A 56,550-nucleotide genomic window follows, 5' to 3' on the forward strand; every position below is an offset into this window, starting at 1 on the left:
ACACGACCGTTAAGCCCTCCAGCGCCGATGGTACTTGGACCGCAGGGTCCTGGGAGAGTAGGACGTCGCCAAGCAAAAGTGAAGAGGATGATAATCTCAATGAGATTATCATCCTTTTTTTATGCGTTTTTAGATGACCACCTGTTTCTAAGGTTGACAGAGAGAATGGGGTTTGCCACACTCTAAGTGTGTAATCTTTTTAGGGATGTCCAAGTATACAAGCGAGGTGACGAAGTTATGGAGATCAGACAATTACAACGTAAGGAATTTGAAGCGGCTATTGAATTATCTCAATATGCTTTTCAGTTTACAATGTCCCTGGAGGATCTGGAGAAAGCTAGGAAGAAGTTCAAACCAGAGCAAACATGGGGAATATTCGACGGACATGACTTGAATGCTAAACTGACTTTGTTACCGCTACAGGTATACATAAACGGTCAGGTTTTTGATATGGGAGGCATTGCTGGTGTGGCAACATGGCCAGAAAAGCGTCGCGGAGGCATGGTTTCACGTTTGTTGACGCATGCGCTTGAAGAGATGAAGTCTGCGGGACAAAGCCTTTCCTTTCTGCATCCCTTCTCCTTTGCCTTCTATCGTAAATTTGGATGGGAAACGTATATTGAATACAAAAAGTATGTCATTCCCATTGAAAAATTCCCTGCAAAACTTAAAACAGAGGGTACAGTCAAACGCGATGTCAAAGATATTTTAGAAATGGACCAAGTGTATCAAGCGTATGCATCTCGTTATAATGGCACGCTGGTACGAGATAAGGAATGGTGGCAAGAGCGGATTTTAAATGAGAACTATCGAACTGCGGTATATTACTCAGAAACAGGCGATCCTCAGGGATATGCACTGTACAAAATTGAAGATAAACAATTGAATTGTGATGAGTTGGTTTATGAAAATGAGACGGCCCGTCAGGCTTTATGGACTTATTTTGCAAATCATGACTCCATGATAACCCATGGTAAATTTATTTACGTTCCAGCAGATGACAATCTGCCATTTTTACTTGATGATCCGCGAATTCAACAGGAGACCGTGCCTTATTTTATGGGCCGTATTGTGGATGCAGCTGCTTTTGTAGAAAGATACCCTTTTGAGCAGGTTGGAGAGGAAACACGTTTAACCTTAAATCTGACAGATCGGTATGCACCATGGAATGAAGGAGTGTGGAGATTAACAATTACTACGGAAGGGAAAGGACATCTGGAGAGAGTGGATACAAGCAATTCATCTGAAAACGCTATGGTAGCTGACTTGAAACTTGGGATTCAGTCACTGACGACTCTGATGCTTGGCTACCAGCAGGCTGATGATCTGTATAAGTGGGGACGTATTGAAGGGGGCAGTGAATCTGTGTCTGCGCTTAAACGTGTAATACCAGTAAAACAAACGTTTTTATTGGATTTTTTCTGATAAAGGCCCATTTAGATCTTCTTATGTTCCGTTTTTCAGGGAATATAACTTGTGTGATTATTATAATTTTCAAAACTCTTTCTGTAATTGGGAAGAGTTTTTTTATGGTATTGTATAAAACATAATTAGATTGCGAAAAATGGTATTGACCCCTTGGCAAAAATGAATAATGTGCTATAATATGAATATAGTCAAAGAAAGTCAAAGTCAATCAAACCTCGTGAGGTTCTGTAGAAGTATTTTGGTGGATTGGCCGTATAAAGTAATTTTGATAGCAAAGAAGCAAACGAGGATCGAAATGATTTGCGTATAGTTAGGAACTGCCTTTTATGAAAATAAGAGAAGTGTATGACTAATCGCAAATAAAGGCCACACTAGAGACAAAACGGTACAATTCCAATGAATGTAGAACAGGCAACAGCCTGAATACAGCTTAGATTCGTGACTTTACCGTTTGGTTAAGTTCAATATACGGCGGACTCTGTGGAGCGTGAAATGTACTTGAATACTTGCGTTTCCGTTAGTGGAGGATGATGAAATGCGCAATGTTTCCGATATTATTGAACAATATTTAAAGAGTATATTGCTGGAAAGTCCCCAAGGTTTAGTGGAGATTCAGCGCAATGATCTGGCTGACCGCTTTTCCTGCGTGCCGTCGCAAATTAATTATGTAATTAGCACCCGGTTTACGCTGGAAAAAGGCTATGTGGTGGAAAGTAAACGCGGTGGCGGGGGCTACATTCGTATTCAGCGAATTCAGCTGCCTGCACAGCATGCCATCCATACACATCTTCATCAGAGCATCGGGGAGGAAATAAGCCAATCGGCAGCAGAAGGACTGATTTATCAGTTAGAGGAGGCCCATTTTTTAAGCAAAAGGGAAGCTAATCTAATGAAGGCTGCTTTATCTAGGGATACATTATTACTGAAGCTTCCCTATCGTGATCAACTGCGAGCAAGATTGCTTAAGGCTATGCTGATTTCGTTGCTGGCGACCAAATAGTGTGTGAATAGAGACTAACGTTTGGATGTAGGGGTTGGTATAAATCCTGACATTGAAGGAGGTGCTTTTATGCTGTGCCAAGAATGTAATATGCGGCCGGCAACTTTGCATTTCACCAAAATTGTGAATGGCGAAAAGACAGAGTTTCATATTTGTGAGACGTGTGCCAAGGAAAAAGGGGAGATGATCCCTGGAACACCTAACGGCTTTTCGATTCATAGCTTGTTGTCGGGGATGCTGGATTTTGACTCCAGCACAAAGAGCCAATCTCCAGGTCACGGTAGTCCGCAGAACCTGCAATGCAAGGACTGTGGTATGACCTATGCACAGTTTAGTAAGCTGGGACGTTTCGGATGCCCGTCGTGCTACCAATATTTTGATAGTCGTTTGGACCCTCTGTTCAAGCGTGTGCATGGCAGTACGAATCATGTTGGTAAAGTTCCGGTTCGCACTGGAGGCCGACTGAAGGTTAAACGGCAAATTGACGATTTGAAAAAAGAGATGCAACAGCATATTGTACAGGAAGAATTCGAATCAGCAGCTGAGCTTAGGGATCAAATCAGAAAGCTTGAAAAAGAAATGACTGAAGAGTAAAGTTTGTGAAGAGTAGGAGGGATGCGTAATGCCCAATATTCGGTTTACGGAGAAGCCGCTAAGTGACTGGATGCGTGGTGATGCTGCGGATTCGGAGATTGTCATTAGCAGCCGGGTGAGAATTGCGCGTAACTTGCAGCATCTGCCTTTTCCCATGCTTGCTACCAATCAGCAGTCGGAAGAAGTACTTCAACGCTTGACGGATATCCTTCAGTATGATGATTTAGGCGGTTTTGGTACTTTTCATACGTTGAAAATATCCGAGTTGGATGAGATCGACAAGCAGGTGCTGGTTGAGAAGCATTTGATTAGTCCTAATTTGGCGAACGAATCTCGTAACGGTGCTGTTTTAATTAGCGATGATGAATCGGTTAGTGTTATGATAAACGAAGAGGATCATCTGCGTATCCAGTGCTTATATCCGGGTTGCCAGGTTAGAGAAGCTTGGGAACGAGCTATGGTTATTGATGATGCATTTGAAGCGCATGTTGATTATGCATTTGATGATCGGAGAGGTTTTCTGACCAGTTGTCCGACGAATGTCGGCACAGGTATGCGAGCTTCGGTGATGATGCATTTGCCTGCATTAGTCATGACTCATCAAATCAATCGTATATTGTCTGCTGTTTCACAGGTAGGTCTTACGGTTCGCGGCATTTACGGTGAAGGCAGCGAAGCGGTCGGAAATTTGTTTCAGGTATCTAATCAGATTACACTGGGACAAACTGAAACGGAAATTATAGAGAATCTACATGGCGTGGTGCTACAAATTATTGAGCACGAGCGTTCTGCCAGAGAACGGCTAATGAATGAATCTATGCTGCGAATTACAGATCGGGTGATGCGTTCATTCGGTATTTTGTCATATGCAGCAGTACTGGATTCCAAGGAGGCTGCACAGCGGCTGTCCGATGTGCGTCTTGGCGTAGATTTAGGGATTTTGGAGCGTCCTTCCACCGCAGCGATGAATGAGCTGAATGTGATGACACAACCCGGGTTCCTGCAAAAAAGCTTTGGGGATAAAATGAATACCGAAGAGCGCGATATGTACCGGGCGAAGCTGATCCGGCAAAAATTAGGCACAACCCTTTAATATATAGAATGATCTGAAATACACACTGTGGAGGTGCAGGATATATGATGTTTGGAAGATTTACGGAACGTGCACAGAAAGTGCTTGCTTTGGCTCAGGAAGAAGCTGTTCGATTGGGACACAACAACATTGGCACAGAGCACATTTTGCTAGGCCTCATTCGTGAAGGTGAAGGAATAGCAGCGAAAGCCTTAATCGGTTTAGGACTGGGACTGGAAAAAATTCAGGATGAAGTGGAAACGCTGATTGGACGCGGTCAAGAGCAACCGACGAACATTGCCTATACTCCACGCGCCAAAAAAGTCATCGAACTGTCTATGGATGAAGCCCGCAAACTGGGCCATACCTATGTAGGTACAGAACATATTTTGCTTGGTCTTATTCGTGAAGGCGAAGGCGTAGCAGCACGTGTACTGAATAACCTGGGCATTAGTCTGAACAAAGCGCGTCAGCAAGTGCTTCAATTACTCGGTAGCAGCGAGGCTGTTTCCAGCCATCACGGTGCTCCAGCTAATGTCAGCACGCCAACTCTGGACAGTCTGGCACGCGATCTGACGGCATCTGCGAAGGAAAACAACCTGGACCCTGTTATTGGGCGTAGCAAGGAAATCGAACGCGTAATTCAGGTGCTCAGCCGCCGTACAAAGAACAATCCGGTTCTGATTGGTGAGCCTGGGGTAGGTAAAACGGCGATTGCCGAAGGATTGGCCCAAAAGATCATAGCGAATGAGATTCCCGAAACGTTGCGCGACAAGCGCGTAATGACACTGGATATGGGTTCTGTGGTAGCAGGCACCAAGTATCGTGGTGAATTCGAGGATCGTTTGAAAAAAATTATGGACGAGATTCGTCAAGCGGGTAATATCGTGTTGTTCATTGATGAGCTGCATACGCTGATTGGTGCTGGTGGAGCGGAAGGCGCAATTGATGCGTCCAACATCCTGAAACCTGCTCTGGCACGTGGCGAGCTGCAATGCATCGGTGCGACCACGCTGGATGAATACCGCAAATATATTGAGAAAGATGCTGCTTTGGAGCGTCGTTTTCAACCAATTACAGTGGATCAACCTTCTCCAGAAGAGGCGATTCAAATCTTGTATGGTCTGCGTGACCGTTACGAAGCGCATCACCGTGTAAAGATCACTGATGAGGCTATTGAAGCAGCCGTAAAATTGTCAGATCGTTATATCACCGACCGCTTCCTGCCAGATAAGGCTATTGACCTTATTGATGAGGCGGGCTCCAAAGTAAGGCTGAATTCTTACACTGTACCGCCAAACCTGAAACAGCTGGAAAACCGTCTGGAAGATATTCGTAAGGAAAAGGATTCAGCGGTACAAAGTCAGGAGTTTGAAAAAGCGGCAGCGCTGCGTGATACAGAGCAAAAAATCCGTGAAGAGTTAGACGTAACGAAAAACCAATGGAAAGAACAACAGGGTCGTACAGATTCCGAAGTTACCCCAGAGGATATCGCTCAAGTCGTTGCAATCTGGACAGGTGTTCCAGTCAGCAAGCTGAAAGAGGAAGAAACACACCGCTTGTTGAATATGGAAGAGTTGCTGCATGAGCGGGTAATTGGACAGGATGAAGCAGTTAAGGCAGTAAGCCGGGCGATTCGCCGGGCACGTGCCGGACTGAAAGATCCGAAGCGTCCAATTGGTTCCTTTATTTTCCTCGGTCCAACTGGGGTTGGTAAAACAGAGCTGGCACGCGCCTTGGCTGAATCCATGTTTGGAGATGAAAATGCGGTTATCCGTATCGATATGTCCGAATATATGGAGAAACACTCCACGTCCCGTCTGGTAGGAGCGCCTCCAGGGTACGTTGGATATGAAGAAGGCGGTCAACTGACTGAGAAGGTACGTCGTAAGCCATACTCTGTTGTGTTGCTGGATGAAATTGAAAAAGCACACCCAGAAGTATTCAATATTCTTCTGCAAGTGCTGGAAGATGGGCGTCTGACAGATTCCAAAGGTCGTGTCGTTGATTTCCGTAATACACTCATCATCCTAACATCTAATGTTGGTGCACAGGCGATTAAACGTAACTCCACGCTTGGTTTTACAGCTGTAGTGGACGCTGGAGCGGATTACGATAATATGAAGGGCAAAGTGATGGATGAACTGAAGAAAAGCTTCCGTCCTGAGTTCTTGAACCGGATTGATGAAATTATCGTTTTCCATTCTCTCGAAGAAAAACATATTGCCGAAATTGTATCACTCATGTCTGAGGAGCTGCGTAAGCGCCTGAATGAGTATGAGGTGGACTTCGAGTTGACAGACAATGCTAAAAAATTCCTTGCCAAGGAAGGCTTTGATCCAGCGTATGGTGCGCGTCCATTGCGTCGTGCAATCCAGAAGCATATTGAAGATCGCCTGTCCGAGGAACTGTTGACTGGCAACATTACTAAAGGTGACTCACTCTTCATTGATGAGGAGAACGGTGCATTGACTGTAACCAAAAAGGATAATGTATCTGCCAAGTCCTAAAGCAGTTTACTAAATAAATAGTAGAAAAGGGTGTCTCGCAAGCTGGAAAGCTATTGCGAAGACACCCTTTTTGTGTATAAAACACGGTGAAAAGGTTGGGTAAATGCTTTGGGAAAGTTTGTGATATTGCTTTACGTCCGCCAAGCTTCAATGGTAAACTTTTATTGTTACAGCTCTTTCTGGGCTGTATGAACATAAATTTGACATCATCGTCGTCAATAAGGAGCCAGGGAACAAAGTATGGCTAAAGTGAAAACTAAATTTTCCTGTACGGAATGTGGTTATGAATCGCCCAAATGGTACGGAAAATGTCCTGGATGCCAGGCATGGAATTCCATGGTCGAAGAAACGGAAAGCGTTGTAAAAACTCAAGGAATGGGGTCTTCCCTTCTTACTCATAGCACAAAAGACAAGCCACTCCCTATTATAGAGGTGGAGAGTGGCAAAGAAACACGAATTTTGACGGGAATTGGCGAATTGAATCGAGTACTCGGTGGAGGTGTGGTGCCGGGTTCACTCGTTTTGGTGGGCGGTGATCCGGGAATCGGTAAATCTACGCTCATGCTGCAAACATCTAATGAACTGGCTTTAACTGGTTTAAAGGTGCTGTACGTGTCTGGGGAGGAATCTGTCCGTCAAACGAAACTCCGTGCAGATCGGCTCGGTGCCTTGTCCCCCAGCCTATACGTATTATGTGAGACGAATTTGGAGACGATTGAAGAAGCGGTGGACAGCTTGAAGCCGGAGTTTTTGGTCATCGACTCGATACAGACTGTATATTTGCCTGAGGTGACGAGTGCACCAGGTAGTGTGGCTCAGGTGCGGGAGTGTACTTCACGCTTTATGCGAATTGCCAAGGGGCTAGGTATTGCTACGGTATTGGTAGGACATGTGACCAAGGAAGGGGCCATTGCAGGTCCGCGTTTGTTGGAACATATGGTTGATTGTGTACTTTATTTTGAAGGAGAGCGTCACCATACGTATCGGTTATTGCGTGCAGTTAAAAATCGTTTTGGTTCTACAAATGAAATTGGTATTTTTGAAATGGCTGAAAGCGGTTTGCGTGAGGTGTCGAATCCTTCTGAACTTTTCCTGTCTGAACGACCACTGGGTGTGGCAGGTTCTACTGTTGTAGCCAGTATGGAAGGAACCCGACCTGTATTGGTTGAACTGCAAGCATTGATTGCAGCTACACATTTTCCCTCTCCACGCCGAATGGGCACAGGAGTCGACCATCATCGAATGGGATTAATCATAGCCGTGCTAGAAAAGCGGATGGGCATGTTTTTGCAAAACCAGGACGCTTATCTCAACGTAGCCGGAGGCGTGAAGTTGGATGAACCGGCGGTGGATTTGGCTATAGCTGTGAGTATTGCTTCCAGCTTTAGGGATGCTCCTACAAAGCCGTATGATGTGATTTTTGGCGAGGTGGGACTGACAGGTGAGGTGCGCGCGGTATCCCGAGCAGAACAGCGAGTACGAGAAGCGGAGAAACTAGGTTTCAAACGGGTGATCATGCCGGAGAAAAGCTTGAAGGGCTGGACACATCCGAAAGGGATACAAATTATAGGAGTAGGAACGGTGGCAGATGCACTGGCAGCCGCATTAGATTAGGGGGCATTGAGAATGAAAGAAGCGAGCCAACTGGATAAAATGAACGATTTGCTGCGGCTTGTGGCACCGGGAACTCCCTTTCGCGACGGGTTGGAAAACGTTTTGCGTGCCAAAACGGGTGCTCTTCTGGTCGTTGGCTATAGCCCAGAAGTTATGGAAGTCGTGGATGGCGGTTTCTCCATCAATTGTGATTTTTCGCCGAACTATTTGTATGAATTGGCTAAAATGGACGGCGCAATCATATTGAGCGAGGATTTAAAACGAATTTTATATGCCAATACACAACTGATTCCGGACTCCTCCATTTCTTCAATTGAGACAGGAATTCGGCACCGGACAGCAGAACGAGTTGCAAAGCAAACTGGCAAATTAGTTGTGTCTATTTCCCAGCGGCGTAATATTATTACCTTGTATCAGGGGACATTACGGTATGCGCTCAAGGAAATCGGGGTGATTTTAACGAAAGCTAATCAGGCTATTCAGACGTTAGAAAAATATAGATCCGTGTTGGGGCAAGCCTCTACGAATTTGACAGCATCTGAATTTGAAGAGCTGGTTACCATGCCAGAAGTCGTTAATGTCATCCAGCGGATCGAAATGGTGCTGCGCATCAAAATGGAAATCAAACGATTTATTAACGAACTCGGAAATGAGGGCCGTCTAATTAGTATGCAGATGGAAGAGCTTGTCAGCAACATTGAGGAAGAAGCTTGGTTGCTGTATAAGGATTATGCCAAAGACGATAGTGACGAGAAGATTCGTGAAATTATATTGGGACTCAAACGTTCTACGGACGACGAATTGTTGGATGTGAATCATATTGTACGTTTACTAGGCTACCCTTCTTCAGCTGCGACATCAGAGGAGTATATTGCTGCACGTGGCTATCGGGTACTGAACAAGATACCGCGTTTGCCGAATGTGATTATTCATAATCTGGTGGAGCGGTTTGGACGTTTTCCACATGTCATCACAGCAACGATAGAAGAACTGGATGAAGTGGATGGTATTGGAGAGGTTCGTGCGCGTACGATTAAAGAAGGTCTTAAACGTTTGCAGGAACAAGTTTTCATTGACAGGCAAATGTAAATGTAATACAGTGAAAGGATTATAATGGAACATACATTGAGGTGAAGAGATGATTACCAAATCAATTCCGAACATGTGTACCTTAGGTAACTTGTTTCTCGGAATGATCGCCATTTTATTGGCTGTAGACGGAAAATACAGTCTTGCCGCTATTATGGTTATTGTCGCCATGTTGTTGGACGGACTGGATGGTAGGATGGCCCGGGTCCTGAATGCCCAAAGCGAATTCGGTAAAGAACTGGACTCCTTATCAGATATGATATCTTTTGGTGTTGCTCCCGCAGTTATTATGTACATGGTTGCTTTTCATGATGCGAATTCGGCTCTCGCTTGGACGGTTACTGCCATTTTCCCGATGTGCGGAGCGTTGCGTTTGGCTCGATTTAACGTACGTCCTGGTGTACCAGGTTATTTTACGGGTTTGCCAATTCCGGCAGCAGGTGGCGTATTAGCCACTTTGTCCTTATTCCATAACGATATTTCATTGTTATACATGTCGATTGCCATGTTGCTGGTTTCTTATTTGATGGTCAGCTCCATGAGATATCCGAATTTTAAAAAGGTCGGCCTTCCGAAAAAAGCGATCTGGGTTGCTCCATGGGTCGTAATTGCAGCGGTGGTGTTGGCTGTTAAATTCCCTGACCAGCTGTCGAAGCTGATTTTTGTACCGCTGGTGCTGTATGCATTGTATGGTATGAAGCTGAACATTCGTAAGCTGTCACGCAGACGTGGACGTGATCGGGAGCGTTCCAGTCAGGAAGAACAGGACGATCAATATCGTCATTCACAGCGCTAGTATCAAGCAAGAACAAGAATAAGCATTTATTTCCTTGAATCATTTTAGGGAGATAAATGCTTTTTTTATGCATAAAAAGTGAAAACACAGGGTTAGTTATGTGGGAAATGGATCATACTGGTAAGAGAAATGCTATGTATCCAATAAGCAGCAGACTATATGCAAAGAAAATAAAGGAGGTATAGAGACTCAATGTGGAGAAAGGCTATTTTAACTTTTACAGGATTGTGCGGAGCATGGTTTGGCTATACGTTATACCAGCGGGTAGGAGGCATTGTATCGTGGATGCCACAATGGTTGAGTGATGGGTCTTTACCGGGAATGATTGTTTGGATGATGGCGGGAGCAGTGCTATTTATGGCTGGGTGTTCATTCGCAGGGGCATCCGTGGCAAATCGATTGCAGCAGGGCATTGAAGGCTTGGTACGAATTCCGATGAACGAGATGATGGCAGGTGTGATTGGTTTAGCGGTGGGATTGACGCTTTCCTTAGCAGTTTATCCGCTTTTTTCATGGTTGGGGGCCCCAGGTCAACTTATCCAGACCGCTGTTACCGTGATATGCGGATATGTAGGATTGATGGTTGGACTAGAAAAGCGGGACGAGCTGTCATCCTTTTGGAGTTCTGGTTTTTTTGGTCGGGGAACGGGTGTAGAAGAACGCAAGCTGGAGGAGCATAAAATATTGGACACCAGCGTCATTATAGATGGGCGTATTGCAGATATTTGCAAGACAGGTTTTATTGAAGGAACGATTGTGATTCCTGAATTTGTGCTGGAGGAGCTTCAGCATATTGCAGATTCATCAGATTTACTTAAGCGTAATCGTGGACGCCGGGGTCTGGATATTTTGAATAAAATCCAAAAAGAGCTGGATGTGAACGTGCTCATTTACGAAGGTGATTTTGAGGAAATTTCAGAGGTCGACAGTAAGCTGGTCAAGCTGGCAAAGGTGTTGCAGGGTAAAGTTGTAACTAATGATTTTAACCTGAATAAAGTATGCGAACTGCAAGGTGTATCGGTGCTGAATATTAACGATTTGGCGAATGCAGTGAAGCCTGTCGTATTGCCCGGCGAGGAAATTATGGTGCAGATTATTAAAGACGGCAAGGAGCATGGCCAGGGTGTAGCCTATCTGGATGATGGCACGATGATTGTTGTAGAAGGCGGACGTGACTATATTGGCTCTCTGATGGAGGTACTGGTTACGAGTGTACTTCAGACCTCTGCCGGCCGTATGATCTTTGCTAAACCAAAATTATTGGAAAAAGCTCAATAAACGCGGTATGATGAAGTAGATGTGTTATCATACGGATCGTCCAAGTGCGATCAGGGCAGGAGTTATTTGAATGAACAATCGGGTAGGAGTTGTCATTGTGGCAGCAGGGCGCGGCTCCCGTATGGGGACGCAGGAGAGCAAGCAATTTCTGCTTTTGCGGGACAAGCCCATCTTCATACATACACTTGAAATATTCGCAGCTATGCCCGAAGTGGATGAAATGGTGATGGTGACTGGGACAGGAGATGTGGAACGCTGCCGTGATTGGATTCTTCAATACAAAATCGGTAAAAATGTACGGGTGGTGGCTGGTGGCAATGAACGCCAGCATTCGGTTTATCGCGGTCTGCGCCACTTACAAGCGGATTGGGTGATGGTGCATGATGGTGTGCGTCCACTCATTCAACCTGAGCTTGTACGTTCATGCCTTGAGGCAGCCCAGCGTACTGGTGCTTCTGTAGCGGCAGTACCTGTAAAGGATACGGTCAAGCAAGTGAACGGGGATGGTATCATTACAGCAACGCCGGATCGCCGAAGTCTGTGGAGTATTCAAACGCCACAGACTTTTCGTCTTTCCGATCTGCTGCGAGCCTATGAGGAAGCGGAGCAGTCGGGATTCTTGGGAACAGATGATTCTATGCTGATAGAGCGGCTAGGAATTCCGGTTACTGTCGTTCAAGGCAGCTACAAGAATATCAAAATTACTACGCCTGAGGATTTGGATATGGCGGCGTTATGGGTAAAAACAGGGGGAGAGGATATCAAATGATCAGAGTGGGACAAGGATTTGACGTCCACCAGCTGGTGGAAGGAAGGCCATGCATCATCGGAGGTGTGAATATTCCGTATGAAAAAGGTTTGTTGGGCCATTCCGATGCAGACGTGCTGCTGCATGCCATTAGTGATGCTATCCTAGGCGCGCTTGGCTTGGGAGACATCGGGAAGCATTTTCCGGATAACGACCCAGAATTTAAGGATGCCGACAGTCTTAAGCTACTGGAGCATGTGTGGGGGCTTGCTAAAGAGCGAGGATATCGATTGGGGAATATTGATTCTACGATTATCGCACAAAAGCCCAAAATGGCATCGTATATTCCGCAGATGAATGAAGTCATCGCTCGGGCGCTGGAAGCAGAGGAGCTATCCCAAGTGAACGTCAAGGCGACCACTACAGAGCAACTCGGGTTTCCCGGACGGGGTGAAGGAATCGCGGCTCAATCGGTTGTCTGTCTTATCAAGTAAATGCTATCATCTTGAGTAATTCAATTTGGAGGAGATTATATGAGCACGGAAGTTCGTGTACGCTATGCACCAAGCCCTACAGGGCATCTGCACATTGGAAATGCCAGAACGGCATTATTTAATTATTTGTTTGCTCGCAATCAAGGTGGAAAATTTATTATTCGTATTGAAGACACAGATGTGAAGCGCAATATTGAGGGCGGAGAAGAAAGCCAACTTAAATATTTGAAATGGTTGGGTATGGACTGGGATGAGAGCGTAGACGTGGGAGGCGAGTTTGGACCTTATCGTCAGACGGAACGCTTGGACATATATAAAACGTACTGGCAGGATTTGCTGGATCGTGGTTTGGCTTATCGCTGTTACTGCACTGAAGAAGAGCTGGAGCGCGAGCGTGAAGAACAGACGGAACGTGGGGAGACACCACGCTATTCTGGAAAGCATCGTGATCTAACAGAAGAACAGTGCCAGGCATTCGAAGCAGAGGGCCGTGTACCAAGTATTCGTTTTCGCGTACCGGAAGATCGTGAATATACGTTTGATGATATCGTTAAAGGTCAAATTACGTTTAATTCCAAGGAAAGCGGCGATTTTGTTATCGTCAAAAAGGATGGTATTCCGACATATAACTTCGCTGTAGCGGTTGACGATTATTTGATGAAAATATCGCATGTACTACGGGGCGAAGACCATGTTTCCAATACACCGCGGCAGTTGATGATCTTTGAAGCTCTCGGCTGGGAACCGCCACGCTTCGGTCATATGACGCTGATTGTAGGCGAGGATCACAAAAAGCTCAGTAAGCGTAACGAATCCATTATTCAGTTCATGGAGCAGTATGACAAGTTGGGCTATTTGCCAGAAGCCATATTCAACTTCATTGCACTACTGGGCTGGTCCCCGGAAGGCGAAGAAGAGATCTATGATCGGGAACAACTGATTTCGATTTTCGATCCTAATCGTTTGTCCAAAAGTCCAGCTGTGTTTGATACAAATAAGCTTGCTTACCTAAACAATCACTATATTAAAAAGGCTGATCCTGAGCGAATTGCCAGCATGGCGATTCCACATCTCCAGGCAGCGGGGCTGTTGCCGACTGAACTGTCTTCGGAACAACTGGATTGGGCTAAGGCCCTTGTTCGTTTATACCAGGAACAGATGACTTCTGCATCCGATATTGTAGCGTTGTCTGAGTTGTTTTTCCGTTCACATCTGGAGCTGGATGCTGAAGCAGCAGCTGTATTGGCCGAAGAGCAGGTTCCTGAGGTACTTAGAGCTTTTGCAGGTAAAGTTGAAACGAGTGAGGAATTTACAGCTCCACAAATGGCTAAGCTGATCAAGGAAGTCCAAAAGGAAACGGGTTTTAAGGGAAAACAACTATTCATGCCGATTCGTGTGGCTCTTACAGGCCAAACGCATGGACGAGATCTGAATGAAACCATCTTTTTGCTCGGACGTGACAAGGTACTGGATCGTCTCAAGGCACAAATTAAAGGCTGATATTTCTTGTCAATTTGTTGTCTTTTCGCTATAATGACTCCATTGATACGGATTGATATTTACGTGTAAAGGCTGCGAACAGGAGAAGTACACTGCATATGGGCATCTGCCAGAGAGGACGGTCGAGGGGAAACCCCAGGCTGAGAGCCGTCCAGATGACCTGCGGAGGAAATGCGCCTGGGAGCCGTGCGCCCGAACTTTCATTAGCGTCAAATGCTGATGTGACAAGGGCGTGCCGAGTCGTTCCCGTTACAGGACGCCAAAGACGGACTGTCTGCTTTTTATGCAGCAGATATGTTCGAAGCAGAGTGGGACCACGTTCATGCGTCTCTGCAGCTTAGGCTGCGGAGGCGCTTTTTCTTTTTTATCAGACTCAGACTCGTTATAGATTGGAAAATGTCGAAGAGTGCTGGTGGATGCGAAAATTGGCGGAACGTGAAGTGCTGTGATGATGCGGCAAGGATATGAAGGGAATAGGAGGGCGACATGTTCAGACATTTCAAATCCGACATTCAGACTGTTTTGGATAATGATCCGGCCGCCCGGAGTAAGCTGGAGGTCATTTTTACGTATTCCGGCGTTCATGCCCTTTGGGCACATCGAATCGCACATTGGTTTTATTTGCGAAACTGGTGTACTCTAGCCCGTGTTATATCCCAGGTATCAAGGTTTATGACAGGCATTGAAATTCATCCTGGCGCTCGTATCGGAGATCGGCTGTTCATTGATCATGGCATGGGAGTTGTCATCGGTGAAACCTGTGAGATTGGCGACGATGTCATATTGTATCAGGGGGTCACACTCGGCGGGACTGGGAAAGAGAAAGGGAAGCGCCATCCGACCATTGGGAATAATGTTGTTATCGGCTCCGGTGCAAAGATATTAGGTTCTTTCACGATTGGGGCACAATCCAACATTGGCTCTAACTCGGTTGTGCTCAAAGAAGTTCCACCAAACAGTACGGTGGTGGGCATCCCGGGGCGAGTTGTCAGACAGGATGGTAGGCGTCCAGACCGACTTAGTCATCAATTGCCTGATCCGGTTGTGGACTCTATGCGAGAACTTCAACGGGAAATAGAACGTTTGCGTGCAGAAATGTCTGATTTGAAGGATGGGGCATCTGCTCAGAAACATCAGGTGACCCAAGAGAATAAATTAGAAAAATGATTTTCATGAGGGAGGAACATAACAATGCCGCTTCAAATTTATAATACAATGACGAGGAGTCGGGAGCCTTTTGTGCCACTGGAGCCTGGAAAGGTTAAAATGTATGTATGCGGACCTACCGTGTATGATTACATTCATATTGGCAATGCACGACCTGTAATTGTATTTGACGTGGTGCGCAGCTACCTGGAGTACTTGGGCTATGATGTAAACTATGTGGTGAATTTTACGGATGTCGATGATAAATTAATCCGCAAAGCTCGGGAACTTGATATGGAGGTTTCGGCAGTTGCTGAGAAATTTATTGCTGCCTACCATGAGGATCTGGCAGGATTGAATGTTCCTGCTGCCAGTATGAACCCTCGTGTAACAGAGAGCATAGACCTGATTATTGATTTTATTAAGGAATTGGTAGACAAGGACTACGCCTATGAGAATGATGGCGATGTGTTCTATCGAACCAAAAAGTTCAAAGATTACGGACAACTGTCAGGTCAAAATCTGGAAGAGCTTCAGTTCGGTATTCGCATCAATGTGGATGAACGCAAGGAAAATGCTGAGGACTTTGTACTCTGGAAGGCAGCGAAGCCGGGCGAAATTTATTGGTCGAGCCCTTGGGGAGATGGACGACCAGGCTGGCATATCGAATGCTCTGCTATGGCTCGCCATTATTTGGGGGATACACTGGATATTCATGGGGGCGGACAGGATCTGCAATTTCCGCATCATGAATGTGAATGCGCACAATCCGAAGCGATCACGGGTAAGCCATTATCTCGCTACTGGATGCATAACGGCTATATTCGCATAGATAATGAAAAAATGTCGAAATCACTCGGTAATGGTATTTTGGTTAAAGATTTGCGCGCTCATCACAAGCCGGAGGCTTTACGTTATTTTATGTTGTCGACGCATTATCGGAATCCTTTGAACTACAACCAAGAGACTATGAGTCAGGCGGAGAACAGTGTCGAGCGGATCGCCAATGCAGTTGCCAATGTGAAGCATCGTTTAGCTAATGCGCTGGAAGGTAATGGGGGAGTATCGACGGAACTGCAAACGAAGCTCGACGGAATTTTGCAGCAGTTTGGCGAAAAAATGAATGATGATTTCAATACACCTGATGCGATTACTGCTGTATTTGATTGGGTTAGCGAAGCAAACCATTTGTTGCAGCGAGATGTCGTACATCAGGCGGAACTACAAGCTGTATTGCATACCTTTCAATCGATGAATAACGTTCTTCGCATTTATTCGGAACCGAGTGAAGAGTTGCTGGATGACGAAATTGAGCAGTTAATTGCAGAACGTGTCGAAGCTCGTAAGACCAAAAACTGGGGTAGAGCTGACGAAATTCGCGATCTGTTGGCTGCAAAAGGTATTGTGCTTGAAGATACGGCGCAGGGTATGCGGTGGCGGCGAAAATGAGTGATAAGCCACTGAACTCAGGAGCATTGGCAGGTACGGGGAACTGGTTCCCGTACCCTGCGTCCAAGCCAGCTCGTTTGATGCCTCCCATTGCACTAGCTTATATTGGCGATGCAGTGTATGAGGTAGCTGTCCGGCAATATTTGTTGGCACAGCCCAACCTGCGTCCAAATCATCTGCACCGCCGAGCCACAGGGCTAGTCTCCGCCAAGGCGCAGAGTCGCATGTTGGGGCTATTGGAAAAGGTACTGACGGAAGAAGAACGCGATATTGTCCGACAAGGAAGAAATGCTAAATCAGGAAGTTTGCCCAAAAATGCTGATGTGCTTGAGTATCGGCACGCCACTGCACTGGAAGGGTTGATTGGATCTCTTTATTGTGATGGACATTTGGACAGATTAAGAGAGTTGATTACGTACGGAATTGCACAAATGGAAAATACAGAAAAATCATAAATGGGAACGGACTGGATGGAACAAGCATCGGCCGTGTCCCGGGAGGAAGCTAGAGATGGAAGAAGAATGGATTGCCGGTAAGCATTCGGTAACGGAGGCATTGCGTTCAGGCAGAACGATAAATAAAATATGGATTGCGGATAATGCACAAAAACATTTGACGCTGCCGATTACAGCCGAGGCCAAAAAAGCAGGAATTATTGTCTTGCAGGTGGACAAGCGTAAGCTGGATCAAATGGTTCCGGGCATTCAGCATCAGGGAGTGGTCGCGCAAGCTGCGCCTTTTGCCTATGTTGAAGTGGAAGAATTGCTCGCCACTGCTCGTAATAAGGGAGAAGAGCCGTTTTTAATTTTGCTGGATGAGATTGAAGATCCTCATAATTTGGGCTCCATCCTTCGTACAGCGGACTGTACTGGAGCACATGGTGTTATTGTGCCGAAAAGGCGCTCTGCAGCTGTAACTGTAACAGTGTCCAAAACATCGGCAGGTGCTGTGGAGTACGTCCCGGTGGCGCGTGTAAACAATCTGGGACAAACCATTGATCGTCTTAAAGAAGAAGGTGTATGGGTAGTTGGTACGGATGTTACAGCGACAGATCCTGTCTTTGGGAATGAAGTATTCACGGGGCCAGTAGCCATTGTCATTGGTAACGAAAATAAAGGAATGGGCCGTTTGATCCGTGAAAAATGCGATGTACTCGTTAAGCTGCCAATGGCGGGGCAAATTAATTCCCTTAATGCTTCTGTAGCTGCGGGTGTTGTCATGTACGAAGTATTGCGCGGACGACAGGCACGGGGCTAACGATATGGCTGACACGCGGGATGTTCTGCTTGTGGACGGTTACAACATGATTGGAGCCTGGCCCGAACTTTCCGCACTGGTACAATCTGGTATGCAGGAAGCGAGGGACAGACTTCTTGAACGACTGGCGGATCATCAGGCGTATTCCGGCAGAAGAGTCATCGTCGTATTTGATGCTTACAGGGTGCCAGGATTAGGTAAAACTTTTGCTCAGAGCAAAGTCCAGATTTATTTTACCAGAGAAAAAGAAACTGCCGATGAGTGCATCGAGCGATTGGTTCGGGAGCTGAGCAGTAAAAGAAGAAGTATTTACGTAGCGACAAGCGATCAGGTAGAGCAACATGTCGCATTTGGACAAGGTGCACTCAGGGTGTCGGCGCGGGAATTACTGATCGAGATTGAGGAATCCGAAAGGGAAGTGCAGAAGCGAATCCAGCAGGATAGTGCCAAATTGTCCCGTAACTCGCTAGATGCCAAACTGAGTCCGGAGCTTCGAAAGTTGTTTGAACGATGGAGAAGAGAATAAACCAATAATTGGGGACTCCTCCATTTTGAAACCATTGACAATTTTGTTAGTGCTCTTCTTTTTTAGGTTGTTGTGGTTGACGGTATCAGGTTACATCGCGTATACTTGTCGTATATTTGAGAGAGTAACGGGTACCTTGCGTTGCAGCCGGAGGGATTGTTAGTGAGTGTGGACCTCAAGGATATCATGTTGTCAAAGTTTGATTACAAAAATGATGAAGACATTGTCGGAGCAGTCCATGAAGGTGATGGGGAAGCGCTGGAGTTTCTGATTAACAAATACCGGAACTTTGTGCGGGCCAAGGCCAGATCCTACTTCTTGATTGGTGCTGATCGCGAGGATATTATTCAGGAGGGCATGATTGGTCTCTACAAATCCATTCGTGATTTTAAGGGAGACAAGCTTGCTTCGTTCAAGGCTTTCGCCGAGTTGTGCATTACACGACAGATTATTACGGCAATTAAGACGGCTACACGACAAAAGCACATTCCTCTGAACTCTTACGTATCTCTGGACAAACCCATCTATGATGAAGAGTCAGACCGCACGTTGCTCGATGTGATTTGCGGAACACAAGTAAGTGACCCTGAAGAGCTGATAATCAATCAGGAAGAGTTTGTGGGCCTTGAGGACAAGATGTCCGAGATTCTGAGCGAGCTGGAACGCAAGGTACTTATGTTGTATCTGGACGGACGTTCGTATCAGGAGATTGCAGAGGATCTTGACCGCCATGTGAAATCCATTGATAACGCGCTGCAACGGGTCAAGCGTAAACTTGAAAAGTATCTGGAAGTAAGAGATAGTTGAAAGTAGAGGCTGACAGGGAAAAGGCTCGAGTCCGAGTCTTTTTTTATTCGTTATAGGTAGGCTATGCAGGTTTATAAGTGTTACAAATGATTTATACTAAAAAAGATGAATAATAGATATCGCCTTGATTTTTGAAGCAGCTTTTCAGAGAACAGTTTTAAAGGATGCACAGATGTTAAAATGCACCACAGCCGGGACTGCGAATTGTATGCAAACATTCGTTGACATGGAAAACCCCGTGTGATAAAGTGTTTTAGGTAGGCCTAAATTCGCGGTTTTTTTTAGGATCAATTATGAGACTTCCGGTGTTGGATGTCTTCGGGAGGTGCACATCATGCGGGTAATTATTACTTTGGCTTGTACAACATGCAAACAAAGAAATTACACAACGACGAAAAACAAGCGTAATCACCCCGACCGCATGGAGATGAAGAAATTCTGTAAGTCCTGTAACGAACAGACTTCTCATCGGGAAACCAGATAGTTTTTGGAGGTGTAGTCGGCGTGAAACGCAGTTTCAAGTCTCTGTTTTCCTTTTTCTCTGAAAGCTGGGCTGAACTCAAGAAGGTTCGCTGGCCCAATCGTAAAGAACTGACCAACTATACGTTGATTGTCATAGGGACAATTGCGTTCGTCACGATTTATTTTTGGGTTCTCGATATCGGCATTTCCGCTGTGATCGAAGCGATTATCTAGGAAGGGTTCCAGGTGGCTTGATATGGAAAAAAGATGGTACGTCGTTCATACCTATTCAGGGTATGAGAACAAAGTCAAAGCCAATTTGGAAAAACGCGTTGAGTCCATGGGCATGGAAGACAAGATATTCCGTGTTCTTGTTCCTATGGAAGAAGAACTGGTAACCAAGGACGGTAAGAAAAAAACCGTTATGCGTAAAGTCTACCCTGGTTATGTCTTAGTCGAAATGGTCCAAACCGACGACTCTTGGTATGTTGTACGCAATACACCAGGTGTTACGGGATTTGTAGGGTCGACAGGCTCGGGTTCCAAACCGACGCCATTGCTTCCAGAAGAAGTTGAACAGATTCTGAAGCATATGGGCATGGTAGAGCCGAAACCGAAGATTGAATTCGATGTTAAGGAATCCGTGCGAATTAAAGTTGGTCCTTTTGCGAATTTTGTGGGCTCCGTGGAAGAAATTTTGGTTGAGAAGAGCAAGCTTAAGGTTCACGTCAACATGTTTGGACGGGAAACCCCGCTTGAGTTGGATTATACTCAAGTGGAGAAAATATAGATTTTTCTTACAGGTTTCTTGTGGGAGGATCGATAGGTCCGTCTACCACTATTGAGTCAAGGAGGTGTCATCCATGGCAAAAAAGGTAATTAAAATGGTAAAACTGCAGATTCCTGCAGGGAAAGCTAATCCAGCGCCTCCAGTAGGTCCAGCTTTGGGTCAAGCAGGTGTCAACATCATGGCATTCTGTAAAGAGTTCAATGCTCGTACTGCTGATCAAGCAGGCCTGATTATTCCGGTTGAAATTTCGGTATTTGAGGATCGTTCTTTTACGTTCATCACCAAAACTCCACCGGCTGCTGTTCTGTTGAAAGTTGCTGCTAAAATCGAAAAAGGTTCCGGTGAACCGAATAAAACGAAAGTTGCAACTGTAAATCGCGCTGCTGTTCGTCAAATTGCAGAGCAAAAAATGCCTGACCTTAACGCAGCTTCCGTAGAATCGGCAATGCGTATGGTTGAAGGTACTGCTCGCAGCATGGGTATCACCATCGTAGATTAATTTTATTAATCTACGTGTGCCGGCAGTTTGACTGTCCGGCAAGTGTGGGAGGAATATCCGCTAATACCACATAAGGAGGAAAACATTATGGCTAAACATGGTAAGAAGTACCTGGAAGCTGCTAAGCTGATTGACAGCGAAGCAACTTACGAGCCTTTAGAAGCCGTTGAACTGGTGAAAAAGGCTGCGACTGCTAAATTCGACGAAACCGTTGAAGCAGCAGTTCGTCTGGGCGTAGATTCCCGTAAACAAGACCAGGCTGTTCGTGGTGTTGTTGTCCTGCCGCATGGTACGGGTAAAACACAACGCGTTCTGGTATTTGCAAAAGGTGACAAAGTGAAAGAAGCGGAAGCGGCTGGCGCTGATTTTGTTGGCGATCAAGATATGATCAACAAAATCCAACAAGGCTGGTTCGAATTCGACGTCTGCGTTGCGACACCTGATATGATGAGTGAGGTTGGTAAACTGGGTCGTTTGCTCGGTGGTAAAGGTTTGATGCCTAACCCTAAAGCAGGCACAGTTACTTTCGACGTTGCCAAGGCTGTTCAAGAAATTAAAGCCGGTAAAATCGAATACCGTCTCGACAAAGCCGGTCAAATTCACGCGCCAATCGGCAAAGCTTCCTTCAGTGCTGAACAGCTGAACGAGAATCTTAAAGCCTTGGTTGAAGCCTTGAATCGTGCGAAGCCAGCGGCTGCTAAAGGTGTATACCTGAAAAACATCGCTATTTCTTCGACTATGGGACCAAGTGCACGTGTGAACGCATCTGTTTACAGATAATATTTTGATTGACATGTTCAATCAAATTTGTTATTCTATAAAAGTTGTGAGTCCTTGTGACTGACCATTAAAGTTGAATATGCTTACCGTAGACAGTAGGTGCCTTTGGGCTTAATTTCCTACCGAGGTGTTATGATAGAACGTTTCATGTGACGGGCTTGTCCCGTCCATGTAGATTTATCAAGCCTTCGTACTCTACGGAGGCTTTTTTCATGCTTATGAAAGCAAGCTTTGTAAGATCACCAGATTGGGTGCTTCGAACAAAGCGGATAAATTGATCAGGAGGTGTACAGTTTGGCAAATGCAAAGGTGATTCAAGCAAAACAAGAAGCTGTTGAAGTTGTAGCTGCAAAATTGCGCGAGAGCGTAACGACTGTGGTTGCAGACTATCGCGGTCTGAATGTTGCCCAAGTAACTGAGCTGCGTAAGCAGCTTCGCGAAGCCGGAATCGAATTTCAAGTGCTGAAAAACACACTGCTCCGCCGTGCAACTGCGGCAGCAGAATTGACTGAACTGGACGCAGTATTGACAGGTCCTACTGCAATCGCGTTCGGCAAAGATGATGCAGTGTCTGCAGCTAAAATCTTGAACGATTTCGCTAAGAAGAACAATGCACTGGAACTGAAAGGTGCAGTTGTAGAAGGTCGCGTTATCGGTGTTGAGGAAATCAAAGCACTGGCAGAACTGCCATCCCGCGAAGGTCTCCTTTCCATGCTCCTCAGCGTGCTTCAAGCTCCTGTGCGCAACTTCGCGCTTGCAGTTAAAGCTGTTGCAGAAAAAGAAGAGCAAAGCGCATAAGTTAGGGATTAAACCTGCTGTATAGCAGTTGAGAACAAAAAAATACGAATTTAAATGGAGGTTCAACCATGAGTAAAGAGCAAATCTTGGAAGCAATTAAAGGTATGTCCGTATTGGAACTGAACGATCTCGTGAAAGCAATCGAAGAAGAATTCGGCGTAACTGCAGCAGCTCCAGTAGCTGTAGCAGGTGGCGCAGCAGGTGGCGCAGCTGAAGCTGAGCAATCCGAGTTCGACGTAATCTTGACAAGCGCTGGCGCTTCCAAAATCAACGTTATCAAAGCAGTTCGCGAAATCACAGGTCTTGGCCTGAAAGAAGCAAAAGAACTGGTTGACAACGCTCCAAAACCACTGAAAGAAAAAATCGCTAAAGAAGAAGCTGAATCCATTAAAGCAAAATTGGAAGAAGCAGGCGCTTCTGTAGAAGTAAAATAATTGACTGCTTTCTAGCAGACAATGGACTAAAACAAACCCCTTGAGGTGATCTTCAAGGGGTTTGTTGCTGTAAAACGGTAGTACCAGCATGTCTGAAAGGTTATTGTAAAGGCTATGATGGTAGTACAACCGAAAGAGGTGGGCATGAATGGCTGATCATTATTACTCCAAGCGGCCAGAGACGGCGCATGAACGACGGAGCCTGGAAACAGTGCTGCGGGGGCGGTCATACCGTTTTGCCAGCGATTCAGGCGTTTTTTCGAAGCAGGGAATTGATTACGGGAGTCGTGTGCTAATTGAAGCGATGCAGCTTCCTGCACAAGCCTCGGTATTGGATGTAGGATGCGGTTACGGCCCGATTGGTCTGGCGGCAGCCGCGCTTGTCCCAGAGGGACACGTTACAATGGTTGATATTAATGAGCGAGCCGTTCAACTTGCGATAGAGAATGCGGAACGTAATGGGGTTAAGAATGTCACCATTAAGCAAAGCGATTTGTTTGCGGAAGTGAAGGATGAACGCTTTGACGTGATCTTGACGAATCCTCCTATACGTGCAGGAAAAGAAACAGTGCATACCATTTTTGAGCTTGCTTATGAGCATTTAAACGAAGGTGGAGCTTTGTGGGTAGTTATTCAGAAAAAGCAGGGGGCCCCTTCGGCGAGTGCTAAGATAGAGAGCCTTTTCGGTCATGTAGAGGAAGTTACAAAGGATAAAGGTTATCGAATTTTGAAGGCTGAAAAAAGTTTTTAAGAAAATGCAATAGGACCATTGACATGAATCCTGGTCTGTGATATTATTATAAAATGTCAGTATTAGGATGCCCTCCATGGCTTTAGTTTGTTGAAATGTCAATAGATTTATGCGTAGTAGGTATAGTATTTATCTCTATTACGTATAATACAACCATTTTGGGCAAATCTACAAGTGATGAAGATCTTCCGGTAAGAGGATTCTGCAGATACGGTGCTCTTTTTTCGAATGCATTCGAGTAAGGGCTTTTCTGTATTTGTAAGATTGAATCTTCTGTATGTGTCTTATTATAAGGTCACAAACAGAGGTTCGCAATGTATTTTTAAAGTGAGTAGACATGAGGGGTGAGTTTAAGTTGGCAGGACATCTTGTTCAATATGGTCGACGCACTCGGCGCAGTTATGCACGTATTAATGAGGTACTCGAGGTTCCGAACCTGATTGAGATCCAACAAAAATCCTATGATTGGTTTTTGGAGGAAGGATTACGGGAAATGTTTCGGGATATTTCTCCAATTCAGGATTTCACTGGAAATTTGATTCTGGAGTTTATCGACTATTCTCTCGGAGAACCCAAATATACCGTTGACGACGCAAAGGAACGCGACGTTACGTATGCAGCACCGCTTCGGGTAAAAGTCCGGCTTATTAATAAAGAAACCGGGGAAGTGAAAGAGCAGGAAGTATTCATGGGAGACTTCCCGCTGATGACTGAAACGGGTACGTTTATTATTAACGGTGCGGAACGGGTTATTGTCAGCCAGTTGGTTCGCTCTCCCAGCGTCTATTTCAGCACAAAAGTCGACAAGAATGCGAAAACAACATACACCGCAACGGTAATTCCTAACCGGGGGGCTTGGCTCGAACTGGAGATGGATGCGAAGGATATTATCTATGTCCGGATTGACCGTACCCGTAAAATTCCGGTTACGGTGTTGCTGCGTGCGCTGGGCTTTGGCACTGATGCTGAGATTCTGGATTTGCTCGGCAATGACGAATATATCCGCAACACACTTGATAAAGACAACACGGATTCCACCGAGAAAGCGCTGATTGAAATTTATGAGCGTCTTCGTCCGGGTGAGCCGCCTACACTGGATAACGCAAAGAGCTTGCTAGTTGCGCGCTTCTTTGATCCTAAACGTTATGATCTGGCCAACGTAGGCCGTTACAAAATCAATAAAAAGCTTCACATCAAAAACCGTTTGTTCAATCAACGACTTGCTGAGACTTTGATTGATACAACAACTGGTGAAATCATCGCTGAAGCTGGTCAAATGGTGGATCGCCGCCTGTTGGACGAGATTTTGGCCCAGCTCGAGGAATCAGTAGGACATCGTACGTATCATGTTGCTAGTGGTGTGTTAGAAAGTAATGATATTCCACTTCAGACGATCGATGTATTCTCACCAATTGAGGACGGTAAAGTAGTCAAACTGATTGCTAACGGAAATATTGATAAATCGGTTAAGAATATTACGCCTGCCGATATTATTTCCTCCATCAGTTATTTTATTAACTTGCTTCACGGAATCGGAAGTACGGACGATATTGACCATTTGGGTAACCGTCGTTTGCGTTCTGTAGGTGAGTTGCTCCAAAACCAGTTCCGTATCGGTTTGTCCCGTATGGAACGCGTAGTGCGCGAAAGAATGTCGATTCAGGATGCTAATGTAATTACGCCACAGGCATTGATTAACATACGTCCAGTAATTGCTTCGATTAAAGAGTTCTTTGGTAGCTCGCAGCTGTCTCAGTTTATGGATCAGACGAATCCGCTTGCTGAATTAACGCACAAACGTCGTCTGTCCGCACTCGGACCCGGCGGTTTGACGCGCGAACGCGCGGGCATGGAAGTGCGTGACGTCCATCCGAGTCACTACGGCCGTATGTGTCCTATCGAGACACCAGAGGGACCAAACATTGGTTTGATCAACTCTTTGTCCACTTTTGCACGCATTAACGAGTATGGATTTATCGAAGCTCCTTATCGTTGGGTAGATCCAAAAACCGGAAAAGTTACAGACCAGATTGATTACCTGACTGCTGATGAAGAAGATAACTACATTGTAGCTCAGGCGAATGCGGAATTGACGGAGGAAAACACCTTTAAGGATGAGGTTGTCATTGTCCGTTATAACAAACAGTCTGATAACATTATTCCGATGGCTAGTAGCCGTGTCGATTACATGGACGTATCGCCTAAACAGGTCGTATCGGTCGCGACTGCACTGATTCCGTTCTTGGAGAATGATGACTCTAACCGCGCATTGATGGGTTCCAACATGCAGCGTCAGGCTGTCCCGCTTCTGATTCCGAAGTCTCCATTGGTCGGAACAGGAATGGAGCACAAGTCTGCAAAAGATTCCGGTGTTTGCGTTGTATCTAAATACAACGGAGTTATCGAACGTTCTTCGGCTAACGAAATTTGGTTGCGTCGTATCGAAACTGTAGATGGCGCTGAAGTGAAGGGCGACATTGTTAAGTATAAATTACACAAATTTATGCGATCTAACCAAGGAACTTGCATCAACCAACGTCCGATTGTGAACAGAGGAGATATTGTCAAAGTTGGCGATATTCTTGCGGATGGTCCATCTACAGAGATGGGTGAGTTGGCGTTGGGACGTAACGTTGTCGTTGCCTTCATGACTTGGGAAGGTTACAACTACGAGGATGCGATCTTGCTGAGTGAGAAACTGGTTAAGGAAGATGTATACACCTCAATCCATATTGAGGAATACGAATCCGAGGCTCGTGACACGAAGCTTGGACCTGAAGAAATCACTCGCGACATTCCAAATGTCGGTGAAGAAGCGCTTCGCAACTTGGATGAGCGTGGAATCATACGTATTGGTGCTGAAATTGGCGCAGGTGACATTCTCGTTGGTAAAGTAACACCTAAAGGTGTGACTGAATTGACAGCTGAAGAACGTCTCTTACACGCAATCTTTGGTGAGAAGGCACGCGAGGTTCGCGATACTTCTTTGAGAGTTCCTCACGGAACAGACGGGATTGTTGTAGATGTAAAGGTATTTACACGTGAAAATGGCGATGAACTGCCACCAGGTGTAAATCAGTTGGTTCGTGTATATATTGCTCAAAAACGTAAAATCTCCGAAGGCGATAAAATGGCTGGACGTCACGGTAACAAGGGTGTCGTTGCTCGTATTTTGCCTGAAGAAGATATGCCGTTCCTGCCGGATGGCACACCAGTACAGGTCGTTCTGAACCCGCTGGGCGTACCTTCACGGATGAACATCGGACAGGTGCTTGAAGTCCATCTGGGTATGGCTGCAATGCGTCTTGGTATTCATGTGGCAACTCCAGTATTCGATGGTGCCAAGGAGTATGACGTATTCGATACAATGGAAGAGGCAGGCATGCAGCGTAATGGTAAGACTGTGTTGTATGACGGACGTACAGGTGACCGTTTTGAACGTGAAGTTACTGTCGGTGTCATGCACATGATCAAACTGGCGCACATGGTCGATGATAAAATCCATGCTCGTTCTACAGGTCCTTACTCTCTCGTTACGCAACAACCATTGGGTGGTAAAGCTCAATTCGGTGGACAGCGCTTCGGGGAGATGGAAGTATGGGCATTGGAAGCCTACGGCGCAGCGTACACGCTTCAGGAAATTTTGACTGTGAAATCTGATGATGTGGTTGGACGTGTTAAAACTTACGAATCCATTGTCAAAGGTGAAAATGTACCTGAACCGGGTGTTCCAGAATCATTTAAGGTCTTGATCAAAGAGCTGCAAAGCTTGGGTATGGACGTGAAGATTCTGTCTGAAGACGAACAAGAGATCGAAATGAGAGAGCTTGATGATGAGGATGACACAACTGGCGATAAGCTGAGTTTGAATCTGGAAGGCTCTGAGGTTGGCGTAGAGTAGTTTGACTGCTGACTGACTCATATCAGCTTTGTTATATACCTTGATCCATTCTAGAATGGATCGGGTTTCTTGATACCGCCCGGTGCTGCTGGGCGGTATCAAACCTAAAAACTCAGGATTTGGTTAAGGAGGGTTGCTCCTTGTTGGACGTTAACAATTTCGAATATATGAAAATCGGGCTTGCTTCCCCCGAAAAGATTCGTTCTTGGTCCCGCGGAGAAGTCAAAAAACCGGAGACGATTAACTATCGTACGCTTAAACCGGAAAAAGAAGGACTATTTTGCGAGAAAATTTTCGGACCTACGAAAGACTGGGAATGTCATTGCGGTAAGTACAAACGTGTACGTTATAAAGGTGTTGTCTGTGACCGTTGTGGAGTAGAAGTTACTCGTGCTAAGGTTCGCCGTGAGCGTATGGGCCATATTGAGTTGGCTGCTCCTGTATCGCACATTTGGTACTTTAAAGGCATTCCAAGTCGTATGGGTCTTGCTCTTGATATGTCTCCAAGATCTCTGGAAGAGATCATTTACTTCGCATCTTATGTTGTAACCGATCCAGGAGATACGCCTTTGGAGAAAAAGCAACTCCTGTCCGAGAAAGAATACCGTAGCTACCGTGAGAAATACGGCTATGGCTTCCAGGCAGGTATGGGTGCTGAAGCGGTTAAAAAGCTTCTTCAAGATTTGGATATAGACAAAGAGTTAGAATTCTTGAAAGAAGAGCTGCGTACAGCTCAAGGACAACGTCGTAACCGTGCGATCAAACGCCTTGAAGTTATTGAGGCATTCCGTAACTCCGGCAACCAGCCGGATTGGATGATCATGGACGTACTTCCTGTTATTCCTCCTGAGCTTCGTCCAATGGTACAGTTAGATGGTGGTCGTTTCGCTACCTCTGACCTTAACGACTTGTATCGTCGTGTTATTAATCGTAATAACCGTCTGAAACGTCTGTTAGATCTAGGTGCGCCAGATATTATCGTACAAAATGAAAAACGGATGTTACAGGAAGCTGTTGACGCCTTGATTGATAATGGTCGTCGTGGTCGTCCTGTTACAGGTCCAGGTAACCGTCCTTTGAAATCCCTCAGCCACATGCTGAAAGGTAAACAAGGACGTTTCCGTCAGAACTTGCTCGGAAAACGTGTTGACTACTCTGGTCGTTCGGTTATCGTTGTAGGTCCGTACCTGAAAATGTATCAATGCGGTTTGCCAAAAGAAATGGCACTGGAACTGTTCAAACCTTTTGTTATGAAAGAACTGGTGAACAAAGGTTTGGCGCACAATATCAAGAGCGCGAAACGTAAAGTAGAGCGTGTAAGTGCAGAAGTGTGGGATGTGCTGGAAGAAGTAATTAAGGAGCATCCAGTTCTTCTGAACCGTGCCCCTACGCTGCATAGACTCGGTATCCAGGCGTTTGAACCGATTTTGGTTGAAGGTCGTGCGATTCGTCTGCATCCGCTCGTATGTACTGCATATAATGCCGACTTTGACGGTGACCAAATGGCTGTTCACGTTCCGTTGTCTGCTGAAGCTCAAGCTGAAGCTCGTTTGCTTATGCTGGCGTCCGGCAACATCTTGAATCCGAAAGACGGCAAGCCAGTTGTTACACCTTCCCAGGATATGGTTCTTGGTTCTTTCTATCTGACTATGGATAACAAAGAAGAAGAAGGAAGTAATATGATCCTTCGCAACATGAATGAAGCTATATCGGCTTACCAACGTGGTACAGCTGGTCTTCATGCTCGTGTAGCTATTCCGGTTAAAGCTTTGAATAAAACGAGCTTTACGGAAAAACAACAGGAAGCGATGTTGATCACAACGGTTGGTAAAATTATCTTTAATGAAATTTTCCCGGCAAGCTTCCCGTACATCAATGATGCTACCCGTGCGAACCTGCTTTATGGTACTGCGGAGGAGTTCTTTGTTTACGAGAAGGGTGTAAATCTTACAGAAGCCATTCAAAACGCTCCGCAAGCTAACGGGGTAGGCAAGGATTACCTTGGTAATATCATTGCCCGTTGTTTTGAGACTTACCATACAACTGAAACAGCTGTAATTCTGGATAAAATTAAGCAGCTTGGCTTTACGTATTCCACTCGTGCAGGGGTAACCGTTGCTGTATCGGACGTAATCGTGCCGGTGGAAAAACAAGAGATTCTTAAGGGATCCGAAGATAAAGCGCAAATTGTGACGAATCAGTATCGTCGTGGTCTGATTACGAATGAAGAACGCTATGACCGGATTATCGACATTTGGTCTAAAGCGAAAGATGATATTACCGAAGTATTGATGAAGTCCATGGATCGCTACAACTCCATCATGATGATGGTGGACTCCAAAGCTCGGGGTAACAAATCACAGATTACTCAGCTCGGCGGTATGCGTGGTCTGATGGCTAATCCATCTGGACGCATTATCGAACTCCCAATCAAATCAAATTTCCGTGAAGGTCTGACAGTACTCGAGTACTTTATCTCCACTCACGGAGCGCGTAAAGGTTTGGCGGATACAGCCCTTCGTACGGCTGACTCCGGTTACCTGACTCGTCGTCTCGTAGATGTGGCGCAGGATGTTATCGTGCGCGAAGAAGACTGCGGAACGGATAAAGGCTTCACAGTAAGTCGTATCCAGGACGGTAAAGAAGTGATTGAGGATCTCTATGACCGTCTGGAAGGTCGCTATTGCTTTGAAACGGTACGCCATCCTGAGACTGGCGAGACTTTGGCTAGACGTAACGAACTGATTGACTCCGACAAAGCTGAAGCGATTGTTAAAGCCGGTGTACACAAAGTTCAGATTCGTTCTGTACTAAGTTGCCGTGCTAAACATGGCGTCTGCAAGAAATGTTACGGTCGCAATCTGGCTACTGGTAAACACGTTGAGATTGGTGAAGCAGTTGGTATTATCGCTGCACAATCCATTGGTGAGCCAGGAACACAGCTCACTATGCGTACGTTCCACACAGGCGGCGTAGCGGGTGATGATATTACACAAGGTTTGCCTCGTATCCAGGAGCTTTTTGAAGCACGTAATCCTAAAGGTCAGGCAACTATTAGTGAAATTGACGGTACAGTTAAAGAAGTTCGTGAAGGTAAAGACCGCCGTGAGATCGACATTCAGGGTGAAGCCGAAACGAAAACATATTCAGTAACGTATGGTTCCCGCCTGCGCGTAAGCGAAGGTATGACTGTTGAAGCTGGGGACGAACTGACGGATGGTTCGATTGATCCTAAAGAAATGCTGCGTATTAAAGGTATTCGCGGGGTGCAGAACTATATCCTTCAGGAAGTTCAACGCGTATACCGGAACCAAGGCGTAGAAATCAACGACAAGCACGTAGAAGTTATGATTCGTCAAATGTTGCGTAAAATCCGTATCATTGATGCGGGCGACACGATCTTACTTCCAGGCTCCTTTGTTGATGTCCATGAGTATGAAAATGCAAACAAGATAGCGATTCTCAGCGGCCAGGAACCAGCGGTAGCCAAGCCGGTACTGCTCGGTATTACCAAGGCCTCTCTGGAAACTGACTCCTTCTTGTCAGCAGCATCCTTCCAGGAAACTACTCGTGTCCTGACTGATGCAGCTATTAAAGGCAAGGTCGATCAGTTGCTTGGACTGAAAGAGAACGTAATTATTGGTAAATTGATTCCTGCGGGAACAGGTATGAACCGTTACCGTAGCGTGAAATTTGCCCAACCGGAAGAGGGACAGTCTCCATCTGAGGAGCTCGAACCAATTTCGGCCGAGTAATATAAAAATAGTATGATTGCCGGAACACCGTAGACATAAGCTTTGCATAAAAGTTACAGCAGACGGTGCTCCGGTGTTTTTTCAAAAATGAATCGTACTATTCTGTTTAAATGAATTATAGTTTATAATTGTCTTGACATTACTTATAGTCAATGCTAATATAGCAAAGGTGCGTGAGCAGCCTATATGCTATTGGGTCTTTTCGGAGGAATGAGATATGTCTAAAGAACAGGGACTGCAAGATGCTCATGTCAAAATCGGTACCAAACAAACCATTCGTATGGTAGAATTGGGCTTTGCCTCAGAAGTATATGTGGCAGAAGACGCAGATCAGCGTCTCACTTCCAACATCATTGCTTTGTGCAACAAGCAAGGAGTCAAAGTGACTCTCGTAGACACAATGAAAAATCTCGGAGCTGCATGTGGGATTGAAGTGGGAGCCGCAATGGCTGCTATCGTAAAACAATAGGGTAAGGAACGTTTTTGTCTAAGGAATTGTTATTCTTGGCGGCAAAGACTTTTCATTTGTTCTTTTATGAACCGCCTGGGTCTGTGGGCTTAGATAAGGTTTGTAAAGTAACAGCAAAAATTGAGGAAGGGGGTGGCAACCAACATGCCAACTATTAACCAACTGGTTCGTAAAGGACGTCAAGCCAAAATCGAGAAATCGAAATCACCGGCTTTGCAAAAAGGTTTTAATGCCTTGAAACGTGAAGCTACCGACATCAGTGCCCCGCAAAAACGCGGAGTGTGCACTCGTGTAGGTACTATGACTCCGAAAAAACCAAACTCCGCACTTCGTAAATATGCTCGTGTTCGCTTGACGAACCGTGTAGAGGTGACTGCTTACATTCCAGGTATTGGACATAACCTTCAAGAACACAGCGTAGTGCTGATTCGCGGCGGTCGTGTAAAAGACCTTCCGGGTGTGCGTTACCATATCGTTCGCGGTGCTTTGGATACTGCAGGCGTAAACAACCGCATGCAAGCTCGTTCCAAATACGGCGCAAAACGCCCTAAAGCTAAAAAATCCTAATGAATATAAACCGCGTATGTCGGTTTAACATGTAAGAAAGGGGGATATCCATGCCACGCAAAGGTCCAGTTACCAAAAGAGACGTGTTGCCAGATCCGGTATACAACAGCAAGTTGGTTACCCGCTTGATCAACCGCATCATGCTCGACGGAAAACGAGGCGTTGCTCAAAGCATTCTGTACAATGCGTTCAAGCTTATCCAAGAACGTACGGGGAACGACCCGATGGAAGTTTTTGAAGCAGCTATCAAGAATATCATGCCAGTCCTGGAAGTTAAAGCACGCCGTGTCGGCGGTGCCAACTACCAAGTACCAATCGAGGTAAAACCAGAAAGACGTACGTCCCTGGGATTACGTTGGCTCGTAAACTACTCCCGTAACCGCGGTGAGAAAACCATGGAAGAGCGTTTGGCGGCTGAAATTATCGATGCTTCCAACAACACAGGCGCTTCCGTGAAAAAACGTGAAGACACGCACAAAATGGCTGAAGCGAACAAAGCGTTTGCTCACTATCGTTGGTAGGATTCAGCTCAAAAAAATAACTTCAATTTTGAAGGGAGACCCATTTCATGGCAAGAGAGTTCTCCTTGAAAAATACACGTAATATCGGGATCATGGCTCATATTGACGCGGGTAAAACCACAACAACAGAGCGGATCTTGTTCTACACAGGCCGTACGCACAAAATCGGTGAAGTTCACGAAGGCGCTGCGACAATGGACTGGATGGAACAAGAACAAGAGCGCGGAATCACGATTACTTCCGCTGCGACGACCGCTGCCTGGAAAGGTCACCGCGTCAATATCATCGACACCCCGGGGCACGTTGACTTCACTGTTGAAGTTGAACGTTCCCTTCGTGTATTGGACGGAGCAGTTGGTGTTTTCAGTGCGAAAGAAGGCGTTGAGCCTCAGTCTGAAACTGTATGGAGACAGGCTGATCGCTACGGCGTTCCACGGATCGCATATGTAAACAAAATGGATATCATTGGTGCTGACTTCCTGAATGTTGTCTCCGACATGCGTGATCGCCTTCAAGCGAACGCAGTTGCGATTCAATTGCCAATCGGCGCAGAAAATGATTTTATTGGTATTATCGATATCGTTGAACAAAAAGCTCATATGTACAAAGATGATCTTGGTCAAGATATCGAAGAAGTAGAAATTCCTGCGGAATTCAAAGATCAGGTTGAAGAACTCCGTAATGAATTGATCGAGAAGGTTGCTGAACTGGACGAAGAATTGACAATGAAATACCTGGAAGGCGAAGAAATTTCAGTTGCCGAAATTAAAGCCGCTCTCCGTAAAGGTGTTGTAGAAGTTAAAATCTTCCCAGTTATCTGTGGATCTTCTTATCGCAATAAAGGTGTTCAGCTGATGTTGGATGCTGTTCTCGACTATTTGCCGGCTCCTATTGATGTGCCAAGTATTCAAGGGCATTTGGAAGACGGTACGGAAGTTGAACGTCACTCTTCCGATGAAGAGCCATTCTCCGCATTGGCCTTCAAAATCATGACGGATCCTTACGTTGGTAAGTTGACATTCTTCCGCGTTTACTCCGGTGTTCTTCAATCCGGTTCTTACGTATTGAATGCAACAAAAGGTAAACGCGAACGTATCGGACGTATTCTTCAAATGCATGCGAACAGTCGTCAAGAAATCACTGTAGTTTACTCTGGTGATATTGCGGCTGCCGTAGGTTTGAAAGATACAGGTACAGGTGATACACTGTGTGATGAGAAGAGCCCTGTTATTCTCGAGTCCATGAATTTCCCTGATCCGGTTATCGAAATCGCGGTTGAGCCTAAAACCAAAGCTGACCAAGATAAAATGTCTGTAGCTCTCGGTAAGTTGACTGAAGAGGATCCAACTCTTCGTGCTCATACTAACGAAGAAACAGGTCAAACCATCTTGGCAGGTATGGGTGAGCTTCACTTGGACATCATCATTGACCGTATGCGTCGTGAGTTCAAGGTAGAAACAAATGTGGGTAAACCACAGGTTGCTTACCGTGAAACGTTCCGTGCTCCAGCACGTGTCGAAGGTAAATTCGTTCGTCAGTCCGGTGGTCGTGGTCAATATGGTCACGTATGGGTTGAGTTCGAACCACTCGAACCAGGTACTGGTAGTCAATTCGAAAGTAAGGTAGTCGGCGGCTCTGTTCCTAGAGAGTACATTGCACCTGCTCTTGCTGGTATTGAGGAACAAATGAAGAACGGCGTTATCGCAGGCTTCCCGCTTGTGGACGTTAAAGCTACAATCGTGGACGGATCCTACCATGATGTCGATTCCAATGAAATGGCATTTAAAATTGCCGGATCAATGGCGTTGAAAGCAGCGAAAGACAAATGTAAACCAGTATTGCTTGAGCCGATTATGAAAGTTGAAGTAACGGTTCCTGAGGAATACATGGGTGATGTAATGGGTATGTTGAACTCCCGTCGTGGTCGGATTGAAGGTATGGATTCCCGTAGTGGAGCTCAAATCATTCGTGCGAAGGTGCCTTTGTCCGAAATGTTCGGATACTCGACTACACTTCGCTCCGGTACACAAGGACGCGGCGTGTTCTCCATGGAGCTTTCTCATTATGAAGAAGTTCCGAAGAGCATTGCTGAAGAGATCGTTGCCAAAACCAAAGGCGGCGAGTAATACAATGTATCAGCTGACCGGTATGCTTGAGGTTTTACCAAAAGGGCATCCGGCAGCCTAAAATAAAACAAGTTATTGAGGAGGAATTGTTCAAATGGCAAAGGCTAAGTTTGAACGTAACAAACCGCACGTTAATATCGGTACTATTGGTCACGTCGATCATGGTAAAACTACTTTGACTGCTGCAATCACAACTGTATTGTCCAAAACTTACGGTGGTGCTGCTGTAGCATTCGATCAAATCGATAAAGCTCCAGAAGAGCGCGAACGCGGTATCACAATCTCCACTGCACACGTGGAATATGAAACACCTAACCGTCACTATGCACACGTTGACTGCCCAGGTCACGCCGACTATGTTAAAAACATGATCACTGGCGCTGCACAAATGGACGGAGCGATTCTGGTTGTATCCGCAGCTGACGGCCCAATGCCGCAAACTCGCGAGCACATCCTGTTGTCCCGCCAAGTTGGTGTTCCTTACATCGTTGTATTCCTGAACAAATGCGACATGGTTGAAGACGAAGAGTTGCTGGAATTGGTTGAAATGGAAGTTCGTGACTTGCTGAGCGAATACGACTTCCCAGGCGACGACACTCCAATCATTCGCGGTTCCGCTCGTGAAGCTCTGCAAAACCCAGAGGGCGACTATGCTAAGAAAATTGTTGAAATGTTCGAAATAATCGACACTTACATCCCAACTCCAGAACGCGATACTGACAAGCCTTTCCTTATGCCTGTCGAGGACGTATTCTCCATCACTGGTCGTGGTACAGTTGCTACAGGCCGTGTAGAGCGTGGTACAGTTAAAGTGGGCGACGAAATCGAAATCATCGGTATTCAAGAAGAATCCCGTAAATCCGTAGTAACAGGCGTAGAAATGTTCCGTAAATTGCTTGATTCCGCTCAAGCTGGTGACAACATTGGCGCACTGCTTCGCGGTGTAGATCGTGCACAAATCGAGCGTGGCCAAGTATTGGCTAAGCCAGGTTCTGTTAACCCACATACAGAATTTTCTGCTCAAATCTACGTTTTGACTAAAGAAGAAGGCGGACGTCACAAACCTTTCTTCACTGGTTACCGTCCACAGTTCTACTTCCGTACAACTGACGTAACTGGTATCATTACTTTGCCAGAAGGTTCCGAAATGGTAATGCCTGGTGATAACATCACAGTTACTGTTCAACTGATCAACCCGATCGCTATCGAAGAAGGAACTAAGTTCTCTATTCGTGAAGGTGGACGTACAGTTGGCGCTGGTGCTGTAGCAACAATCTCCAAATAAGAAGGCTTTAGCCTTTAAATAGAGTAACAGTGTACTGGAACGAGTAACGTTGTATTGGAACGAAGCTAAACGAGCCCCTGCCCTGGTGCGGGGGCTTTTCTCTTGGGAAAAATCGCGAGCTGCGAGCACAACTGCATCTCTTGAAAATAAGATGCATTGTTTTTTCGTTTTTGCTTGCAATAGGCAGAACTATTCGATATAATAACTAATGTTGTTTGTGACTGTGCGATGATGTGAGAGGTTACTGACACACCCGGCCCCTTTGCCATGGGAGGGCTGTCGGAAAATTTTCACGGAGTATGTCCGATACCAAATTGGGCGATAGAAGGAGGGACTAAAATGGCAAAGCAAAAAATTCGTATTCGTTTGAAAGCTTACGATCATAGAATTCTTGATCAATCCGCTGAGAAAATTGTTGAAACAGCTAAACGTTCGGGCGCAGGTGTATCCGGGCCAATTCCGCTGCCAACTGAAAAACAAATCATTACTATTCTCCGTGCGGTACACAAGTACAAGGATTCCCGGGAGCAGTTCGAAATGCGCACACACAAGCGTTTGATCGACATTGTTAACCCGACTCCACAAACTGTGGATGCCTTGATGCGCTTGGACCTGCCGTCCGGTGTAGATATCGAAATTAAATTGTAATATGTAATTAGGAAAAGAAATGAGGTGTCAACATGAAAGGTATCTTAGGAAAAAAACTCGGAATGACTCAAGTGTTTACCCCTGAAGGTAACGTACTTGCTGTTACGGTTATCGAAGCAGGTCCTTGTGTTGTTCTGCAAAAGAAAGATCTGGAAAACGATGGATACGAAGCTATCCAACTCGGTTTCTCTGATAAGAAAGAAAAAAGATCCAACAAACCTGAAGCAGGACATGCGAAAAAAGCAAATACTGCACCTAAGCGCTACGTTCGTGAACTTCGTGGCATCGACCTTGCTGCGTACGAGGTTGGCCAAGAACTGAAGGCTGATGTCTTCACAGAAGGCGAGTTCGTTGACGTAACAGGTATTTCTAAAGGTAAAGGTTTTGCCGGCGTTATCAAACGTTGGGGACAAAGCCGCGGACCAATGGCACACGGATCGCGTTACCACAGAGGTCCAGGTTCTATGGGTTCCATTCAAGCTAACCGCGTTCCTAAAGGTAAACACCTTCCAGGACACATGGGGCATGAAACGGTAACGATCCAACGTCTTGAAGTTGTTAAGATCGATACAGAACGTAATGTATTGCTCGTGAAAGGTTCCATTCCAGGACCTAAAAATAGCTTCGTTAAAGTATTAGAAACGGTGAAAAAATAAACGACTGAAGAAAGGAGGAACACGAAATGCCAAAAGTAGCACTATTTAATATTAGCGGCAGCCAAGTTGGTGAAATTGAATTGAACGACGCAGTGTTCGGTATCGAGCCGAATAAGCACGTTCTTCATGACGCTGTTGTTATGCAATTGGCTTCCCTGCGTCAAGGTACTCACAAAGTAAAAGGACGTTCTGAAGTACGTGGTGGCGGACGTAAACCTTGGAAACAAAAAGGTACTGGCCGCGCTCGTCAAGGTTCGATCCGTGCACCGCAATGGGTTGGTGGCGGTACTGTATTCGGTCCGACTCCACGCAGCTATGCTTACAAATTGCCTAAAAAAGTTCGTCGTCTGGCGATCAAATCGGCGTTGTCATCCAAAGTGATTGAGAATGAAATTATCGTATTGGACGCTCTTACACTGAACGGACCTAAAACGAAAGAATTCGCAGCCATTTTGAATAACCTTAAAGCTGATCGTAAAGCATTGATTGTAGCTCCTAGCTATGATGATAATGTAGCACTGTCCGCTCGTAATATTCCTGGTGTGAAGTTTGTAGCCGCAGACGGCATTAATGTTCTTGATGTGCTCGGACACGACAAACTGATCATTACGAAGGAAGCAGTTCAGAAGGTAGAGGAGGTGCTCGCGTAATGAAGGATCCTCGTGATATTATCAAACGTCCGGTTATCACCGAACGTACGGCTGGTATGATGAATGACTTGAAATACGTTTTCGAGGTTGACATTCGTTCTAACAAAGTCGAAGTTAAAAAAGCAATCGAAGCCATTTTTAACGTGAAAGTAAGTAACGTAAATACGCTTCGTGTTCCTGCAAAACCAAAACGCTACGGACGTCATTCCGGCTATACGAGCGAGTGGAAAAAAGCGTTCGTAACGCTGAGCAAAGACAGTAAGCCGCTTGAGTTTTTTGAAACGGTATAATTGAAACTGTAAAGTAAGGAGGGAAACTCAGTGCCAATTAAAAAGTATAAACCAACGTCCCCGGCCAGACGTGCTATGTCTGTATCTACTTTCGAGGAGATTACAACTAATCAGCCCGAGAAATCGTTGCTGGCACCTCTGAGCAAGCAAGCTGGACGCAATAACCAAGGTAAAATTACAGTTCGTCATCAAGGCGGCGGACACAAACGTAAATACCGCATTATTGACTTCAAACGTAACAAAGATGGAATACCGGGCCGCGTTGCTACGATCGAATATGATCCAAACCGTACGTCCAACATCGCACTTATCCACTATGTGGATGGTGAAAAACGTTACATCATTGCTCCTAAAGGTCTGAAAGTAGGAGACGAAGTGGTATCCGGTGCAGGTTCCGATATCAAAATCGGTAACTCCTTGCCGTTGGAAAACATTCCAGTAGGTACGGTTATCCACAACATCGAATTGAAACCGGGTAAAGGTGGTCAACTCGTTCGCGCCGCTGGTACGGAAGCCCAACTTCTTGGTAAAGAAGAAAAGTATGTTACAATTCGTTTGACTTCTGGTGAAGTTCGCCGCATTCTGAAAGTTTGCCGCGCTACAATCGGTTCTGTAGGCAACGAAGACCACGAACTGGTGAAAATCGGTAAAGCTGGTCGTAGTCGCTGGTTGGGACAACGTCCTGAAGTTCGCGGTGTTGTAATGAACCCTAACGATCACCCACACGGTGGTGGTGAAGGTCGCGCTCCAATCGGACGTAAATCTCCAATGTCTCCATGGGGTAAACCAACCCTTGGTTACAAGACGCGTAAAAAAGGTAAAGCATCTGATAAGTACATCGTTCGTCGTCGTACTAAGTAATAAAACGTGCGCTTAAGTCGCACGTTAACATATTAAGAAACGACTACGTTTTAACGAAGGGAGGATTCATAAATGGGTCGCAGTCTCAAAAAAGGACCATTCATTGATGGTTACTTGTTGAAAAAAGTAGAGGTTTTGAATGAGTCGGACAAGAAAGTGGTAATCAAAACTTGGTCCCGTCGCTCTACGATTTTCCCGCAATTTATCGGACATACGTTTGGTGTATATGATGGTCGTAAACACGTGCCAGTATACGTAACGGAAGATATGGTCGGACACAAATTGGGCGAATTTGCTCCAACACGTACGTACAAAGGCCATACGGATGACGATAAGAAAACAAGAAGATAATCAACACAGCGTAGTGTTTGAGAGGAGGTAAACTCAATGGAAGCAAAAGCACATGCTAAGTCCGTACGGATTTCTGCTCGCAAGGTAAAACTTGTTATCGATTTGATTCGCGGTAAGCAGGTTGGTGAGGCGATCGCAATTCTTCGTCACACTCCAAAGTCCGCTTCTCCAGTCGTTGAGAAATTGTTGAATTCTGCGATTGCAAATGCAGATCACAACTACTCTTTGGACGTAAACAAATTGGTAGTATCTCAGGTTTTTGTAAACCAAGGTCCTACAATGAAACGATTCCGCCCGCGTGCAATGGGTCGTGCAAGTCGCATCAACAAACGCACCAGTCATATTACTCTGGTGGTATCTGAAAAATAAGGAGGGAAAACGTGTGGGCCAAAAGGTAAATCCCGTCGGACTCCGAATCGGTATTATCCGTGATTGGGAATCCAAATGGTATGCAGGCAAAGATTTCGGTGATCTTTTGCTGGAAGACGTTAGAATTCGTGAACATCTGAAAAAAAGATTGAAAGACTCCGCTGTATCCCGTGTTGAAATCGAGAGAGCAGCTAACCGTGTCAACGTAACGATTCACACTGCGAAACCAGGTATGGTTATTGGTAAGGGTGGTTCCGAAGTTGAAAATCTGCGTAATGAAATTACTAAAATCGCAGGCGGTAAAAAGGTACACATCAATATTTCTGAAATTAAAAATCCTGAACTGGATGCAATTCTTGTTGCTGAAAGCATTGCACAACAATTGGAACGTCGTGTTTCTTTCCGTCGTGCTTTGAAACAAGCAATTCAAAGAACTATGCGTTCCGGAGCAAAAGGAATTAAAACTCAAGTAGGCGGACGTCTTGGCGGTGCCGAAATCGCTCGTTCCGAAGGGTACAGCGAAGGAACTGTTCCACTGCATACGCTTCGTGCCGACATTGACTATGGTACAGCGGAAGCTCATACTACTTACGGTCGTCTTGGCGTAAAAGTATGGATCTATCGTGGAGAGGTTCTTCCTCCAGCTAAGAAACAAGCTCCTCAGGAAGGAGGCAACTAATCATGTTGGTACCAAAACGCGTAAAACATCGTAAACAACAACGTGGTCATATGAAGGGTCGTGCAAAAGGCGGTACTACACTGAACTTTGGTGAGTACGGTTTGCAAGCTACTGAACCTGCATGGATTACTAACCGTCAAATCGAAGCTGCTCGTATTGCGATGACTCGTTACATCAAACGTGGTGGTAAGGTTTGGATTAAAATTTTCCCTGACAAACCTATTACTCAGAAGCCTCTTGAGGTTCGTATGGGTAGTGGTAAAGGTAATGTAGAAAAATGGGTTGCAGTAGTGAAACCAGGCAAGATTATGTTCGAACTTGCTGGTGTTCCGGAAGAGATTGCTCGTGAAGCAATGCGTCTTGCCGCTCACAAACTGCCAATCAAAACTAAGTTTGTGAAACGTGAAGAATTGGGTGGTGAAGCAAATGAAGGCTAGTGAATTCCGCAACCTAACCACTGCTGAAATCGAACAAAAGATCTCCGGTTTTAAAGAAGAACTTTTCAACCTTCGTTTTCAACTCGCTACCGGTCAGCTTGATAACCCGACTCGGATCGGCGCTGTGCGTAAGGAAATTGCTCGTGCTAAAACTGTGATCCGTGAAAGAGAACTTGGGATTAGCTAAGATATCAGACCGGGTGGAAAATCCGCCTGTAATTAGGAAGGAGGCCAACAATGAGCGAACGTAATGCCCGTAAAGTATTAGTCGGTAAAGTAGTCAGCGACAAAATGGATAAAACGATTGTGATTGCTGTAGAAACTTACAAAAAACATGATCTCTACCATAAACGCATTAAAGTAACTAAGAAATTCAAAGCTCATGATGAAAACAACACCGCACAAATTGGTGATACTGTTAAAATCATGGAAACTCGCCCTTTGTCCAAAGACAAAAACTGGAGACTGGTCGAAATCGTTGAAAAAGCTGTTATAATCTAATGTAGTGTAGTTTTTCCGAAAGGAGGATAAATAAATGATTCAACCATTTACACGTTTGACTGTAGCTGACAATTCCGGCGCGAAGGAACTGATGTGTATCCGTGTGCTCGGTGGTACGGGACGTCGTACAGCTCAAATTGGTGACCTGATCGTTTGTTCCGTAAAACAAGCAACACCAGGCGGCGTTGTCAAAAAGGGTGATGTAGTAAGAGCGGTTGTTGTTCGTACTAAACGTTCTATCCGCCGTAAAGACGGTTCCTACATCGGATTTGACGAAAACGCAGCAGTGGTCGTTAAAGAAGACAAGAGCCCACGTGGTACTCGTATTTTCGGACCAGTTGCTCGCGAACTTCGTGACAAGGACTTCATGAAAATCGTTTCCTTGGCTCCGGAAGTGATCTAAACTCACCTTAAAATGTGCCCGTAGGAGGTGTACGAAATGCCAAAAGTGAAAAAAGTTCTGGAATCCCACAACAACAAGCTGCACGTCAAAAAAGACGACACTGTTCTGGTGATTACAGGTAAAGATAAAGGTAAAAAAGGTCGCGTTATCGCTGCTTACCCTCGTCAAAACCGTGTGCTTGTGGAAGGTGTTAACATGATTAAAAAACACCAAAAGCCTAATCAGCTGAATCCACAAGGCGGCATCATCGAGAAAGAAGCTCCGATTCACGTTTCCAACGTTATGCACATTGATCCGAAGAGCGGAAAAGTAACCCGTGTTGGTTACAAAGTTTTGGACAACGGAAAAAAAGTGCGCATTGCAAAACGTTCTGGCGAAGTGATCGACTAATTATTTTTTGAAGAAAGGAGGTATATGATTCATGGCTACAACAAGAATGAAAGAACGTTTCTTGAAAGAAATCACTCCTGCTTTGATGCAGAAGTTCAACTATACAACAGTGATGCAAGTGCCTAAAATCGAGAAAGTTGTAATCAACATGGGTGTTGGCGACGCAGTCCAAAACTCCAAAGTACTTGATTCAGCTCTCAACGACATGCAGCTGATCGCTGGTCAAAAACCAGTAATCACTCGCGCAAAAAAATCTATTGCAGGTTTTAAATTGCGTGAAAACATGCCGATCGGTGTAAAGGTAACACTTCGTGGCGAGCGTATGTATTATTTCTTGGACAAATTGTTCAACATTACTCTTCCTCGCGTACGTGACTTCCATGGTGTATCGACAAAAGCTTTTGACGGACGTGGTAACTACACGCTTGGTCTGAAAGAACAGTTGATCTTCCCGGAAATCGAGTATGATCAAGTTGATAAAGTTCGTGGTATGGACATCGTTATCGTAACGACTGCCAAAACTGACGAAGAGTCCCGTGAGCTTCTGACTCAGCTGGGCATGCCTTTCGCAAAATAATGTTGGCATAACGTTTCGGGCGTCTGATTTTAAAGACACCCTGTTCTCCGAAACTATTTAGGAGGTGTCAGGCTAAGTGGCAAAAACTTCAATGAAAGTCAAACAACAACGCGCACCAAAGTTTAAAGTTCGTGCTTACACTCGTTGCGAGCGTTGTGGTCGTCCACATTCGGTACTGCAAAAGTTTAAGATCTGCAGAATTTGCTTCCGTGAATTAGCTTATAAAGGCCAGATTCCTGGCGTGAAAAAAGCAAGCTGGTAAAAAGTCCTGTTTGGGAAGGAGGTTTATACACAATGACTATGTCTGATCCAATTGCAGATATGCTTACTCGTATTCGTAACGCGAACACAGTTCGTCACGAAACAGTAGAAATGCCTGCATCTACAATGAAAAAACAAATCGCCGACATCCTGAAACGTGAAGGATTCATTCGTGATGCGGAATTTGTTGAAGATAGCAAACAAGGGATCATCCGTATTTTCTTGAAATACGGTGCGAACAACGAGCGTGTTATTACAGGTTTGAAAAGAATCAGTAAACCAGGTCTTCGCGTTTACACGAAGAGCAATGAGATTCCACGCGTACTGGGTGGACTCGGGATCGCAATCATTTCAACATCCAAAGGTATCATGACTGACAAAGAAGCGCGTCAGTCCAAAGCCGGCGGAGAAGTTGTTTGCTACGTTTGGTAAGATAACGTTTAAAAGATAGGAGGTGCAACAGATATGTCCCGTATTGGTCGTAAACCAATCACAGTACCAAGTGGTGTTGACGTGACTTTGAACAACACAGCAATCACAGTTAAAGGTCCTAAAGGAACATTGACTCGTGAGCTTCATAAAGACATGTCCGTTACTGTGGAAAACAATGAAATTAATGTAGTTCGTCCTTCGGACAACAAACTTCACCGCTCTTTGCATGGAACAACCCGCAGCGTTGTCAACAACATGGTAAGTGGTGTAACTGAAGGGTTTTCAAAATCTCTGGAGCTGGTTGGGGTCGGATATCGTGCAAGCAAATCCGGAGATAAAATCGTTCTGAACGTTGGATACTCTCACCCGGTTGAAATCACACCGGAAGCGGGCATCGAATTCGAAGTTCCTTCGAACACTAAAATCATCGTTCGCGGAATTGATAAAGAGCGTGTAGGTGCCTACGCTGCTAAAATTCGTTCCGTTCGTGAACCTGAACCGTACAAAGGTAAAGGGATTAAATACGAAGGCGAGCGCATCATTCGTAAAGAAGGTAAAGCCGGTAAGAAGAAATAAGTTTCTTACCGACTTTGTGCGGTCTTTCTGCTGGAAAGACTTCGTACTTCTTTTTTACCCAGTGCGTCTTAGTATAAAGTTTTAAAAGGCAAACTGAAGGGAGTGAAAACTTGAGATGATTACAAAACAAGATAAAAATAAAGCACGTGTCAGAAGACATCTGCGTGTACGTAAGAAAATCGAAGGTACGGCTGTACGTCCTCGTTTGAACGTGTTCCGTTCTTCCAAGCATATCTACGCACAACTGATTGATGATGTAGCTGGTGTAACATTGGTATCTGCATCCACTATGGATAAAGAACTGAGCAGCGAAATCAAAAACGGCGGTAGTGTAGAAGCAGCTCGTAAAGTTGGCGAACTCGTTGCTAAACGTGCGAAAGAAAAAGGTCATGCTAACATCGTATTTGACCGTGGTGGATACTTGTATCATGGACGGATTCAAGCTTTGGCTGATGCAGCTCGCGAAGCAGGCCTTGAATTCTAAGACATTTCTCAAAAGGAGGTTAACGACTTGCGTGTAGATCCGAATACTTTGGAACTGACTGAAAGAGTAGTAAATATTAATCGTGTAGCTAAAGTTGTCAAAGGCGGACGCCGTTTCAGCTTCAGTGCTCTGGTAGTAGTGGGCGACGGCAACGGCTGGGTAGGCGCTGGAATCGGTAAAGCTGGCGAAGTACCTGATGCAATTCGCAAAGGTATTGAAGATGCTAAGAAAAACCTGGTTCACGTTCCACTCGTAGGAACAACAATTCCTCACCTTGTTACAGGTAAGTTCGGTGCTGGCCGGGTTCTGTTGAAACCGGCATCGGAAGGTACTGGAGTTATCGCTGGTGGTCCGGTTCGTGCTGTACTGGAACTTGCTGGTGTAGGTGATATCTTGACAAAATCTTTGGGTTCTTCGAATTCCATGAATATGGTCAATGCGACTTTGGAAGGTTTGTCCCGCTTGAAACGCGCTGAAGAAGTTGCAAAATTGCGCGGCAAATCCATCGAAGAGCTGCTGGGCTAAGGAGGGAATATCATGGCGAAATTAGAAATTACCCTCGTTCGTTCGTTGATCGGCCGTCCTGGTAATCAGAGAACGACTGTTAAAACGCTCGGCTTGCGTAAAATCAACCATAAAGTAGTTCAACCCGACAATGCAGCTATTCGCGGGATGATTAATCAAGTTAGCCATTTGGTTTCTGTTAAAGAAATTGAGGCTTAAGAAATAAAGTATTTTAACAATAATCAAGGAGGTGCAACGAACGATGAAGTTACATGAGCTTTCCCCAGCTCCAGGCTCCCGCAAAGAACGTAAACGTTTGGGTCGTGGTCCTAGTAGCGGTACGGGTAAAACTTCTGGTCGTGGTCATAAAGGTCAAAACGCTCGTTCCGGCGGTGGTGTACGTCCGGGCTTCGAGGGTGGTCAAAACCCACTGTATCGTCGCTTGCCTAAACGCGGTTTCGTAAATCCTACTCGTAAAGAGTATGCGGTTTTGAATATCGAAGATTTGAACAGTTTTGCAGCGGGTACAGAAGTAAGCCCTGAGTTTTTGCTGAACAATGGCATTGTGAAAAACGCCAAATCCGGAATTAAAATTCTGGGTAACGGTGAAATCACTGTGAAGTTGACAGTTAAAGCGAACAAGTTCTCTCAATCTGCGGTAGAGAAAATTGAAGCTGCCGGCGGTAAAACCGAGGTGATCTAATGTTCAAGACCCTGAAAAATATATGGCGGGTTGAGGATCTTAGAACCCGAATCCTGTTTACCCTGTTTATACTCTTTGTATATCGTATTGGCTCCTTCGTGCCGGTTCCCGGCGTGAATAAGCAAGTCTTTACTTCTCAGGATCAGGCAGGAAGCGAGTTGTTTGGACTCCTTAACACCTTCTCAGGGGGCGCATTGTATCAGTTTTCGATCTTCGCCCTCGGGATTATGCCATATATTACAGCGTCCATCATTGTACAGTTGCTGTCAATGGACGTGATTCCGAAACTTGCGGAATGGGCTAAACAAGGAGAGCATGGTAAAAAGAAGTTGGCTCAAATTACGCGTTATGGTACGGTAATACTTGGCCTGATTCAAGCATTCGGAACGTCGATTGGCTTTAATCGACTGTACGGTGCAGCGATGATTCCAGGAGCCACTTTTGCAGATTATCTGGTTATTGCCATTGTGCTTACAGCAGGAACTACGTTCCTTATGTGGCTCGGTGAGCAAATTACTGAAAAGGGAATCGGCAACGGTATCTCTATTGTTATCTTCGCAGGGATTGCGGCGGGTATTCCAAGACATATTCGGACGGTTGTAGAATCTCAGTTTATTCAGGCAGATCAGCTGTTTATGAATATTCTGAAGGCAATTATAATTGCCCTGGTGATTGTTCTGATTATTGTTGGTGTTATCTACATCCAGCAAGGTATTCGGAAAATCCCGGTACAATACGCGAAACGTGTAGTTGGCAACAAAATGTACGGTGGCCAGAATACGCATATTCCGATGAAAATTAATGCGGCAGGCGTTATTCCGGTAATCTTTGCGGTATCATTGCTGCAATTCCCGACAATTATTGCGAGTTTCTGGGCAGATCATGCTTGGGCTAAGTGGATTACCACTTACTTGTACTATGACAAGCCGCTGGGCATGGTTTTGTATGTCGTAATGATTATCGGTTTCACATTCTTCTATACCTTTGTACAGATGAATCCGCAGCAAATGGCCGACAATATGAAGAAAAACGGCGGTTATATTCCGGGAATTCGCCCGGGTAAAGCCACGGAGAAATACTTGACACGAGTAATGTCACGTTTGACAATGACAGGAGCTTTGTTTCTGGCAGTCATATCCGTTTTGCCGGTATTCTTCGGTTCGCTTTCGGGCTTGCCTCGTTCCGTGCAAATTGGCGGTACTTCATTGCTCATCATCATTGGTGTAGCACTGGATACAATGAAGCAAATCGAAAGCCAACTGATCAAACGCCATTACAAAGGCTTCATCAACAAATAGGCAATAGGTACCGGCTTAGGATGTTCGCATGCTTACCGGCACCTTTTGTGCTGTTTCTTGTGTAGGGGTCGTCTTGAGGAGTGACAGATTGTGAATATTTTGATCATGGGCCCTCCGGGGGCTGGTAAAGGTACACAAGCAGATGTCATTGTGAAGGAATTCGGCATTCCTCATATCTCGACAGGTGATGCTTTTCGCCTAGCGATGAAACAGGGAACACCTATTGGCATTAAAGCTAAAGAATATATCGACAAGGGTGAACTTGTTCCGGATGACGTAACAATCGGTATCGTTGAAGAACGGCTACAACAGCCAGATTGCAAGAAAGGGTTCTTGCTGGACGGTTTTCCAAGAACTTTGGCTCAAGCTGAAGCCTTGGATCAAATTTTGGGTCGTTTGAATACGAAGCTAGATGACGTCATCAACTTGAAAGTGGATAGTGACAACTTGTTGGCACGAATCACAGGACGGCGGGTTTGTAAAAGCTGCGGAACTAGCTATCATATTGTCTTTAATCCTCCTAAGGTTGAAGGCATTTGCGATAAAGACGGTGGGGAACTCTATCAGCGTCCTGACGATAATGAAGATAGCGTAAGAACACGACTTGGAGAATATAGTAATAAAACAGCACCACTCCTCACGTTTTATGAGAACCAGAATCTTCTGCGTCATATTGACGGAGAACAGGATATTGATGTGGTTTCCCAAAATATCGTGTCCTTGTTGCGGGGTTAGCTGTAATGATCATTTGCAAGTCGGGGACGGAATCAAGCTTAATGAGGAAAACTAAGAGAATAGATACGGAGACGGATCATCTCTTGGCAGGACACATCGAGCCCGGTATTACGACCGGTGAACTTGATCATTTTGCTGATCGGTATATTCGCAGTCAGGGAGCTGTGCCGTCTTTTAAAGGTTATAACGGTTTTCCTGCTAGCATTTGCGCTTCAGTCAACGAACAACTGGTGCACGGATTTCCCGGCAAACGCAAGTTAAACAAAGGCGATATCATCGCGAAAACTCGCCAGTTTACAATGTCGCATGCCATTCGGCAATATATTGAGAATCCAAACCGTGGTATTCCTGAGCAGGGGCCGAGGCTGAAAACCGGCATTGGGCTGGCTATTGAATCTATGATTCAGATAGGTTCTCACCATGTAGGGACGCTGGAAGACAACTGGACGGTCGTTACGATGAACGTAACCTCATGTGCTCATAACGAGCAAGCGGTGACGTGCGAAACGGGCGGCATGGACATTTTCACGAAACTGAGTGCGTAGGTGATTGGAATGATTCAGCAAGGAAACCTGCAAATCGGTCAGCTGGTGAAGATTCTGAAGGGCAGAGGTGCCGGACAGATTGCGGTTGTCGTTTCAGTAGCAGATAGCAGGTTTGTATATATTGCGGATGGGGATAAACGAAAGTTTGATCAAGCGAAGAAGAAAAATGTTCTTCATTTGGTGCCTCAGCCAAAGATTAGTAGCGAGATTGTAAACAGTTTAAACGAAAGCGGTCGGGTGACGAACGGAAAGCTGCGCCATGCAGTGAAAACTTTCCTGGACTCGTCCGAATACCAAGCTGAAGAGAAAGGAGACTGACTTTGGCCAAAGAAGATGTCATTGAGGTTGAAGGTACGGTAATCGAGCCACTACCGAACGCTACGTTCAAGGTAGAGCTGGAGAACGGTCATCAAATTCTTGCTCATGTTTCCGGAAAGCTGCGGATGCACTTTATCCGTATTTTGACAGGCGACAAGGTGGTTGTACAGTTATCGCCTTACGATTTAACCAAAGGCCGTATAACGTACCGCAAGTAATTCATGCAGGTTTTTATTAAACGTATGTCATTTAAAAAAACTTGTTTTGCTCGGCAAAACGATGTGAATGTTCACGAAGCGAGTTTTACCAGGGTAAAGCTTGGAGGAGGTAATCAACATGAAGGTAAGACCTTCTGTAAAACCTATTTGCGAAAAATGCAAAGTCATTCGCCGCAAAGGGAATGTAATGGTTATTTGCGAAAATCCGAAACACAAACAAAAACAAGGTTAATAGAAGGGGGTGTAGCGTAAAATGGCTCGTATAGCTGGTGTGGATTTGCCACGTGACAAACGCGTTGAGATCGCCTTGACTTACATTTTCGGAATCGGTAAAACGACTTCTCAGAAAATCTTGAAGGAAACAGGCATCAGTGCAAACACGCGTGTTCGTGATTTGACTGAAGATGAAGTGAGCAAATTACGTGAAACGATCGACAAAGAAGTTAAAGTAGAAGGCGATCTGCGTCGTGAAATTTCCTTGAATATTAAACGTCTGACTGAGATTGGCTGCTACCGTGGTGTTCGTCACCGTCGTGGATTGCCTGTTCGCGGACAACGTACTAAAACTAATGCTCGTACCCGTAAAGGTCCTCGTCGGACTGTAGCGAACAAAAAGAAATAAGAAGGGAGGATAACATTCAATGGCTAAACCGAAAAAAGTTGTACGTACAAAACGCCGTGACCGTAAAAATATCGAGACTGGCGTGGCACACATCCGTTCCACGTTCAACAACACGATCGTTACGATCACAGATCCACACGGTAACGCAATCTCTTGGGCCAGCTCAGGCGGCATGGGATTCCGTGGTTCCCGTAAATCTACTCCATTCGCAGCACAAATGGCCGCAGAAACTGCTGCTAAAGCTGCTATGGAACACGGCATGAAAACTGTCGAAGTCATGGTTAAAGGACCTGGTGCAGGTCGCGAAGCAGCAATTCGCTCTTTGCAAGCTGCTGGTTTGGAAGTTAACCTGATTAAAGACGTAACTCCGGTACCTCATAACGGATGCCGTCCTCCAAAACGTCGTCGCGTCTAATGAGATTTCTCCTCTGCGTGTAGTATAGATCCGGCACAAACTGCCAAGAATGGATGTTTAGGTATACTGCATGATAGACTATGGATAAGGTGAATGTTTCATATAGGAGCGACGTTTTGAAGGAGGGATATTGCAGTGATAGAAATCGAAAAGCCGAAAATTGAGACGGTTGACGTCAATGATGATGGCACCTATGGAAAATTCGTAGTAGAACCGCTGGAACGCGGATACGGTACGACGTTGGGTAACTCGCTTCGCCGTATTCTGTTATCCTCGTTACCGGGGGCAGCAGTCACATCGGTTCAGATCGATGGGGTTCTGCACGAGTTTGCAACGGTTCCCGGTGTGAAGGAAGACGTAACGGAGATCATTCTGAACTTGAAAGCTTTATCGCTTAAAATCCACTCGGATGAAGAGAAAGTACTCGAAATCGATGCGGAAGGCGAAGGAGTTGTAACGGCAGGAGATATCCGTGCGGATAGTGATGTGGAAATTCTTAATCCGGATCTTCACATTGCTACGCTCGGACCGGGTTCGAGACTTCACATGCGTATTTTTGCCAATCGCGGTCGCGGTTACGTTAAGCAGGATCGGAACAAACGTGATGACCAGCCGATCGGCGTCATTCCCGTCGACTCCATCTACACTCCGATTGCACGCGTGAACTACGGCGTAGAAAATACGCGTGTCGGCCAGGTTACGAATTACGACAAGCTGACACTTGAGGTTTGGACTGACGGAAGTATTCGTCCCGAGGAAGCAGTGAGCCTTGGAGCCAAAATTTTGACCGAGCATGTGATGTTGTTCGTGGGTCTCACGGACGAGGCAAAAGATGCTGAAATTATGGTTGAAAAAGAAGAAGACAAGAAAGAAAAAGTTCTTGAAATGACGATCGAAGAGCTGGATCTCTCCGTCCGTTCCTATAACTGCCTTAAGCGCGCTGGTATCAATACGGTACAAGAACTCACGACTAAATCTGAAGAAGATATGATGAAGGTCCGTAACTTGGGTCGCAAATCTTTGGAAGAAGTACAAGAGAAGCTTGAGGAACTTGGTTTAGGACTTCGTACGGAAGAATAGTACAGCAACGTTTTTGTGAAGGAGGGGAAATTACATGGCATACCAAAAATTGGGCCGTAACTCCAGTGCCCGTAAAGCTTTGTTTCGTGATTTGGTAACCGATCTGTTCTTGTATGAGCGTATCCAAACTACTGAGGCTAAAGCGAAAGAAGTTCGTTCTATTGCTGAAAAACTGATCACCAAAGCGAAAAAAGGAGATCTGCACGCACGTCGTCAAGTGGCTGCGTTCGTTCGCCGTGAAACTTTGGATGGTGAGCAGGATGCAATCCAAAAGCTGTTTAGCGAATTGGCTACACGTTACACTGAGCGTCCAGGTGGATACACTCGTATCTTGAAATTGGGACCTCGTCGTGGCGACGCCGCTCCAATGGTATATCTGGAATTGGTTGACCGCGCGTAGACAGGCGAAGATGAGGGAAGGGTGGACAGAATCGGCTTGATTCTGAACAACCCTTTTTTTCTCTTGGAGGAGTCCTTGAGGGGCTTCTCCTTTGTTATGTTCGGTTATTCCTTGTAAGGCCAGAGACTACCCCTATAAAGGTGTGAGAAACATGCGGAACTTGTGCATGAAGGTGAACTATGACGGAACCCACTATGATGGCTTTCAGACGCAGCCTGACGGTAACACCATTCAGGACTGCCTTGAACATGCTATTTACTCATTGACGGGCGAGCGTCTTAAAATTACAGGCTCAGGCCGTACAGATGCAGGTGTACATGCATACGGGCAGGTATTCAATTTTCACACTGAATCGCCGATTCCGTTACAGCGCTGGTGTCTGGCACTTAATGCCTGGTTGCCTCGTGATATCATCGTTACGGATGCGAGAGAGGTGCCACTGTCCTTTCATGCACGCCGCATGGCGAAGCGGAAGACATATCGGTATAGTATTAATGCGAACCGGTTTCCGGACATCTTTCACCGTCGTACACAGGCCCATCATCCAACGAGACTGGATGTAAGAGCGATGGAGGAAGGGTTGGCTCATTTAGTGGGCACCTTTGACTATACTTCGTTCGCATCTCGACGTTCCCAAAAGACGAATCATGTTCGCACTATTTACGAAGCCTATATGACAGTAGACCATTCCTTTTCACGTCCGGGCTCGGATGATCAGGGAATTATCCATACTTATATTACAGGTAGCGGATTTTTACAGCACATGGTTCGGATTATTATGGGTACTTTGCTGGAAGTGGGAGAAGGCAAAAAATCGTCGGATGATATTCCTTCCATTTTGGAGGCGAAAAATCGTTCAAAGGCTGGACCTACGGCCGTTGGACACGCTTTAACGCTCTGGAATGTAGAGTACGACGAAAACATCAAAAAACATTGATTTTACCCTTGCGGAATTGATGGTTATCCTGTAATATAAAAGTTGTGTTTTCTTAATGGCTTTCCCACAGCCCCAATTAAGATAATCACTTTAAATTAACATCTAATCCATCAATAATGCAGCAACTTAACGAACGAAGATAAATGATGATTTCTGTTAACGAACTTAAGGAGGATACTTTTCATGCGTACTACGTATATGGCGAAGCCAAATGAAGTTGAGCGCAACTGGCACATCATTGATGCCGAAGGCAAAACGCTCGGCCGTCTGGCAAGCGAAGCGGCTGCGTTGATTCGCGGCAAACACAAGCCACAATTTACACCACATGTGGACACAGGTGATTTTGTTGTTGTAATCAATGCGGAAAAAATCGTATTGACCGGTAAAAAAATGGAGAACAAGAAATACTACCGTCACTCCCTGCATCCGGGTGGTCTGAAAGTAACGGTTGCACAAGAAATGGTTAAGAACAAGCCTGAGCGCATGTTGGAATTGGCTGTTCACGGTATGCTTCCTAAAACTCGTCAAGGCGAGAAAATGAAGCTGAGACTTAAAGCTTACAGAGGCACTGAGCATCCACATGCAGCACAAAAACCTGAAGTTTACGAACTTCGCGGATAATTAAAAGGGAGGACAGTTTCATGGCACAAGTACAATACTATGGGACAGGTCGTCGTAAACATTCGGTAGCTCGTGTTCGTCTCGTACCGGGTGAAGGACGCATTGTCATCAATAAGCGTGATATTAATGAATATTTTGGTTTGGAAACTCTCAAACTGATCGTAAAACAACCACTGAACCTGACAGAAACAGTTGGCAGCTATGACGTACTCGTTATCGCTCATGGTGGTGGTATCTCTGGTCAAGCCGGCGCAATTCGCCACGGTATTTCCCGTGCTCTGTTGAAAGCAGATCCGGAATTCCGTCCAGCTTTGAAAAAAGCAGGCTTCTTGACTCGTGACCCACGTATGAAAGAACGTAAAAAATACGGTCTCAAAGCCGCTCGTCGTGCACCACAGTTCTCGAAACGTTAATATTTCGAATACAGAAGAACCTTTTCCTTATGGAAAGGGTTCTTTTTTATTTAGTCATTTCCTGATCATTATCCACATGTGGATAAGTAGACCTACTCTAAAAGTTACAAGCTTCAGCATGTTTCAGCGAATACATAAATAACTGCATGCAAATGCACGGAATACGAAAAGTTATACACCATGGAATTGAAGATGATATTGTTATACACAAATACAGTTTGCTATTTCAACGCAGTTTATTCTGTAATGTTTATAACCTGTGACTAAAAATATAATGTTCGGTTATTCAATATAGCCTCATCTTAATATTTTCTGCTAAGTGCTGTTTCACGAGGATACTTTGCTTTCACTTGTTTATGTAAAGTGCTCCTTGATATGTTCTGGCTGGTACTGTCTATGCCTCTTGTACAGCTGTTTTGGGCTTAGCTAGGGATACGGCAAGGAATACCTCTTTTTATTTGTATGCCGGTGCAGAAAGACGGTCCTTAGCCTAGCAGTGTCCGCTTCCTAGGCTACTGCAATTGCAACGGCGATGTACATGTTACTGGTAATAGAAATAGTCTACACAGCAATCGCTCCAAACTATAACCGGGAGTACCATGTATTGTCCGACTGTCTACCCTCATAATATCGCCCCTCATTGATGACAGGCTTTAAATAGGCTTCCAGTAGCGATAAGAGTCTTGCTTGTGTTCAGTGATCAATTCCTCGGGAATTGCCGCTACGAGCGCTTTGGGATTGAATAGAGGTATAATAAGAGTTCAGCGCGCAGTCATTCCTTTTATAATTTTCAGAATGAAGGCATCGCTGACGCCAGAGCTCCAGAATAGTAGAGTGAAACCTAAAGTTGTTTTCAATTCCCTGGCTCAGCATCCTTCGATAATCTTAGATTTAGAAACGATGCTTGCTTTCTTCTACAGATGGTTCTTGCTTGATCAAAGCAACCCAAAGCTGTTCAGCATTACCGATGGCTGCCGGCACTGGGCCTATGGTCCATTTTCAAAATGTTTGGTATAAGAATATTTTATATAAGTCAATGAACTTGATTGGATACGCAAGAAAGCATTAAAGAATGCTGACAGAGCAACATTCCTGCAAATTTAGGTGGATAAATGCTTGCATCAGGACATTTTGCCGTGGATTGACAATGATTGTGAAAGTTTTATACTGTATTTAATCTTATTAGTTTAGTCGGTATTGGAGTGACACTTATTTATGAATCTTCATATGGAGGCGCATTGATAATGAATTTATTGGAGAAAGAAGCGTTGATTAGAGTCAAGGCAATTGAACTGGAAGAGGCTACGCCAGAGGAAATTATCCAGTATGCTGTTCTTACATTTCCCAATCTTACCTTTGCTTGTAGCTTCGGAGCAGAAGATGTAGTACTAGTAGATATGCTTCAAAAAATTAGCCCTTCCACCGACATTTTTTACTTGGACACCGACTTTCATTTTCAAGAAACTTATGATACGCGAGATCAGATGAAAGCCAGATATAACTTGGATTTTGTTAGGGTCTCTCCCTTAATTACTCCTGAAGAGCAAGCGGCTGAGCATGGAGAGGAACTGTGGAAAACAGATCCAAACACATGTTGTGGTATACGCAAAGTTGAGCCGCTGACACGTATTTTGTCACAATACGATGCATGGATTACCGGTATTCGCCGGGATCAGGCCCCTACCCGTGCGCATTCAAAAAAGGTAGAGTATGACGAAAAGTTTGGACTCGTTAAATTTAACCCCTTGGCAAGCTGGACATCCGAGGATGTATGGAATTATATCCGTACTCATGAAGTGCTGTATAATCCATTGCATGACCGCAATTATCCCAGTATTGGTTGTGAGCAATGTACCCGTGAGGTCCTACCAGGTGAAGATCCTCGTGCAGGTCGCTGGTCAGGCAATGAGAAAACGGAGTGTGGGCTCCATCAATAAAATGGTATTCAGGTAGCTATGAGTCATATTTATGAAGAGAAGGGAAGTGCATTATGACTGCAATTCTTCCGCATGGCGGAACACTTGTTGATAAAATCATTACAGGACCGAAGCAAAAAGCACTTTTGCAGGCCGCAGAGGAATTGTTCCCAATCCGTGTAAACTCATGGACCATTTCTGATCTGGATTTGATTGGAGTGGGGGCATTCTCTCCTTTGACGGGGTTTATGAATGAATCTGATTATCGGTCAGTGGTAACAGATATGCGTCTTGCCGATGGTACAGTCTGGAGTATTCCCATTACTCTTGCAGTTGCAGAAAGTGTAGCCAGTGAATTGAAATTAGGTCAGCAGGTGGCTTTGGTGGGTGAAACAGACGGTACTATTTATGCTGTACTTGATATTGAAAGTATTTATCAGGTAGATCAGGCTGAGGAAGCCAGACGAGTATTCAAGACGGATGACCCGGCTCATCCTGGCGTAAAAAAACTGTTAGATCGACCTGCTACGTATGTTGGTGGATGTGTGCAAGTGCTGAATCGGCCGGAGCCCACACAATTTAGTGAGTTTTACTATACACCATCACAGACACGCGACTATTTTGCAGAAAAAGGCTGGAAAACAGTAGTCGGATTTCAAACACGAAATCCGGTACACCGGGCACATGAGTACATTCAAAAAAGCGCGATGGAGATTGTGGATGCTTTGTTTCTAAACCCACTCGTTGGTGAAACCAAGTCAGATGACGTTCCGGCAGATGTGCGTATAAAGAGCTATCTGGTGCTGTTGGACAA

At 45.3% G+C, this 56,550-nt stretch carries 69 protein-coding genes, 1 rRNA gene and 1 other annotated feature (1 of these 71 only partly in view); all 70 genes read left to right on the forward strand.

The annotated features are described in order from the left end of the window. Positions 1-74, forward strand: a 5S ribosomal RNA gene (gene rrf / locus G9G54_RS26295); the annotation flags it as partial. A gap of 163 nt (positions 75-237) precedes the next feature. After that, a complete protein-coding gene (locus G9G54_RS24165) occupies positions 238-1,425 on the forward strand; it encodes a GNAT family N-acetyltransferase (protein ID WP_165179893.1) in 1,188 nt (395 codons plus the stop codon). Positions 1,426-1,963: 538 nt separating this feature from the next. Continuing rightward, positions 1,964-2,428 (forward strand): CtsR family transcriptional regulator, encoded by a 465-nt coding sequence (locus G9G54_RS24170; RefSeq protein WP_013312188.1) that lies wholly within the window; start codon positions 1,964-1,966, stop codon positions 2,426-2,428. 69 nt (positions 2,429-2,497) lie between these two features. Continuing rightward, the gene (locus tag G9G54_RS24175; protein WP_103050266.1) at positions 2,498-3,022 is read left to right on the forward strand and encodes a UvrB/UvrC motif-containing protein; all 525 of its coding nucleotides are present in this window, start codon (positions 2,498-2,500) and stop codon (positions 3,020-3,022) included. 28 nt (positions 3,023-3,050) lie between these two features. After that, positions 3,051-4,115: a protein arginine kinase gene (locus G9G54_RS24180; RefSeq protein ID WP_165179894.1), complete on the forward strand. Its 1,065-nt coding sequence runs from the start codon at positions 3,051-3,053 to the stop codon at positions 4,113-4,115. 44 nt (positions 4,116-4,159) lie between these two features. Further along, the gene (clpC, locus tag G9G54_RS24185) at positions 4,160-6,604 is read left to right on the forward strand and encodes an ATP-dependent protease ATP-binding subunit ClpC (protein WP_023990572.1); all 2,445 of its coding nucleotides are present in this window, start codon (positions 4,160-4,162) and stop codon (positions 6,602-6,604) included. Between the two features lie 240 nt (positions 6,605-6,844). Beyond that, complete coding sequence (radA, locus tag G9G54_RS24190; protein ID WP_013312184.1) at positions 6,845-8,218, forward strand: DNA repair protein RadA; 1,374 nt, start codon at positions 6,845-6,847, stop codon at positions 8,216-8,218. 12 nt (positions 8,219-8,230) lie between these two features. Further along, on the forward strand, positions 8,231-9,307 hold the full coding sequence (disA, locus tag G9G54_RS24195; RefSeq protein WP_013312183.1) for a DNA integrity scanning diadenylate cyclase DisA: 1,077 nt from the start codon (positions 8,231-8,233) through the stop codon (positions 9,305-9,307). Between the two features lie 49 nt (positions 9,308-9,356). Then, positions 9,357-10,103, forward strand: coding sequence for a CDP-diacylglycerol--serine O-phosphatidyltransferase (gene pssA, locus G9G54_RS24200; protein ID WP_025723803.1), 747 nt, complete (start codon positions 9,357-9,359; stop codon positions 10,101-10,103). A 192-nt stretch (positions 10,104-10,295) separates the two neighbouring features. Further along, positions 10,296-11,381, forward strand: a complete 1,086-nt coding sequence (locus tag G9G54_RS24205; RefSeq protein WP_039274953.1) for a PIN/TRAM domain-containing protein — start codon at positions 10,296-10,298, stop codon at positions 11,379-11,381. A gap of 70 nt (positions 11,382-11,451) precedes the next feature. Beyond that, on the forward strand, positions 11,452-12,150 hold the full coding sequence (gene ispD / locus G9G54_RS24210) for a 2-C-methyl-D-erythritol 4-phosphate cytidylyltransferase (RefSeq protein WP_165179895.1): 699 nt from the start codon (positions 11,452-11,454) through the stop codon (positions 12,148-12,150). After that, positions 12,147-12,623 carry a 2-C-methyl-D-erythritol 2,4-cyclodiphosphate synthase gene (gene ispF, locus G9G54_RS24215; RefSeq protein ID WP_025723806.1) on the forward strand — a complete coding sequence of 159 codons (477 nt, stop codon included), beginning with the start codon at positions 12,147-12,149 and terminating at the stop codon, positions 12,621-12,623. The genes ispD and ispF overlap by 4 nt, the downstream gene beginning before the upstream one ends. Before the next feature lie 39 nt (positions 12,624-12,662). Continuing rightward, positions 12,663-14,123 (forward strand): glutamate--tRNA ligase, encoded by a 1,461-nt coding sequence (gene gltX / locus G9G54_RS24220; RefSeq protein ID WP_069290485.1) that lies wholly within the window; start codon positions 12,663-12,665, stop codon positions 14,121-14,123. A gap of 486 nt (positions 14,124-14,609) precedes the next feature. Beyond that, positions 14,610-15,290, forward strand: a complete 681-nt coding sequence (gene cysE / locus G9G54_RS24225; RefSeq protein WP_069290484.1) for a serine O-acetyltransferase — start codon at positions 14,610-14,612, stop codon at positions 15,288-15,290. A gap of 24 nt (positions 15,291-15,314) precedes the next feature. After that, positions 15,315-16,718, forward strand: a complete 1,404-nt coding sequence (gene cysS, locus G9G54_RS24230; RefSeq protein ID WP_165179896.1) for a cysteine--tRNA ligase — start codon at positions 15,315-15,317, stop codon at positions 16,716-16,718. Continuing rightward, on the forward strand, positions 16,715-17,173 hold the full coding sequence (locus G9G54_RS24235; RefSeq protein ID WP_165179897.1) for a Mini-ribonuclease 3: 459 nt from the start codon (positions 16,715-16,717) through the stop codon (positions 17,171-17,173). The genes cysS and G9G54_RS24235 overlap by 4 nt, the downstream gene beginning before the upstream one ends. Positions 17,174-17,228: 55 nt before the next feature. Next, entirely contained in the window at positions 17,229-17,975 is a 747-nt protein-coding gene (gene rlmB / locus G9G54_RS24240; protein ID WP_165179898.1) for a 23S rRNA (guanosine(2251)-2'-O)-methyltransferase RlmB, read from the forward strand. 4 nt (positions 17,976-17,979) lie between these two features. Beyond that, complete coding sequence (locus tag G9G54_RS24245) at positions 17,980-18,501, forward strand: NYN domain-containing protein (RefSeq protein ID WP_007432599.1); 522 nt, start codon at positions 17,980-17,982, stop codon at positions 18,499-18,501. Between the two features lie 162 nt (positions 18,502-18,663). Then, on the forward strand, positions 18,664-19,308 hold the full coding sequence (gene sigH, locus G9G54_RS24250) for an RNA polymerase sporulation sigma factor SigH (protein WP_016324748.1): 645 nt from the start codon (positions 18,664-18,666) through the stop codon (positions 19,306-19,308). A gap of 334 nt (positions 19,309-19,642) precedes the next feature. Beyond that, complete coding sequence (gene rpmG, locus G9G54_RS24255; RefSeq protein WP_023990562.1) at positions 19,643-19,792, forward strand: 50S ribosomal protein L33; 150 nt, start codon at positions 19,643-19,645, stop codon at positions 19,790-19,792. Positions 19,793-19,812: 20 nt separating this feature from the next. Beyond that, positions 19,813-20,004, forward strand: a complete 192-nt coding sequence (gene secE, locus G9G54_RS24260) for a preprotein translocase subunit SecE (protein ID WP_013312170.1) — start codon at positions 19,813-19,815, stop codon at positions 20,002-20,004. 22 nt (positions 20,005-20,026) lie between these two features. Beyond that, positions 20,027-20,560: a transcription termination/antitermination protein NusG gene (nusG, locus tag G9G54_RS24265; RefSeq protein WP_007432596.1), complete on the forward strand. Its 534-nt coding sequence runs from the start codon at positions 20,027-20,029 to the stop codon at positions 20,558-20,560. 73 nt (positions 20,561-20,633) lie between these two features. Further along, positions 20,634-21,059, forward strand: coding sequence for a 50S ribosomal protein L11 (gene rplK / locus G9G54_RS24270; RefSeq protein WP_007432595.1), 426 nt, complete (start codon positions 20,634-20,636; stop codon positions 21,057-21,059). An 87-nt stretch (positions 21,060-21,146) separates the two neighbouring features. Then, positions 21,147-21,839: a 50S ribosomal protein L1 gene (gene rplA, locus G9G54_RS24275; RefSeq protein WP_013312169.1), complete on the forward strand. Its 693-nt coding sequence runs from the start codon at positions 21,147-21,149 to the stop codon at positions 21,837-21,839. Positions 21,840-21,907: 68 nt separating this feature from the next. After that, positions 21,908-22,059 (forward strand) — a sequence feature (ribosomal protein L10 leader region). Positions 22,060-22,133: 74 nt separating this feature from the next. Beyond that, entirely contained in the window at positions 22,134-22,637 is a 504-nt protein-coding gene (gene rplJ, locus G9G54_RS24280) for a 50S ribosomal protein L10 (RefSeq protein ID WP_013312168.1), read from the forward strand. Positions 22,638-22,705: 68 nt separating this feature from the next. Next, positions 22,706-23,071, forward strand: coding sequence for a 50S ribosomal protein L7/L12 (gene rplL, locus G9G54_RS24285; RefSeq protein WP_010348819.1), 366 nt, complete (start codon positions 22,706-22,708; stop codon positions 23,069-23,071). A 148-nt stretch (positions 23,072-23,219) separates the two neighbouring features. Continuing rightward, positions 23,220-23,822, forward strand: a complete 603-nt coding sequence (locus G9G54_RS24290) for a class I SAM-dependent methyltransferase (RefSeq protein WP_061831395.1) — start codon at positions 23,220-23,222, stop codon at positions 23,820-23,822. Positions 23,823-24,177: 355 nt separating this feature from the next. Next, positions 24,178-27,723, forward strand: coding sequence for a DNA-directed RNA polymerase subunit beta (rpoB, locus tag G9G54_RS24295; protein WP_061831396.1), 3,546 nt, complete (start codon positions 24,178-24,180; stop codon positions 27,721-27,723). Between the two features lie 140 nt (positions 27,724-27,863). After that, the gene (gene rpoC, locus G9G54_RS24300) at positions 27,864-31,478 is read left to right on the forward strand and encodes a DNA-directed RNA polymerase subunit beta' (protein ID WP_165179899.1); all 3,615 of its coding nucleotides are present in this window, start codon (positions 27,864-27,866) and stop codon (positions 31,476-31,478) included. Positions 31,479-31,695: 217 nt separating this feature from the next. Next, positions 31,696-31,947 carry a ribosomal L7Ae/L30e/S12e/Gadd45 family protein gene (locus G9G54_RS24305; protein WP_007432588.1) on the forward strand — a complete coding sequence of 84 codons (252 nt, stop codon included), beginning with the start codon at positions 31,696-31,698 and terminating at the stop codon, positions 31,945-31,947. 144 nt (positions 31,948-32,091) lie between these two features. Continuing rightward, complete coding sequence (gene rpsL, locus G9G54_RS24310) at positions 32,092-32,514, forward strand: 30S ribosomal protein S12 (RefSeq protein ID WP_007432587.1); 423 nt, start codon at positions 32,092-32,094, stop codon at positions 32,512-32,514. 50 nt (positions 32,515-32,564) lie between these two features. Next, the gene (rpsG, locus tag G9G54_RS24315; RefSeq protein WP_007432586.1) at positions 32,565-33,035 is read left to right on the forward strand and encodes a 30S ribosomal protein S7; all 471 of its coding nucleotides are present in this window, start codon (positions 32,565-32,567) and stop codon (positions 33,033-33,035) included. A 47-nt stretch (positions 33,036-33,082) separates the two neighbouring features. Further along, positions 33,083-35,161, forward strand: a complete 2,079-nt coding sequence (gene fusA, locus G9G54_RS24320; RefSeq protein WP_165179900.1) for an elongation factor G — start codon at positions 33,083-33,085, stop codon at positions 35,159-35,161. Positions 35,162-35,255: 94 nt separating this feature from the next. Beyond that, on the forward strand, positions 35,256-36,446 hold the full coding sequence (tuf, locus tag G9G54_RS24325) for an elongation factor Tu (protein WP_013312162.1): 1,191 nt from the start codon (positions 35,256-35,258) through the stop codon (positions 36,444-36,446). A gap of 339 nt (positions 36,447-36,785) precedes the next feature. Beyond that, positions 36,786-37,094: a 30S ribosomal protein S10 gene (rpsJ, locus tag G9G54_RS24330; protein ID WP_005544556.1), complete on the forward strand. Its 309-nt coding sequence runs from the start codon at positions 36,786-36,788 to the stop codon at positions 37,092-37,094. A gap of 32 nt (positions 37,095-37,126) precedes the next feature. After that, positions 37,127-37,750 (forward strand): 50S ribosomal protein L3, encoded by a 624-nt coding sequence (gene rplC, locus G9G54_RS24335; protein ID WP_013312161.1) that lies wholly within the window; start codon positions 37,127-37,129, stop codon positions 37,748-37,750. Between the two features lie 26 nt (positions 37,751-37,776). Next, complete coding sequence (gene rplD, locus G9G54_RS24340; protein WP_013312160.1) at positions 37,777-38,400, forward strand: 50S ribosomal protein L4; 624 nt, start codon at positions 37,777-37,779, stop codon at positions 38,398-38,400. Continuing rightward, the gene (gene rplW / locus G9G54_RS24345; protein WP_013312159.1) at positions 38,400-38,690 is read left to right on the forward strand and encodes a 50S ribosomal protein L23; all 291 of its coding nucleotides are present in this window, start codon (positions 38,400-38,402) and stop codon (positions 38,688-38,690) included. The genes rplD and rplW overlap by 1 nt, the downstream gene beginning before the upstream one ends. A gap of 30 nt (positions 38,691-38,720) precedes the next feature. Further along, positions 38,721-39,551 (forward strand): 50S ribosomal protein L2, encoded by an 831-nt coding sequence (gene rplB, locus G9G54_RS24350; protein ID WP_013312158.1) that lies wholly within the window; start codon positions 38,721-38,723, stop codon positions 39,549-39,551. 72 nt (positions 39,552-39,623) lie between these two features. Then, on the forward strand, positions 39,624-39,902 hold the full coding sequence (rpsS, locus tag G9G54_RS24355; RefSeq protein ID WP_007432579.1) for a 30S ribosomal protein S19: 279 nt from the start codon (positions 39,624-39,626) through the stop codon (positions 39,900-39,902). A 36-nt stretch (positions 39,903-39,938) separates the two neighbouring features. After that, positions 39,939-40,271: a 50S ribosomal protein L22 gene (gene rplV, locus G9G54_RS24360; protein WP_013312157.1), complete on the forward strand. Its 333-nt coding sequence runs from the start codon at positions 39,939-39,941 to the stop codon at positions 40,269-40,271. Between the two features lie 13 nt (positions 40,272-40,284). Further along, positions 40,285-40,950 carry a 30S ribosomal protein S3 gene (gene rpsC, locus G9G54_RS24365; protein ID WP_013312156.1) on the forward strand — a complete coding sequence of 222 codons (666 nt, stop codon included), beginning with the start codon at positions 40,285-40,287 and terminating at the stop codon, positions 40,948-40,950. 2 nt (positions 40,951-40,952) lie between these two features. Continuing rightward, complete coding sequence (gene rplP / locus G9G54_RS24370) at positions 40,953-41,387, forward strand: 50S ribosomal protein L16 (RefSeq protein WP_007432576.1); 435 nt, start codon at positions 40,953-40,955, stop codon at positions 41,385-41,387. Beyond that, positions 41,377-41,574, forward strand: coding sequence for a 50S ribosomal protein L29 (rpmC, locus tag G9G54_RS24375; RefSeq protein ID WP_007432575.1), 198 nt, complete (start codon positions 41,377-41,379; stop codon positions 41,572-41,574). Before rplP ends, rpmC begins: the two co-directional genes overlap by 11 nt. 50 nt (positions 41,575-41,624) lie before the next feature. After that, on the forward strand, positions 41,625-41,888 hold the full coding sequence (rpsQ, locus tag G9G54_RS24380; RefSeq protein ID WP_007432574.1) for a 30S ribosomal protein S17: 264 nt from the start codon (positions 41,625-41,627) through the stop codon (positions 41,886-41,888). Between the two features lie 34 nt (positions 41,889-41,922). Next, positions 41,923-42,291: a 50S ribosomal protein L14 gene (rplN, locus tag G9G54_RS24385; protein WP_007432573.1), complete on the forward strand. Its 369-nt coding sequence runs from the start codon at positions 41,923-41,925 to the stop codon at positions 42,289-42,291. A gap of 36 nt (positions 42,292-42,327) precedes the next feature. After that, positions 42,328-42,681 carry a 50S ribosomal protein L24 gene (gene rplX, locus G9G54_RS24390; protein ID WP_013312155.1) on the forward strand — a complete coding sequence of 118 codons (354 nt, stop codon included), beginning with the start codon at positions 42,328-42,330 and terminating at the stop codon, positions 42,679-42,681. 31 nt (positions 42,682-42,712) lie between these two features. After that, entirely contained in the window at positions 42,713-43,258 is a 546-nt protein-coding gene (gene rplE / locus G9G54_RS24395) for a 50S ribosomal protein L5 (RefSeq protein ID WP_007432571.1), read from the forward strand. A 76-nt stretch (positions 43,259-43,334) separates the two neighbouring features. Beyond that, positions 43,335-43,520 carry a type Z 30S ribosomal protein S14 gene (locus G9G54_RS24400; protein WP_010348808.1) on the forward strand — a complete coding sequence of 62 codons (186 nt, stop codon included), beginning with the start codon at positions 43,335-43,337 and terminating at the stop codon, positions 43,518-43,520. A 32-nt stretch (positions 43,521-43,552) separates the two neighbouring features. Beyond that, positions 43,553-43,951: a 30S ribosomal protein S8 gene (gene rpsH / locus G9G54_RS24405; RefSeq protein WP_007432570.1), complete on the forward strand. Its 399-nt coding sequence runs from the start codon at positions 43,553-43,555 to the stop codon at positions 43,949-43,951. A gap of 33 nt (positions 43,952-43,984) precedes the next feature. Further along, positions 43,985-44,527, forward strand: coding sequence for a 50S ribosomal protein L6 (rplF, locus tag G9G54_RS24410; RefSeq protein WP_013312152.1), 543 nt, complete (start codon positions 43,985-43,987; stop codon positions 44,525-44,527). A 115-nt stretch (positions 44,528-44,642) separates the two neighbouring features. Next, the gene (rplR, locus tag G9G54_RS24415; protein WP_007432568.1) at positions 44,643-45,011 is read left to right on the forward strand and encodes a 50S ribosomal protein L18; all 369 of its coding nucleotides are present in this window, start codon (positions 44,643-44,645) and stop codon (positions 45,009-45,011) included. A 27-nt stretch (positions 45,012-45,038) separates the two neighbouring features. Further along, complete coding sequence (rpsE, locus tag G9G54_RS24420) at positions 45,039-45,536, forward strand: 30S ribosomal protein S5 (protein WP_013312151.1); 498 nt, start codon at positions 45,039-45,041, stop codon at positions 45,534-45,536. 12 nt (positions 45,537-45,548) lie between these two features. Beyond that, entirely contained in the window at positions 45,549-45,734 is a 186-nt protein-coding gene (rpmD, locus tag G9G54_RS24425; RefSeq protein WP_013312150.1) for a 50S ribosomal protein L30, read from the forward strand. 43 nt (positions 45,735-45,777) lie between these two features. Continuing rightward, complete coding sequence (rplO, locus tag G9G54_RS24430; RefSeq protein ID WP_013312149.1) at positions 45,778-46,218, forward strand: 50S ribosomal protein L15; 441 nt, start codon at positions 45,778-45,780, stop codon at positions 46,216-46,218. Further along, positions 46,218-47,516: a preprotein translocase subunit SecY gene (secY, locus tag G9G54_RS24435; protein WP_061831397.1), complete on the forward strand. Its 1,299-nt coding sequence runs from the start codon at positions 46,218-46,220 to the stop codon at positions 47,514-47,516. The genes rplO and secY overlap by 1 nt, the downstream gene beginning before the upstream one ends. A 90-nt stretch (positions 47,517-47,606) precedes the next feature. Next, complete coding sequence (locus G9G54_RS24440; RefSeq protein WP_165179901.1) at positions 47,607-48,251, forward strand: adenylate kinase; 645 nt, start codon at positions 47,607-47,609, stop codon at positions 48,249-48,251. A 5-nt stretch (positions 48,252-48,256) separates the two neighbouring features. After that, positions 48,257-48,796 (forward strand): M24 family metallopeptidase, encoded by a 540-nt coding sequence (locus G9G54_RS24445; RefSeq protein ID WP_165179902.1) that lies wholly within the window; start codon positions 48,257-48,259, stop codon positions 48,794-48,796. A 9-nt stretch (positions 48,797-48,805) separates the two neighbouring features. Beyond that, positions 48,806-49,114, forward strand: a complete 309-nt coding sequence (locus tag G9G54_RS24450) for a KOW domain-containing RNA-binding protein (protein ID WP_013312145.1) — start codon at positions 48,806-48,808, stop codon at positions 49,112-49,114. A gap of 2 nt (positions 49,115-49,116) precedes the next feature. Beyond that, positions 49,117-49,332 carry a translation initiation factor IF-1 gene (gene infA / locus G9G54_RS24455; protein WP_006212898.1) on the forward strand — a complete coding sequence of 72 codons (216 nt, stop codon included), beginning with the start codon at positions 49,117-49,119 and terminating at the stop codon, positions 49,330-49,332. 118 nt (positions 49,333-49,450) lie between these two features. After that, entirely contained in the window at positions 49,451-49,564 is a 114-nt protein-coding gene (gene rpmJ / locus G9G54_RS24460; RefSeq protein WP_003333770.1) for a 50S ribosomal protein L36, read from the forward strand. Between the two features lie 21 nt (positions 49,565-49,585). Next, positions 49,586-49,954 (forward strand): 30S ribosomal protein S13, encoded by a 369-nt coding sequence (gene rpsM, locus G9G54_RS24465; RefSeq protein ID WP_007432560.1) that lies wholly within the window; start codon positions 49,586-49,588, stop codon positions 49,952-49,954. Between the two features lie 19 nt (positions 49,955-49,973). Continuing rightward, positions 49,974-50,369: a 30S ribosomal protein S11 gene (gene rpsK / locus G9G54_RS24470; RefSeq protein WP_013312144.1), complete on the forward strand. Its 396-nt coding sequence runs from the start codon at positions 49,974-49,976 to the stop codon at positions 50,367-50,369. A gap of 135 nt (positions 50,370-50,504) precedes the next feature. Continuing rightward, positions 50,505-51,449 (forward strand): DNA-directed RNA polymerase subunit alpha, encoded by a 945-nt coding sequence (locus G9G54_RS24475; protein ID WP_007432558.1) that lies wholly within the window; start codon positions 50,505-50,507, stop codon positions 51,447-51,449. 34 nt (positions 51,450-51,483) lie between these two features. Then, positions 51,484-51,849 (forward strand): 50S ribosomal protein L17, encoded by a 366-nt coding sequence (rplQ, locus tag G9G54_RS24480; RefSeq protein WP_013312143.1) that lies wholly within the window; start codon positions 51,484-51,486, stop codon positions 51,847-51,849. 151 nt (positions 51,850-52,000) lie between these two features. Beyond that, the gene (gene truA / locus G9G54_RS24485; protein WP_061831400.1) at positions 52,001-52,786 is read left to right on the forward strand and encodes a tRNA pseudouridine(38-40) synthase TruA; all 786 of its coding nucleotides are present in this window, start codon (positions 52,001-52,003) and stop codon (positions 52,784-52,786) included. A 183-nt stretch (positions 52,787-52,969) separates the two neighbouring features. Then, the gene (gene rplM / locus G9G54_RS24490; protein ID WP_013312141.1) at positions 52,970-53,407 is read left to right on the forward strand and encodes a 50S ribosomal protein L13; all 438 of its coding nucleotides are present in this window, start codon (positions 52,970-52,972) and stop codon (positions 53,405-53,407) included. Between the two features lie 20 nt (positions 53,408-53,427). Continuing rightward, positions 53,428-53,820 (forward strand): 30S ribosomal protein S9, encoded by a 393-nt coding sequence (gene rpsI, locus G9G54_RS24495; protein WP_013312140.1) that lies wholly within the window; start codon positions 53,428-53,430, stop codon positions 53,818-53,820. A gap of 1,244 nt (positions 53,821-55,064) precedes the next feature. Next, entirely contained in the window at positions 55,065-55,757 is a 693-nt protein-coding gene (locus tag G9G54_RS24500) for a phosphoadenylyl-sulfate reductase (RefSeq protein WP_165179903.1), read from the forward strand. A gap of 53 nt (positions 55,758-55,810) precedes the next feature. Further along, positions 55,811-56,550 carry the 5' portion of a sulfate adenylyltransferase gene (gene sat, locus G9G54_RS24505; RefSeq protein ID WP_165179904.1) on the forward strand. It continues 430 nt past the right edge of the window, so the window shows 740 of its 1,170 coding nt (coding positions 1-740); it begins with the start codon at positions 55,811-55,813; the stop codon falls past the right edge of the window.

Source organism: Paenibacillus sp. EKM212P (assembly GCF_011066115.1).
Taxonomy (GTDB): Bacteria; Bacillota; Bacilli; order Paenibacillales; family Paenibacillaceae; genus Paenibacillus; species Paenibacillus polymyxa_B.

Excerpts from the sequence above, each read along its gene's own strand:
- rplC (WP_013312161.1), top strand. The coding sequence starts at position 37,127 with ATGAAAGGTATCTTAGGAAAAAAACTCGGAATGACTCAAGTGTTTACC.
- rplK (WP_007432595.1), top strand. The coding sequence starts at position 20,634 with ATGGCAAAAAAGGTAATTAAAATGGTAAAACTGCAGATTCCTGCAGGG.
- rplL (WP_010348819.1), top strand. The coding sequence starts at position 22,706 with ATGAGTAAAGAGCAAATCTTGGAAGCAATTAAAGGTATGTCCGTATTG.
- G9G54_RS24205 (WP_039274953.1), top strand. The coding sequence starts at position 10,296 with ATGTGGAGAAAGGCTATTTTAACTTTTACAGGATTGTGCGGAGCATGG.
- rpmG (WP_023990562.1), top strand. The coding sequence starts at position 19,643 with ATGCGGGTAATTATTACTTTGGCTTGTACAACATGCAAACAAAGAAAT.
- G9G54_RS24305 (WP_007432588.1), top strand. The coding sequence starts at position 31,696 with ATGTCTAAAGAACAGGGACTGCAAGATGCTCATGTCAAAATCGGTACC.
- G9G54_RS24170 (WP_013312188.1), top strand. The coding sequence starts at position 1,964 with ATGCGCAATGTTTCCGATATTATTGAACAATATTTAAAGAGTATATTG.
- ispD (WP_165179895.1), top strand. The coding sequence starts at position 11,452 with ATGAACAATCGGGTAGGAGTTGTCATTGTGGCAGCAGGGCGCGGCTCC.
- rpsS (WP_007432579.1), top strand. The coding sequence starts at position 39,624 with ATGGGTCGCAGTCTCAAAAAAGGACCATTCATTGATGGTTACTTGTTG.
- truA (WP_061831400.1), top strand. The coding sequence starts at position 52,001 with ATGCGGAACTTGTGCATGAAGGTGAACTATGACGGAACCCACTATGAT.
- rplD (WP_013312160.1), top strand. The coding sequence starts at position 37,777 with ATGCCAAAAGTAGCACTATTTAATATTAGCGGCAGCCAAGTTGGTGAA.
- rpsG (WP_007432586.1), top strand. The coding sequence starts at position 32,565 with ATGCCACGCAAAGGTCCAGTTACCAAAAGAGACGTGTTGCCAGATCCG.
- nusG (WP_007432596.1), top strand. The coding sequence starts at position 20,027 with ATGGAAAAAAGATGGTACGTCGTTCATACCTATTCAGGGTATGAGAAC.
- rpmJ (WP_003333770.1), top strand. The coding sequence starts at position 49,451 with ATGAAGGTAAGACCTTCTGTAAAACCTATTTGCGAAAAATGCAAAGTC.
- rplF (WP_013312152.1), top strand. The coding sequence starts at position 43,985 with ATGTCCCGTATTGGTCGTAAACCAATCACAGTACCAAGTGGTGTTGAC.
- G9G54_RS24235 (WP_165179897.1), top strand. The coding sequence starts at position 16,715 with ATGAGTGATAAGCCACTGAACTCAGGAGCATTGGCAGGTACGGGGAAC.
- rplX (WP_013312155.1), top strand. The coding sequence starts at position 42,328 with ATGCCAAAAGTGAAAAAAGTTCTGGAATCCCACAACAACAAGCTGCAC.
- rplV (WP_013312157.1), top strand. The coding sequence starts at position 39,939 with ATGGAAGCAAAAGCACATGCTAAGTCCGTACGGATTTCTGCTCGCAAG.
- rpsK (WP_013312144.1), top strand. The coding sequence starts at position 49,974 with ATGGCTAAACCGAAAAAAGTTGTACGTACAAAACGCCGTGACCGTAAA.
- clpC (WP_023990572.1), top strand. The coding sequence starts at position 4,160 with ATGATGTTTGGAAGATTTACGGAACGTGCACAGAAAGTGCTTGCTTTG.
- G9G54_RS24245 (WP_007432599.1), top strand. The coding sequence starts at position 17,980 with ATGGCTGACACGCGGGATGTTCTGCTTGTGGACGGTTACAACATGATT.
- disA (WP_013312183.1), top strand. The coding sequence starts at position 8,231 with ATGAAAGAAGCGAGCCAACTGGATAAAATGAACGATTTGCTGCGGCTT.
- tuf (WP_013312162.1), top strand. The coding sequence starts at position 35,256 with ATGGCAAAGGCTAAGTTTGAACGTAACAAACCGCACGTTAATATCGGT.
- cysS (WP_165179896.1), top strand. The coding sequence starts at position 15,315 with ATGCCGCTTCAAATTTATAATACAATGACGAGGAGTCGGGAGCCTTTT.
- rlmB (WP_165179898.1), top strand. The coding sequence starts at position 17,229 with ATGGAAGAAGAATGGATTGCCGGTAAGCATTCGGTAACGGAGGCATTG.
- radA (WP_013312184.1), top strand. The coding sequence starts at position 6,845 with ATGGCTAAAGTGAAAACTAAATTTTCCTGTACGGAATGTGGTTATGAA.
- rpsL (WP_007432587.1), top strand. The coding sequence starts at position 32,092 with ATGCCAACTATTAACCAACTGGTTCGTAAAGGACGTCAAGCCAAAATC.
- rplW (WP_013312159.1), top strand. The coding sequence starts at position 38,400 with ATGAAGGATCCTCGTGATATTATCAAACGTCCGGTTATCACCGAACGT.
- rplP (WP_007432576.1), top strand. The coding sequence starts at position 40,953 with ATGTTGGTACCAAAACGCGTAAAACATCGTAAACAACAACGTGGTCAT.
- rplM (WP_013312141.1), top strand. The coding sequence starts at position 52,970 with ATGCGTACTACGTATATGGCGAAGCCAAATGAAGTTGAGCGCAACTGG.
- G9G54_RS24290 (WP_061831395.1), top strand. The coding sequence starts at position 23,220 with ATGGCTGATCATTATTACTCCAAGCGGCCAGAGACGGCGCATGAACGA.
- rpsH (WP_007432570.1), top strand. The coding sequence starts at position 43,553 with ATGACTATGTCTGATCCAATTGCAGATATGCTTACTCGTATTCGTAAC.
- gltX (WP_069290485.1), top strand. The coding sequence starts at position 12,663 with ATGAGCACGGAAGTTCGTGTACGCTATGCACCAAGCCCTACAGGGCAT.
- pssA (WP_025723803.1), top strand. The coding sequence starts at position 9,357 with ATGATTACCAAATCAATTCCGAACATGTGTACCTTAGGTAACTTGTTT.
- rplE (WP_007432571.1), top strand. The coding sequence starts at position 42,713 with ATGGCTACAACAAGAATGAAAGAACGTTTCTTGAAAGAAATCACTCCT.
- rplA (WP_013312169.1), top strand. The coding sequence starts at position 21,147 with ATGGCTAAACATGGTAAGAAGTACCTGGAAGCTGCTAAGCTGATTGAC.
- rplR (WP_007432568.1), top strand. The coding sequence starts at position 44,643 with ATGATTACAAAACAAGATAAAAATAAAGCACGTGTCAGAAGACATCTG.
- G9G54_RS24180 (WP_165179894.1), top strand. The coding sequence starts at position 3,051 with ATGCCCAATATTCGGTTTACGGAGAAGCCGCTAAGTGACTGGATGCGT.
- rpsI (WP_013312140.1), top strand. The coding sequence starts at position 53,428 with ATGGCACAAGTACAATACTATGGGACAGGTCGTCGTAAACATTCGGTA.
- rpsJ (WP_005544556.1), top strand. The coding sequence starts at position 36,786 with ATGGCAAAGCAAAAAATTCGTATTCGTTTGAAAGCTTACGATCATAGA.
- G9G54_RS24450 (WP_013312145.1), top strand. The coding sequence starts at position 48,806 with ATGATTCAGCAAGGAAACCTGCAAATCGGTCAGCTGGTGAAGATTCTG.
- cysE (WP_069290484.1), top strand. The coding sequence starts at position 14,610 with ATGTTCAGACATTTCAAATCCGACATTCAGACTGTTTTGGATAATGAT.
- rpmD (WP_013312150.1), top strand. The coding sequence starts at position 45,549 with ATGGCGAAATTAGAAATTACCCTCGTTCGTTCGTTGATCGGCCGTCCT.
- G9G54_RS24500 (WP_165179903.1), top strand. The coding sequence starts at position 55,065 with ATGAATTTATTGGAGAAAGAAGCGTTGATTAGAGTCAAGGCAATTGAA.
- G9G54_RS24165 (WP_165179893.1), top strand. The coding sequence starts at position 238 with ATGGAGATCAGACAATTACAACGTAAGGAATTTGAAGCGGCTATTGAA.
- G9G54_RS24175 (WP_103050266.1), top strand. The coding sequence starts at position 2,498 with ATGCTGTGCCAAGAATGTAATATGCGGCCGGCAACTTTGCATTTCACC.
- rplN (WP_007432573.1), top strand. The coding sequence starts at position 41,923 with ATGATTCAACCATTTACACGTTTGACTGTAGCTGACAATTCCGGCGCG.
- G9G54_RS24445 (WP_165179902.1), top strand. The coding sequence starts at position 48,257 with ATGATCATTTGCAAGTCGGGGACGGAATCAAGCTTAATGAGGAAAACT.
- rplQ (WP_013312143.1), top strand. The coding sequence starts at position 51,484 with ATGGCATACCAAAAATTGGGCCGTAACTCCAGTGCCCGTAAAGCTTTG.
- secY (WP_061831397.1), top strand. The coding sequence starts at position 46,218 with ATGTTCAAGACCCTGAAAAATATATGGCGGGTTGAGGATCTTAGAACC.
- rpsQ (WP_007432574.1), top strand. The coding sequence starts at position 41,625 with ATGAGCGAACGTAATGCCCGTAAAGTATTAGTCGGTAAAGTAGTCAGC.
- rpsM (WP_007432560.1), top strand. The coding sequence starts at position 49,586 with ATGGCTCGTATAGCTGGTGTGGATTTGCCACGTGACAAACGCGTTGAG.
- ispF (WP_025723806.1), top strand. The coding sequence starts at position 12,147 with ATGATCAGAGTGGGACAAGGATTTGACGTCCACCAGCTGGTGGAAGGA.
- rpmC (WP_007432575.1), top strand. The coding sequence starts at position 41,377 with ATGAAGGCTAGTGAATTCCGCAACCTAACCACTGCTGAAATCGAACAA.
- rplO (WP_013312149.1), top strand. The coding sequence starts at position 45,778 with ATGAAGTTACATGAGCTTTCCCCAGCTCCAGGCTCCCGCAAAGAACGT.
- fusA (WP_165179900.1), top strand. The coding sequence starts at position 33,083 with ATGGCAAGAGAGTTCTCCTTGAAAAATACACGTAATATCGGGATCATG.